This window comes from Blautia sp. HCN-20427 (assembly GCF_037890365.1).
Lineage (GTDB): Bacteria > Bacillota > Clostridia > Lachnospirales > Lachnospiraceae > Blautia.
The window spans coordinates 115,344-172,753 of the sequence record NZ_JBBKBX010000004.1; the positions used below are offsets into that span (position 1 = coordinate 115,344).

Genomic DNA, 57,410 nt, shown 5'->3' on the forward strand with positions numbered 1-57,410 from the left:
TCAAAAGAACCTGCCGGCGCTAATAATTCTGCTCTCATATAATTCCTTTCCTGTAAAATACAAAGGGGCGAAACAAAAATGCCCACCCCTTCCATCTTTCCTTCTTTTATTCCTTTAAAAGCTCGTCCAATTCCTGCTCCAGCTCTGCAATCTTCGCCTCTAAAGACCTTATCTGCAGAGTACTTTCCTGGGTTTCCTTCTGAGCGCGCTCCAACTCCACCTGACCGTTAATCAAATCATGTTTCAAATCGTACATTTCCCGGTCCTTGGCTTCCAGTTCTTCCTCGAACATTTCAGCCTGCCGTTTTGCCTTAAAATAGTCATCGGCAATATTCAGGCTTAAAAGCGTATGTCTGGTCTCCTGAGCCTGCCGGTTGTATCCCGGAATCTGTCCCAGTTCTGTCATCTTGCTGTTCATATAATTTGCAACCTTCTGCAGGTATTCTTCACTTTCATAACCACTCAATGTGATGATTTTACCGCCAATCAGCACCTGGGTTGTATTCTTCACTGCCATCTGGTTCCTCCTGCCTTTTCTACATTCCTATGTCTATTATAATCGAATTTTCGGGAAAAACAACCATTATTTTATTCCCAGATGATGATAGGTCAGCTCTGTTACAGCTCTTCCCCTTGGAGTACGCAGTAAAAACCCGTTTTTAATCAGGTATGGTTCATATACATCCTCAATGGTTCCCGCATCCTCTCCCACGGCTGCAGCCAGCGTATCCAGACCTACCGGGCCGCCGGAAAACCGCTCAATAATCGTAGTCAGAAGCAGTCGGTCGGTCTGGTCCAGACCATACTTGTCCACTTCCAGCAAATCCAGGGCAAAATCCGCCACTTCTTTTGTAATTTTCCCGTTGTATTTTACCTGTGCAAAATCCCGTACTCTCTTTAAAAGCCGGTTTGCCAGACGGGGCGTACCTCTGGAACGCTTGGCCATTTCCAAAGCCCCGTCCCGGTCAGTCTCTACCCCCAGCACCTTTGCTGAGTGAAGGATAATGGTCTGCAATTCCTCTTCCGTATAAAATTCCAGATGATGTACCACACCAAAACGGTCTCTTAAAGGCGCAGTCAGAAGCCCCGCTCTGGTGGTGGCTCCTACCAGGGTAAACTTCGGCAAATCCAGACGGATAGAGCGGGCCGTTGCCCCTTTTCCTATCATAATATCAATGGCATAATCCTCCATAGCAGGATACAGAACTTCTTCCACCTGCCGGTTCAGACGATGGATTTCATCTACAAACAACACGTCATTTTCCTGCAGATTGTTGAGAATAGCTGCCATCTCTCCCGGTTTTTCAATCGCCGGACCACTGGTAACTTTCATATGTACGCCCATCTCATTGGCAATAATTCCCGCAAGAGTGGTTTTTCCAAGACCCGGAGGACCGTAGAAAAGCACATGGTCCAGGGCATCACCTCTTTGCTTGGCCGCTTCAATATAGATTTTCAGATTGCTCTTTGCTTTCTCCTGACCGATATAGTCAGAAAGAAACTGCGGACGCAGATTGCCTTCTGTCCGCAAATCCTCTTCCATGACGTCGGTAGTAATAATTCTCTTTTCCATGACATTCTCCGCCTCTTAGAACATATTTTTCAAAGCTGCCTTTAAAAGCGCCTCTACGTTCATATCTGCTGTAAGTTCCACTTTTTTCACAGCCCGCAGGGCATCTGCGCCGGAATATCCCAGGGCAGTCAACGCCTCTACCGCTTCTTTCCGCATACCGGACAGGTCCGCCGTATCGCTGCCTGTTTCCTGCACATGCTGAGTCTTTAGCTGGAAAGCCTCCTGCAAATCCAGCTTATCCTTTAATTCCAAAATCAGCTTCTGGGCTGTCTTCTTTCCAATACCCGGCGCTTTCGAGATGGTTTTTACATCATCAGCCAGAACTGCAAACCGCAGTTCGTCTGCTGAAAGTCCGGATAAAACCCCAAGAGCCGCCTTAGGTCCAATACCATTAACACTCAAAAGCAGCTTAAAAGTATTCAAATCGTCTTTTGTGAGAAATCCGAAAAGCTGCATGGCATCTTCCCGGACATTGAGATAGGTGTATATCTTTGCCTCTTCCCCCGTGTGCAGCGCAGTATCCACACTGGCCATAGGCATAAAAATATTGTACCCCATGTTCTGGGACTCCAAAATAATTCTGTCCTCCCAAATTTCTGCCACAACACCTTTTATATATGCTATCATATTGATTTCCTTCCTGTCGTTCTCTTTAAAATTTCTCCTGTCACAATCCCGATAAGCGCCCCGGTTACCAGACCGGAAATCAAAAGCGCCGGAAAGTAGTAAAATACATTGCCGTTTTCTACCACAAGAGCCGCCACTATAAGCTGCCCCAGATTGTGGGTCACACCGCCTAAAATGCTGACTCCCACTATAGACAGCCCCGAAAACCGCCTGGCTGCGGTCATACACAAAAGACTCAAAGCCGCTCCTGCCAGACTGTACAGAATAGAAAACAGATTGGCAAAGAGAAAACCAATCACTACAATGCGGATAAGGGATATAACTGCCGCTTCTTTTGCCCGATACCTGTACAGCACAAACACGGTTACTAGGTTCGCCAGCCCCAGTTTCATACCGGGAACTACGAAAAATACAGGCAGAAGCATTTCCACATATCCCAAAATAATTGCCAGAGCCGCCATAAGCCCCAGCCATGCGATTTTTCCTGTTCTTGTATAAATAATGATTTCTCCTTTGCTTTTATTTCACCACTGCGTCCAGGCCGTCTTCTTCCCCGTCCTTGGACACAATCTCCAGCACCACTTTATTAGGCAGGCACACCACGGTCTCTCCCGGTGCGTCAATCGTTCCCTGCCGGATACACACATGGTCCGGACAACTTGCCTCTGTCATCTTTACTTTTCCATCTTTTATTTCACACACATTCGTATCCTGAATCTTTATGACCTGGTTTTTTTCCAAGGAATAAGTTCCATAAACCTCTCCGGCAACAGTAATTTTAAGTTCTGTTTCTTTGTTCCCGTCAACCAGACGCAGTCCCTTTGGCACCAACCAGCAAAGAAGGGCAAGGATTAAAATTCCTCCTACCAGAAATATATCTTTTTTCTTCATAAACATCTCCTGTTTCGTTTTCTGGGTTTTATCTTATCACAGGAAAGCCGAAAATGCAAATGTGTGTTCGTGAAATGCTCGCATCACAACACAACCCCCTTTCAAGGTTCCACAAGTTGAAACTTGAAAGGGGGTTGCACATTTCATATTTTTACAAAATAATCTTTCTCGGACACGTCTTCTTGCAGATACCACAGTTGACGCATTTCTCAGAATCAATATGCGCCACATTATCCACCACGGTAATGGCATTTTTCGGACATTCCTTCTCACATTTCTTACAGCCGATACAGCCCACCTGACAGGCGCTCATCACTGCTTTTCCCTTATCCTTGGAATTACAGGACACCGCCTGCTTCTGTTTGTAAGGAATCAGCTCAATGAGTTTCTTCGGACACTCGGCCACGCATTTGCCGCAGGCCTTACATTTCTCTTTATCTACTACAGCAATTCCATTGATAATATGAATAGCGTCAAATCCGCAGGCCTTCACACAAGAGCCATAGCCCAGACAGCCATAAGAACAGGTTTTGGAACCGCCGTTCTGCATGAGCGCAGCCATTTTACAATCCTGCACTCCTGTATAATCATAACTCTGTCCTGCTTTTTCGCAGTCCCCTGCGCACTTTACAAACGCAGTCATACGGACAGCTTCTCCCGCTTCCTGACCCATAATAGCCGCAATCTTTGCTGCTGCGGCAGAACCGCCTACCGGACAGGCATTTACAGGCGCCTCACCTTTTGCAATGGCTGCAGCCAGACCATCACAGCCCGGATATCCACAGCCGCCGCAGTTATTGCCCGGCAGCTCTTCTCTGACCTGAATTTCTTTTTCATTTACTTCCACTTCAAATTTCTTTCCGGCAACTCCCAGGAAAAGTCCAATAAAGAGACCTACGCCGCCTACCAGGACTGCCGCAATGATAATACCTGTTATCATAGTCTATGCCTCCTTAAATAATTCCTGAAAAACCGAAAAACGCAATGGCCATTAAGCCTGCCGTCAAAAGTACCATAGGAAATCCCTGAAAATATTTCGGTACATCGTTGTATTCCATTTTTTCACGAAGACCTGCCATCAGCACAATGGAAATGGTAAAACCAAGAGCTGTGGCAAATCCGTTAACCGTTCCCTGCAGTACATTGTAAGATTTCTGCACATTGATAACCGCAACACCCAGTACTGCACAGTTGGTAGTAATCAGAGGAAGGTACACACCCAGACTCTCATACAGAGCCGGCATGGACTTCTTCAAAAACATTTCCACAAACTGTACCAGAGCTGCAATAACCAAAATAAATACTATGGTCTGCATATACTCCATATTCAGCGGAGTCAGAAGAAACTGATAAATCAAACTGGTTACCAGTGAAGACAGGGTGATAACGAAAATAACTGCGCCGCCCATGCCTGCTGCTGTCTCAATCTTCTTAGAAACACCGAAGAAAGGACAAAGTCCGAGGAACTGGCTCAGAACAACATTGTTTACCACGGCTGCTCCTACTGCTATAATAAGTAATTCTTTCATGTTCTGTCCCCCTTACTTTTTCACCGTATTGTCATAAAATTTTCCGCTGCAGCCTTCATTTCCACAGGAAGCACAGCCGCCTTCCATGCAGTGTACCGGTTTCTGTTCTTCCTTCGGCTTTTTATCCTGCAGTTTTGCACGGATAGCCGCCAGAAAGGCCAGTACGAAAAAGGCACCCGGCGCCAGAATGAAAATGGTAGCCGGTTCGTACGCAGAAGGCATTACCTGAAATCCGAATACGGTTCCCGCACCGATAAGCTCACGAAATGCTGCCAGAATGGTAATGGAAAGGGTAAATCCCAGTCCCATACCGATACCGTCGAAGATAGAGGATACCGGACCGTTTTTAGAAGCATAGGATTCCGCTCTTCCCAGAATAATACAGTTTACTACAATCAGAGGAATATAAATTCCCAGAGCATCATAAAGCGCCGGAATAAAGCCCTGCAGCAGAAGCTGTACCATGGTTACGAAGGACGCAACAATGACGATATAAGCCGGCATACGCACCTTGTCGGGAATCACATTTCTAAGGAGTGAAATAAACAAGTTGGACAGAGCCAGAACCACCGTAGTCGTCAGCCCCATACCGATACCGTTGATAGCTGCTGTGGTAACGGCCAGTGTCGGACACATACCCAGCACCAGAACAAAAGTCGGGTTTTCTTTGATGATACCATTATAAAGACGTTCACCAGGTGAATTTGCTTTCATCTTATTTTCCCTCCTTCACATATTCAAAGGCACAAAGCCCTGCATTGACGCCGCCTGTTATGGCTTTCGACGTAATGGTAGCGCCGCTGATGGCATTGATTTCATTGTCAGACGCTGCGCCTGATTTTGTCACCTCAAAAGCATCCACCTGCTTGCCGGCAAACTGTCCCTTAAACTCATCTTTTGTGGCGTTCATACCAAGACCTGCAGTCTCGTTAATATCCAGAATGGAAATTCCGTTTAAGGTACCGTCCAGTGTTACACCCATGGAAAAACTGATGTCACCGCCATAGCCTTCCGAAGTTGTCATATTCAGCGCATAGCCAATGGTTTCTCCGGACGCATCCTTGGCCTCCATCACTTCATTGACCGTCTGTGCCTCAAAACCGTTTTCTGTCAGATAAGCAGCCAGGTCTGCATCGTCTGCCTCCACGCATACCTCAAAGGAATCCGCGTCTTCAAACACGGCCTTGTAAGCCTCCTGCTTTTCCTTTTCAGCCTGCTGGGCAATGGGCTCTTTTGTCACCTCATATACCATACCCAAAAGACCGCCCGCTACCAGAGTAATCAGGGTCAGTATCAGGGTATCTTTTATAATTGTATTCTTTTTCATGCTTTTTTACCTCCCATTCCGAAGGCTGCCGGCATTGTAAAACGTTCAATCAGCGGCACCAACAGGTTGCAGAAAATAATAGCATAGGAAACTCCTTCTGCAGAACCGCCGAAAATACGGAAAAGTCCGGTAAAAATACCAAGACACACGCCATATACCAGCTGTCCCTTCTTTGTAATCGGAGTTGTCACATAATCCGTTGCCATAAACCAGGCGCCCAACATCAGACCGCCGCCGAATAAGTGGCACAGCAGATAGTTCAAATCCAGACCATGGCCGCCGAACAGCAGCACAAATACAGCGAAGGTGCCAATATAAGTCAGCGGAATCCGCAAATCAATGATACCTCTTGCCAGAAGAATTGCTGCACCGATTAAAATGGCAAGCGCAGAAGTCTCCCCAATGGTTCCCTGTATATTACCAAAGAACAGGCTCACCCAGTCTACGCTTTCTCCTGCTTTTAAGGCAGCAAGAGGTGTAGCGCCGGATACGGTATCCACAATGTTTCCCCATGCATTATCCGGCACAGTAAAATCTGTCATTCTTCCTGTAAAGGAAATCAAAAGGAAACATCTGGCTGCCAGAGCAGGGTTCATAAAATTCTGTCCCAGACCGCCAAACAGCTGTTTTACAATAAGAATAGCAAACACACCGCCGATAACGGGAATCCACCAGGGAGCCTTCGGTGGCAGATTCAGTGCCAGCAAAAGTCCGGTAACGGCTGCGCTATAGTCCTTGATTGTCAGTTTCTTATGTACGATTTTTTCATAGATTGCTTCTGTTGCCACGCACACAGCAATGGAAATCAGAATCAGCAAAAGCGCGTGGGGTCCGAAATTATAAACGCCCACCAGCGCTGCAGGCATCAATGCCAGAAGTACCGTAAGCATAATGCTGCCGGTATCCACCTTCGACCTTACATGAGGGGAAGATGAGACGTGTAATAAGTCACTCATGATTTTCTCCTCCTATTTCGGTTTTCTGCGGTTAGCCAGAACCATTTTTCTCATAGAACGCATAGACTGGGTCAGCGGGCGTTTTGCCGGACAGACAAAACTGCAGCAGCCACATTCCACACATTCCATACCATGATATTTTACAAACATCTCTTCCCGGCCGTTCTCCGAATACGTTGCCAGTCTGGAGGGTACCAGTCTGGCCGGACAGGCCGTGACACATCTGCCGCAGTTGATACATGCGGCAGGTTCCTGGGCAGAAACCTCATCTTTTGTCATGCACAGCAGCGCAGAAGAAGTCTTTACTACCGGCACATGATAATCAAACATAGCAAATCCCATCATAGGACCGCCGGAAATCATTTTTTCCGCAGGCTGCTTCAAACCGCCTGCCGCTTCCAGAAGCTCCGCAAAAGACATACCTGTGCGTGCCTTTAAATTACAGGGCTCTGCTACGGCATCTCCTGTAATGGTAACAATACGGTCCATAACCGGTTCGCCTTTCATAACAGCCCGGTATACCGCACATACGGTATCCACATTGTCTACTACGCAGCCCGCGTCTGCTGGAAGCATGGAAGAATTGATTTCCCTGCCGCTGACTGCCGCAATGAGACAGCGCTCTGCGCCCTGAGGATATTTGGTCTTTAAGGTGCTGACCTCAATTCTCGGCTCATCTTTCACCAGCTCGCTGATTTTTGCAATACAATCCGGCTTGTTGTCTTCAATACAAATATAGCCTTTGGCATTGTCAAAAAGCTTGAGAATACATTTCAAACCATTGATAATCCACTCCGGCTGTTCCAGCATACGGCGGTAATCAGAAGTCAGATAAGGTTCACACTCTGCACCGTTTACCAGTACATATTCAATCTTATCCGGTTCTTTTGGAGAAAGCTTTACATGGGTAGGGAAACCTGCTCCTCCCATACCTACTACGCCGCCCTCTTTGATTCTGGCTATAATTTCCTCTTTTGTGAGACTTTCCAGAGACTGCGCCGGCTGAAACTCTGCGGTTTCATACTTTTCATCATTTTCAATGACAATGGCATCTACCATAGCGCCTACATTATTTCTGACTTTCTTTATTTCTTTCACAGTTCCTGACACAGATGCGTGAACAGGCGCAGAAACGAAGCCTCCCATTTCTGCAATTTTCTGGCCCGCCAGAACGTAATCCCCTTTTTTCACAACAGGCTGTGCCGGAGCACCAATATGCTGTGAAAGCGGATATACCAGTTCTTTCCCGGGCAAAAATTCCCGGACAGGCTTTTCTTTGGACAGTTCTTTTCCATCGTAAGGGTGAACGCCACCCCTAAAGGTTAAAAACGCCATAATTTGTCCCTCCTTTATCTATCGATAATCAGATGTTTCTGATTATACTCCTGCTATTAGTCTGTCTTTTTTTTCTGATGCTTTTCTCTGTAAGTTCTAAACTGACTTTTCAGTTCAGGATACGCGCAGACCATACGTTTCCTGATACGGCTCTGTTTTTTGCGGATATCGGTATATTTTTTTACATATTCGTCCAGACGCTGTTCCAATTCCCGTTTTTTCTCCATATAACTCTCTGCATCCAAGAGGCGTCTGTCCTGTACCAGACTTTCAAAGCGTTCCAGAATTTCCTGCTTTCTGCCGGACAGCCCTTCCAGAGAATCCTGTAACCGCCGGTAATTTCTGACAGATTCCAGCTTCTCCCGAATCTCCTCTTTCGTCTCATAGACCCTGGTACCCTGCAAATACACAGTAAGATCCTCCAGCATATCCTCCGCTTTGGCAAAGGCCTTGCTCAGACCAAAAGCTGCGGCTGCCGATGAAATAAAGTCCACAAGATACAAAAGAGTCACAATCAAAAGTACAATTTTTCCCACAGACTGCGGATACAATCCAGTCAGCCAGGACACAAACGGGTGAAGTACCTGGAACAGTAAAACGGTAAATACACCCCAGCCCAGGGAAGCCCCGACACAAATGTACCCATGAAAATTAAACTTCTGTTTACTGTAATCCCACCATCTGGTATGGAAAATTTTCTCCATCAGCCAGCCGGTTACCAGTTCCAGAAGTGTGGCCGTTACAACCCCGCCTGCATAGAGAATCAGCAGATTCCCGTCAAAAGGCTTTAAAATCAGATATACACTGACTGCACCTGCGCCATAAATAGTACACAGTGGGCCATTGATAAATCCTCTGTTTACGGGTTTTCCTTTTTTCACAGATACATATGCGGATTCCCATACCCAGCCTAAAAAACTGTAGATAAAAAACCAACTTATGATATAATATAGAGATATCCCTGCTATTGTAATATCCATGCTTTTCTCCTTCGTTATATAATATAACATTTTTTTACGAAAATCACTAGAATTTTTTAGTGATTTTTCGTACTATTTCAAGAACAATTTGAAAGGATTTTGTTAAAATGATAACAAATAAACAAATTATCTATACATTATCACCAGAACTGAAATCCGGATTTTTTTCACCCGATTCCAATCCTTCGGATTTCCTGTTTTTCGACATTGAAACTACAGGACTGAGTCCGAAAAACAGCCGTGTTTTTCTCATAGGGCTTCTCTTCCAAAGAGAAGACGCCCAGGACTTTGAACTCTGCCAGTTTCTGTCAGAGCACAGCGATGATACATCAGAAAGCCTGCTTTTAAAGGAATTCTGCCGCATAGCTTCCTCTAAAAAATATCTGGTACACTTTAACGGCGCTTCCTTTGATGTCCCCTATCTGGCCAACCGCTGCAAAGCTTTGCAAATTCCCCAGACTTTCTCTGATATGCCTCAGATAGATTTATACCGGGAGCTCCTCCGCATGCCCTGTTTTTTCCGTCAAATGCCCGGCCACAGACAAAAAGATTTTGAAAATCTGGTTTCTTATCCCAGAGAAGACCTGTTATCCGGCAAAGAAATGATAAAAATTTATCAAAACTATGTAAAATCTCCTGATACACAGAGCCAGAAACTTCTTCTGCTACACAACAGCGATGACCTCAAAGGTATGGCAGCCCTCCTTCCCCTGGGCGGGCTGCGCCAGCTTTTAAACCGGGAATATACCATAGAAAAAGCCGAAGAGCTCACAGAAAACAGCCCGGAAGGAACTCCCCTTCGGAAACTTCTGTTTACTCTTTCCATGAAACATTCGGTGTGCGCTGCTCTTTCTGCAGCTTTGCCTTTTTGTTACATTACTGTATTAAATACTACAGCCAAAATAAAAATGCCTCTCTACCAAGGCACCCTGAAATATTTCTACCCAGATTATCAAAACTATTATTATCTTCCCTATGAAGATGAGGCGGTACACAAAAGCATAGCTCTTTATCTGGACAAAAGCCGACGGCAAAAAGCAAAAGCTCACAACTGCTGCAAAAAAGTATCCGGCTGCTTTGTCTATGCTCCCGGCTCTCCAAACCTTCCTCTTCTCCAGGAGGACTATCATGCCAAAGAAAAATATGCACTCTGGCCCTTTGAAAACACTTCCCAGGAAACCCTTCTCTCTTATGTCCATGGAATTTTAAAAACAGCCATCACTAAAAAGTGAGGGCTGTTTTTAATAAAAAAGATTTTTTATTATTCTTCTACTGTCTCTTCTGCTTCGTCCTGAGCTGGCTCAAGAACTTTCATGCTGAGGCTGATTTTCTTTTCTTCTTCGTTGAAATCAACAACTTTTGCAGAAACAACCTGACCTACTTTTAATACATCAGATGGTTTTTCTACATGTGCTCTGGAAATCTGAGAAACATGAAGCAGAGCGTCTACACCTGGCTCTAATTCAATAAATGCACCAAAATCTGTCATGCGGGCAATTTTGCCTTCTACAACATTTCCTACAGCATATTTTTCAGCTGCATGCAACCATGGATTCTGGTCTTCAAATTTCAGGCTTAACGCAATCTTATCCCCGTTGATTTCTTTAATCAGGACAGTAATCTTATCCCCTGCTTTGAATACTTTTTTCGGGTTTTCTACTCTTCCCCATGACATTTCAGAAATGTGAAGAAGACCGTCAGCGCCGCCAAGGTCAATAAATGCACCAAAGTCTGTAACGTTTTTGATAGTTCCTTCTACAACATCTCCTGCATGGATTTTCTCGAAAAGTTCTTTCTTCAGTTCTTCTTTCTTAGCTACCAGAAGCTGTTTTCTGTCACCGATAACACGGCGTCTTTTTGGATTGAACTCTGTGATAACAAATTCAATTTCCTGATCCTGATATTTTGTCAGGTCTTTTTCGTAAGTGTCGGACACCAGACTTGCAGGAATGAATACTCTTGCTTCTTCTACAAGTACGCTTAAACCGCCGTCTAATACCTGGTTTACTTTTGCTGTCAGCACTTCTTTATTTTCAAATGCTTCTTCGAGTCTCTTGTTGCCTTTATCAGCAGCCAGTCTCTTGTATGTTAAGAGAACCTGTCCGTCTCCGTCGTTTAACTTCAGGACTTTTGCTTCCATAGTGTCACCTGGCTGAGCAACAGTTCTAAGGTCTAAGTTCTGGTCATTAGAATATTCACTTCTGGTAATGATACCGTCAGCTTTATAATCAATGTTCAGAATAATCTGGTCTTCTTTCACATCGATAACTGTACCTTCGACTACCTCTCCATTCCTAATTGTTTTAAATGTTTCATCCAGCATTTGTTCAAAACTTAATTCTGACATGTTTTGAAACCTCCTCAATTATTTTATTTGGGGTTGATGCCCCTGCTGTAATACCTACACATTGAACGGATCGGAAACTATCAGAATCCAAGTCAGCAAGTGTCTGTATATAATAAGTATTTTCACATTCGCTTTTACAAATTTCATATAGCTTCTGAGTATTGGAGCTATGTCTGCCTCCCACGACAATCATGGTATCTACTTGCTTAGCGATTTCTTCTGCTTCAGACTGTCTGTCTTGTGTTGCATTACAAATCGTATTTATAACAAGCCTATCATAACGCTTTTCGCCCAAAATTTCAACTATTTCTTGAAAATTATTGTAATTAAATGTCGTCTGGGATACAATACACACCTTTTCATGGCCTTCTTCCAGGAATTTTTTTGCCTCTTCCTTTGTCTTAATCACCGTGCAGGGACCTTCACACCAGCCCTTAATTCCCACCACTTCCGGATGGTCCGCATTGCCTACAATGACGATGTGGCGGCCTTTCAGGCTTTCTTCGGCCACAATCCGATGAATTTTCAGAACAAAGGGACAGGTAACGTCCACACAGGCTATCTGCTTTTCCTTCAAAAGGTCATAAATATATTTCGGCACACCATGAGACCGGATAATCACTGTGCCATCCTGCAGATTTCTCAGTTCTTCTTCGGACTCTAAAACCCGGACGCCTTTTTTCTCCAAATCCGACACCACTTCTTCGTTGTGAATAATGGGTCCATAAGTATAAACCCCGCCGGCGGTCTGTTCTGCCACTTCATAGGCTTTTTCCACTGCCCGCTTTACGCCAAAGCAAAAGCCCGCGGTTTTTGCAACTTTTACTTCCATATGCCTCTCCCCCGCTTTCTTTACTTCCGGCTTTCCCGGTAGAGACGGATAATGGCCTCTTTTACTTCCTCAATGGACATTTCAGAGGAGTCTACCAGCACAGCGTCTTCGGCCTTTCTAAGGGGAGAAATCTCTCTGGTCATATCTCTGTGATCTCTGTCGTTAATGTCTGCTTCAATTTCTTCCAGCACACAGGAGACTCCCTTTTCTTCCAGTTCCCGGCACCTTCTCAGGGCTCTTGTGCGGGCGCTGGCCGTAAGATAAATTTTCACATCTGCATCCGGCAAAACGCAGGTGCCGATATCGCGTCCATCCATAACCACATCGGTCTGGGAAGCCAGAACACGCTGCAGTTCCACCAGTTTTTCCCGGATACGGGGTCTTGCAGAACTGACGGAAGCCATATTCCCCACTTCCTCCCTGCGCAAATCTCCGGTCACATTCTCGCCGTTTAACAGCACCTGTTGGGCGCCGTTTTCATATACAATGGAAATTTCTGCATTTTCACAGGCTGCATCCATCTGCGCTTCTTCCCCGGGAACAATCCCCTGGCGCAGAAGGTGCAGCGCCATAGCGCGGTACATGGCGCCTGTATCCACATAAATAAATTCCAGTTCTTTTGCCACAGCCTTGGCTATGGTACTTTTTCCGGCACCTGCCGGACCGTCAATGGCGATATTTACTGACATATCTTTTTCTCCTTTGCTGTTTATTCAAAACTTTCCTCTGCTGCCGCTTTGGCTGTAGACCAGGCAATCTGCAGGTTAAACCCGCCGGTTACGGCATCTAAATCTAATACCTCACCAATAAAGAAAAGCCCTTTCACCTTTTTCGACTCCATGTTTTTTGGCTGAATGTCTTTTACGCTGACACCGCCCTGAGTGATAATGGCCTCCCGAAATTCCCTGAGGGACGTAAGCGTCAGAGGGAAGTGCTTTATCACTTGGATGAACTCCCGCCTTTCCTCTTTTGTAATTTCGTTGACTTTCTTTTCCGGAGGAATCCCTCCCAGAGAAAGCATGACTGGATACAGCTTTGCCGGAAACATGCCGGTTATGACGTTTTTAAACTGTTTGTTCTTTCCGTTTTCAAACTCCCGCAAAAGCCTTCCGTCCAACTGCTCCTCTGACAAGGCTGCCTTCAAATCCAGAAAAGCCTGAAGTTCCTTTTTTTCCAGCTTCTTCCCAATGCGGGAACTGGCTGTCAGCACTAAAGGACCGGAAATCCCAAAGTGGGTAAAAAGCAGTTCTCCAAAATCATCATACAGCACTTTCTTTCCGTCTTTTACAGTAAAGCGGACATTTTTTAAAGCCAGCCCCTGCATGTCTTTTACATATTCTTCCTTTGTCTCTATCGGAACCAGAGCAGGACGCAGTTCCGTCACTTTATGATTGGTTTCCCTTGCAAAGGTATAACCGTCTCCCGTAGAGCCCGTGGCCTGATAAGAACAGCCTCCTGTGGCTATAATGACTCTGTCCGCCAAAATTTCGGCTCCGTTTTCCAAAAGTACGCCCCGTATCTTCTCTTCCCCCTCCAGGGAGTTTTCCGTCAACACTTTTTCCACTCTGCTTTTTAAATGTATCTTCACATCCAACGCTTTCATCCGCTGCTCCAAAACCTTAATCACATCAGAGGAATGGTCAGATACCGGAAAAATTCTGCCGCCCCGCTCTTCTTTTACAGCCAGTCCCAGACTTTCAAAAAAAGCGATGACATCCCGGTTTGTATAGCCGTAAAAAGCGCTGTAAAGAAACTTAGGGTTACTGACAACAGATTGAAAAAAAGTCTCCTCATCACAGGAATTGGTGATATTGCAGCGTCCCTTTCCTGTAATAAACAGCTTTTTCCCAAGCTTTTCATTTTTTTCAAAGAGGTGTACCTGATGGTTCTGTTCCCCCAGAAAGACCGCCGCTGCCATTCCGGCGGCGCCTCCTCCTATAATTATTATTTTAGCCATAAAACACTCCTTTAATCCCTGGATTTCCGGGGTACTTCTGTCTTTTTTAACTCAATGTCATGGTTATCTGCCACATTAATCTCATCTTTGTTGTATACCTGGTATTCATCCCAGATTTTTTCCAGGGATCCCAGGGTTTCCACGACATCCTTCTGCTTCCGCATACTGAGCGCCACCACCAGGGCATTAATCACGCTCAGAGGCGCAACCAGGGAGTCTACAATGGACGCCATATCACTTCTGGCAATAAGATTGCAGGAGGAGTACAGATTCATAGGAGAATGAATACTGTCTGTCAGCGTAACAACCTTGGCATTTCTGTTATTGGCAAATTCCAGTGCCTTTAAGGTTCTCATGGAATACCGGGGGAAACTGATACCAATAATCACGTCCTCTTCGCCTATCCGAATCATCTGTTCAAACAACTCGCTGGAACTGTTGGTATTCAAAAGATGTACCCCGTCACAGATGAGATTCAGATAAAAAGCCAGAAAGCCCGCCAGAGGCGCACAGCTTCGGATTCCTACAATATAAATATTCCGTGCCTTTAAAATCGTCTCAATAGCCAGTTCAAAAGCCTCATGATCTACGGCTTCCAGTGTCATCTTAATCTTTTCAATATCTGAATGAAGGACCGTATCTAAGATTTCAGACTGCGGCACCTTTCCATAGGTAACCTCCATTCTCTGTATGGAATTTAATTTGTTGCGTACCAGTTCTTCCAATTCCCTCTGAAACTCCGGATACCCCTTATATCCCAGATAAATAGCAAAACGGACCACCGTGGACTCACTGACTCCTACGGTTTCTCCCAGCTTTGCAGCCGTAAGAAAGGCGGCTTTATCATAATTTTCCCGGATATAGGCCGCCAGCTTTTTCTGTCCTTTACTGAAATTTTGATATTGTTGGTTCATTTTACTGAGCAAATGCTCTGTATTGTTCATCTTCTGACCCCTCTTTGCTGATTCTTTCACATGTACCCTATCATAGCACAAAAAAGAAAAAGTTTCAGCAAAAATTTTCTTTCTGTTGACTTTTTTCCTTCTCTCCTCTATACTGTTTCCAACTCAACCCCTTTTTCAGAGAAAAATACATACCTAGGAGGCACTGACTTATGATGAATCCTTTGAAGCTTATGGAACTTCGCCGTATGAAAAATACCATTGAGAAAAACCATCCAAAGCTCTTCCCTTTTCTGAAAGCTGTTTCCAATCACGCGGCCCAGGAAGGCACTGTCATTGATGTGCAGGTCACCTGTCCGGACGGAAAATCCTATAAAACCAATCTAAAGGTCACAAAATCTGACCTTGAAGTATTGAAAAAAGCGAAGGCCCAGATGTCCCGTTAAGGACTTCTGAGCCTTCGCTTTTCTTGCTCTGCTTGGACAATGCTATTTTATACCGGATAAGCTCCGTTTTTCGTATCTGCTTCCTTAGGGTCTACCTTTGTCTGCTGTGCTTCTCTGTATTTGAAGAAGTCTGTAGCAACCTGTGGGAACAGTGCGTAAGAAAGTACGTCTTCTTCCTGTTCGGACCACTGAGCCATTTCGCCTCTTAAGGTATCCAGTTCAGGCTGAATCAAATCAGCCGGACGGCAGGTAATGACTTCTGTGTCACCGATACATTTCTTCTGTACCTCTTTGTCAAACGGTTTTACAGTTACACCGTATTTTCCGCTTAATACATCTTTGGTTTCTTTTGTCACCATCTTGTAACGCTCGCCCATGATGACATTAAATACAGCCTGTGTACCCACAATCTGAGAAGATGGAGTAACCAGCGGCGGTTCACCAAGGTCTTTACGCACTCTTGGCACTTCTTCCAGCACATCGTAGAATTTGTCTTCTGCGTGCTGTTCTTTTAACTGGGATGTCAGGTTGGAAAGCATACCGCCCGGTACCTGATATAACAGTGTTTTGATGTTTACACCCAGGTTCTTCGGATTCAGAAGACCGCTGTCTAAAGCCTCGTCACGGATTGGACGGAAGTAGTCTGCGATTTCTGCCAGTAATTTCTGGTCAAAACCTGTGTCGTATGGAGTTCCCTTGAAGGTCTCTACCATAACTTCTGTAGCTGGCTGGGAAGTTCCCAGAGCGAACGGTGACATAGCAGTATCAATAACGTCTACGCCTGCTTCTACGGCTTTTAAGTAAGTCATGGAAGCAACACCGGAAGTATAGTGTGTATGCAGCTGAATCGGAATATCTACAGCTTCTTTTAAAGCTGTTACCAGTTCGGTTGCTGTATACGGAAGCAGAAGACCTGCCATATCCTTGATACAGATAGAATCTGCACCCATATCTTCTACTTTCTTTGCCATTTCTACCCAGTAGTCCAGAGTATAAGCATCACCCAGAGTATAAGACAGCGCCACCTGTGCGTGTCCTTTCTCTTTATTGGCTGCTTTTACTGCTGTCTGCAGGTTGCGAAGATCGTTTAAACAGTCAAAGATACGAATGATATCAATACCGTTTGCAATGGATTTCTGTACGAAATATTCCACTACGTCGTCTGCATATGGACGGTATCCCAGGATATTCTGTCCGCGGAATAACATCTGCAATTTTGTATTTTTAAATCCATCACGGAATTTACGAAGTCTTTCCCATGGATCTTCCTTTAAGAAACGCAGGGAAGCATCAAAAGTCGCTCCACCCCAGCACTCTACGGAATGGTAGCCGACTTTATCCAGCTTTTCCACCATAGGCAACATCTGCTCTGTTGTCATTCTAGTAGCAATCAGAGACTGATGTGCGTCACGCAGAATTGTTTCAGTAATTTTTATTGGTTTTTTTACTACGTCTGCCATCTTTTTTTCCTCCATTTATATTTCTTGGTTTATACACCAAAGATAGCCATGAAAGTACCAGCTGCTACGGCTGTACCGATAACACCGGCCACATTTGGTCCCATTGCATGCATGAGCAGGAAGTTGGTCGGGTCTGCTTCTGCACCAACCTTCTGGGATACACGGGCAGCCATAGGTACTGCGGATACACCGGCAGAACCAATCAGCGGATTAATCTTGCCGTGGGTCAGCTTGCACATCAGTTTACCCAGAAGCACACCTCCGGCTGTACCGAATGCAAACGCTGCCAGACCTAATGCTACAATTTTCAGCGTATCCAGTTTCAGGAAAGCCTCAGCACTTGTTGCAGCTCCTACGGAAGTACCCAGCAGAATAACAACAATGTACATAAGAGCATTGGAAGCTGTCTCTGTAAGCTGTTTTACAACCCCTGATTCACGGAACAGGTTACCCAGCATCAGCATACCAACCAGTGGTGCTGTGGTAGGCAGAATCAGACAAACAACAACGGTAATGATAATCGGGAACAGGATTTTTTCCAGTTTGGATACGGGACGAAGCTGTTCCATTTTAATTTTTCTTTCCTCTTCTGTAGTCAGAAGCTTCATAATCGGCGGCTGAATAATCGGCACTAAGGACATATAGGAATAAGCCGCTACGGCAATAGCTCCCATAAGTCCCGTCTGTCCCAGCTTTCCTGCCAGGAAGATAGAAGTCGGGCCGTCAGCACCACCGATAATAGAAATAGCTGCTGCTGCTTTTCCGTTGAATCCCATAAAGATAGCCAGGAAATAGGCAACATAAATACCCAGCTGTGCTGCTGCACCCATTAAGAAACTCTTTGGATTGGCAATCAAAGGACCAAAGTCTGTCATGGCACCTACACCAAGGAAAATCAAAGATGGGAGCACACTCCATTCATCAAGAATATAGAAAATATGAAGAAGTCCGGCTACTCCATTGGACGTTTCTTCTGCGCTGGCCATAATATCCGGGTAGATATTTACCAGCAGCATACCAAAAGCGATTGGCACCAGCAAAAGCGGCTCAAATCCCATTTTAATAGCAAGGAATAAAAAGACAAATGCTACTAAAATCATAATCAGATTGCCCCATGTCAGATTCATAAAAGCTGTCTGCCCAATCAGGTTTGACACTGTATCTGCAATGTTAGACATTTTTTTACCTCCCATTTATTTCGTTATTCACAGGTATCTGTACCTGTTTCTTGGGAATTTACACTGTATGCAAATTCTAGTTCATGGATGCCAGTACAGCACCGTTTTCTACTGCATCGCCTACAGCTACGTTAATGCCTGCAAGTGTACCATCCTGAGGTGCAACAACCGGAATTTCCATTTTCATGGCTTCCAGAATGACAATCGGGTCACCGGCTTTTAAAGCCTGTCCTACGTTTGCTTCGATTTTGCAGACTTTACCAGGAACAGATGCTTTTACTTCAATCGCCCCTGCTGCCGCTGCTGCAGGTTTTGCAGCCGGTGCTGCTTTTGGAGCAGCTTTCGGTGCTGCCTTAGGTGCTGCTGCAGGTGCTGCGTTTCCGCTTCCTTCTTCTACGGTTACATCATATGCAACGCCATTTACTGTAATTGTATAAGATTTCATATTTCTTTCCTCCTACCACTAAAACTTATTTCCAGCTTCTTTTGTTTGATTTTCTGATAGAACGTACCACAAAGCTGTCTGTGGACGTATTTTCTGCTGCTGCAATAGCTGCGGCAATAACCGCCACCAAAGCGCCGTCATCTGCCAGTTCTTCCTGTACCGGTGCAGGCGCTGCTGCGCTGTTGACTGCTGCAATATTGTCTTCCTGTGCAGGTACCGCTTGGTTGGAATCTTTCTTCTTTGTCAGAGCTGCTTCCAGCTTTGGTACATATTTCATCAGAGAAATCACAAAGCTTAAGAAAATCAGCATGATAAATACGGTTGCAAGACCTACAATGGCGTTCATAACCGCATCAAGCATTTTTTCTTTCATGCTGTAGTCTGCACTGAATCCCACGCTTTCTGCGTTCAGCTTGCTGTCGTATACCATTTCTACCACAGCGTCCCTGTTTTCAAACTCTGCCTCTAAAGTGATGACATACTGGCTTCCGTCTTTCTTTACGGCCTCTTCCGGTGTTGTTTCTTTAAATTCCTTAAATGCACCCAGTTCTTCGGAAGAATCTCCCCAGGAAACAAATGCATTCTTGGTAAAGTCGTCCATGTTCGGATTTTCTTCTATGGACTGTTCCATTGTCGCCTTGTCATACTGCACCAGAGACTGTACCGTAGCAACAGTAGTCTGATAGAGATTATTCTGTACCGTACTGTTGATTTCATCTTTCGTCTGACCGCAGGCGGACAGAGAAAATACCAGAACACCGATTGATACTAAACTGCCTATTTTTTTCCATCTCTGTTTCATATCATCTCCCCCTCGCTTAAACTGTGCCATGTTTCTTGCTTGGGCGGTCTTCTCTCTTAGTGAACAGCATTTCAAATGCGCCAATTACATATTTTCTTGTATCTTCTGCTTCAATGATAGTGTCCACATAACCCCTCTTTGCTGCAGAAAGAGCGCTGGACTGCAGCATTGCATATTCTGCTGCTTTTTCATTAATAATAGCTGCGTCTGCGTCTGCATACATGATTTTGGCAGCCAGTTTCGCGTCCATCATACCAATCTGTGCGTTTGGCCATGCAAATACCATATCCGCGCCTGTAGATTTGCTGTTCATAGTCAGGTAAGCGCTTCCGAAAGCTTCGCCAATTACAATGTTTACCTTTGGAACCGTTGCACTGATGAAAGCATTTGTCAGTTCTGCTGCGTTTCTTGCCATATTGGACTCAGAGCATTTTGTCGCTTTGTATCCTTTTACATTGGTAAGAGTCAGAACCGGAATTTCAAATGCATCACAGAATTTCACAAATTCAGCCGCTTTCTTGCAGCCTCTTGCGGATAATACGTTTTCAAAAGTTTCTGTCTTTTCGCCTTCTTCGTTGTAAACTTCGCTTCTGTTTGCAACACAACCTACCGTTGCACCGTTTAAGCGGATGAAACCTGTTACCATATCTTTTGCATAAGCTGCTTTTACTTCAAAGAATTCCTGGTTGTCTGCAATCTGAGAAAGTGCAATAGAAGTATCTCCCACACAGTTTTCCAGTTCCGGGCAAACACGGTTTAAATCATCTGCACACTCTATATAGGAAGAATTATCTTCAAAATTGGACGGAAGCATGGAAATCAGAGTTCTCATCTGTCCTAAAATTTCTTCTTCACTTCCCACAACATCTACCAAGCCTGCATGTTCGCTCTGGTATGCAGCGCTTGAAGTATCACACTTGGAAATTTCGTTTCCTTCCAGTGCATTCGGGGAATTTACAAACAGTCTTCCCTTTGTGTCTTCCATGAAAGTAAAGTCTGTCAGTGCAGGAACCACTGCAAGTCCGCCGCCGCAGGTACCGAAAATTCCTGTAATCTGAGGAATTACGCCAGAGGCCATAACCTGTTTTGTGTAGATTTCACCAAAAGCATTTAATGCATCCGTTGCTTCCTGCAGTCTTAAGCCGGCACAATCAAGCAGACCGATAATCGGTGCGCCTGTCTTCATGGCCAAATCGTACAGATTTGCAATTTTTTTCGCATGCATTTCACCAATGGAACCGTTTAACACGGAGGCGTCCTGGCTGTACACATATACCAGGCTGCCGTCAATGACACCGTATCCGGTAACGACGCCGTCTGCCGGTGTTTCTTTTTCAGATAAGTTGAAGTCTGTGTTTCTGGCTGTTACATAGCCGCCGATTTCAACAAAGCTGTTCTCATCAAGTAAAGAATTAATTCTTTTACTTGCTAAGGTTTGTGCTGTACTACTCATTGTTCAGCCCTCCATCTTAAATTTATTTTTCACAGCAGAAAAAATCTGCCTGCTGCTTACCGGGATTTCCGCACTGTTACCGCACGCCTCATCCGGTTTTCGCGCAGAAATCATCTCCGGTTCACTGCATTACATTACAATAGTAAAACCAATCTCTGCCAATTATAATTGTACCTTGTTTCGGTTTTTTTTTCAATAGTTTTTGACAATTTTTTAACAGCTTTAACAGAAGATTTTTACTATTTTTTAGATTTTCTTTTGAAAAGGACTTTTGTTTCTGACACTCTGTCTATAGAATGTGCCTTTTTTCCTTTTTTATTTCGTTTTTTCACTTTCCAGACAACTCTCCCACATCTTTTGACAGGTTTTCATACAGCCGTACAAAAGGGGATACGTCCCATTTTTCTCTATCTGCACCCCCAATTCTTCTGCAAACAAAAATTCCATACATAAATAACTGATTCCCATACAGCGTTCTCGTTTTTTCTCCCCGGCCCGCTGACAGAGCACCTGAAAAGTAGTTCGGGGAATGTTTTTGAAAAAGCAATAGGTCTCCTGGAATCCTTTGTAAATCAGATACCAAAACCCAATCCAAGCCAGTTCTGCCCGTTCTTCCTCATCCCCCCGGATATCCTCCAAAAGTCCTAAAACTGCTTCTGCACATATTTTTTCCTCTCCTGACAGGCTGTCCCAGAATCCTTCTCCCTGATAGACACTGTTTCCTGTCCTCTCCCGGAGATACTCCAGCCACTGCGTTTCCATATCCTGCACCATCTCTCTGCACATCTGGTTCTTGCTTATAATGTAAAGGAGAAAATAGGTGACATCTGCATATTTTTTTTCCGCCTTTGGATACGGTTTTCTCTTCTCATAGTAAAAGCCTTCCTCCTCCACAAAATCCAGTCTTTGCCTTTCTTGTATACAGAGACCTTGAAACAAAATTCCCTCTTTCTTCATAAGACAGCCTCTTTCCGTCTGCACCTGCACAATGGGAATGTTTCTTCTTTTTACTACTTTATCCGGGAAATAAAAGAATCTGATGAAAACGAAGATAAAATGAAAATAAGAATGAAATAGAATCCAATAGAAAATGTATACACGCCGAATGGAATGCAGCGCAGACTTTTTTGATTTAACTTTATTCTACTACAAACACTGAGAGAAGACAATATCATTTTATAAAAACTATACGAGAAATCTTTTGTGGAGGGCGTGACTCAAAATAAATCGCGCCCTTCCTTTCATAACTTAACAGATGCTGGTCAGTGCACCGGTAACAGAATCCATGATAAAGCCTTGTATAGTTACATCTTTCGGCATCAGAGGATGGTTTTTCAGCGCCGCAGTTGTTTCACGGACAGATTCTTCAGAAGAAGAGAAACCTCCCAGCCATTGATTCAGGTCAATTCCGCTCCGCCGGACAATATCAATGTGTTCTTTCGGTATTCCCCGGTGTGTGAGCTTTTCCAGCATTTCTTCAGCATCCATTCCCTGAACACCGCAATCTGTATGACCAATGACCATAATTTCCTGCACACCAAGTTCCAGGAGTGCAACCAGAAGACTGCGGACAACACTTCCATAGGGATGGGTAATGACACCGCCAGCATTTTTGATGATTTTAGCATCTCCATTCCGGATACCAAGTGCTGCCGGCAGAAGTTCTGTCAGCCGGGTATCCATACAGGTAAGAATCGCCAGTTTTTTGTCAGGGTATTTGCTGGTAATATAGGGTTTGTAGCTCTCTTTTTTTACAAATTCTCGGTTATATTCGATAATCTGCTGAATCATAGGTGGGAAACCTCCTTTTATTCTGTTGCTGTTTCATAAGACTGATTATAATTTCAAGAATCCGGTTATGCAAGAAATTCTTTTTGCTACAAGGCTCCTTCTTTTTACGCCATAGTTACTTTTCTGAAGTTTTTCTTCCCTTTTTTCAATACAATACCTTCACCCTGCAGTTTTTCTCCTGCAAGCAGGTATTTGATATCTGTAATTTTCTCTCCGTCCACGGACACACCGCCCTGCTCAATGGCGCGTCTGGCTTCGGAGCGTGTATTGGCCAGTCCGCTGTTTACCAGAAGAGAAATTAAGTCTATGTTTCCGTCTGTCAGCGCGCTTTCCTCAATTTTTGCAGAAGGCATATTTGCCGCATTTCCGCTGGTGAATAATGCTCTGGCTGCTTCCTGCGCCTTTTCTGCTTCTTCTTTTCCGTGTACCAGTTCGGTCAGCTCGTAAGCCAGGATTTCTTTGGCTTTGTTTAACTGGCTGCCTTCCCAGCTGTCCATTTCATCAATCTGCTCTAACGGCAGGAAGGTGAGCATACGGATACATTTCAGTACGTCTGCGTCTGCCACATTTCTCCAGTACTGATAGAAATCGAAAGGAGAAGTCTTGTTGGGGTCTAACCATACAGCGCCGGACTGTGTCTTGCCCATTTTCTTGCCTTCGGAGTTCAAAAGCAGGGTAATGGTCATGGCACAGGCATTTTCACCCAGCTTTCTTCTGATTAACTCCGTTCCGCCCAGCATATTGCTCCACTGGTCATCTCCGCCGAACTGCATGTTACAGCCGTATTTCTGGTACAGCATGTAGAAGTCGTAGCTCTGCATAATCATGTAGTTAAATTCCAGGAAGCTGAGTCCCTTTTCCATACGCTGCTTGTAGCATTCAGCAGTAAGCATACGGTTTACAGAGAAATGCGGACCCACTTCTCTTAAAAGTTCCACATAATTCAAATCCAACAGCCAGTCTGCGTTATTCACCATCAAAGCTTTTCCTTCAGAGAAATCAATGAAACGTTCCATCTGCTTTTTAAAGCAGTCACAGTTGTGCTGAATCATTTCCGGGGTCATCATAGAACGCATATCGCTTCTTCCGGAAGGGTCGCCGATGTATCCGGTTCCGCCGCCGATAAGGGCAATGGGCTTATTGCCTGCCATCTGCAGACGTTTCATCAGACACAGAGCCATAAAGTGTCCCACATGAAGACTGTCTGCAGTCGGGTCAAAACCAATGTAAAACGTTGCTTTTCCGTTGTTCACCAGTTCTCTGATTTCTTCTTCGTCCGTTACCTGAGCAATCAATCCTCTGGCAACCAGTTCGTCATAAATTTTCATCTCTGTATTCTCCTTTTCTTCTGCTTTTTCCGGAAAGGAGAGGTTTCTTGAAAATCAAAAAGAGCCCTCGTCCTTTCTCAATTTATAAAAGGACGAGAACTCTGAAATTCCCGTGTTACCACCTTTATTCACAGCCAGTTCGCACTGGTCTGCCTCTGCAAGTACAGCGTAAGCGATACTCATGGTGTTGTAACGTACACCCATCCGTCACAGCCTACTCATTGCTTTTCGGTGTGAAGCTCAGGGAGGTATTCATCTGTCAGATTCCCACGCGCCTCTCATCTGCCGGCTGCTTTCTGTCCGTTCCTCTGCAAACTACTTGTTCCCGTCTTTGCCTTTGACTCATACAAGGACAGTATACAAATCCCGCCTGCTTTTGTCAAGCCATGTTTCACCCGCTTTTGCAACTCACATTAACGCAGTGTTCCACTGATACTCTCCGTTTTCTTTGATTCCGTAAAAATCTCCGAAGTTCAGAGCGAAAATATCTTTCTCAATGGTATCTACCGGAATACCGTTCTTAATCAGATACTGCCAGATACCGCCATGGGAAATATCTCCCTGCAGAAGCACGCCTGCAACCTTACCGTCTCTTAAGATTACGCGTTTGTAGCTGCTTGCCCCTTCTCTGGCTATTACAGTATCTCCCTCTTCAGGCACAATCAACCCCACGCACATGGAAACCAATCCGAAGAAATTTATGGTATTTTTCATGGCATACCGGTCTGTATAGGCCACTTTGCTTCCGCACATATTAAGGGCTGCGGTTTCCCCCTGTTTCTGGGCATTCGGCCAGATTCCGGAAAGTCCTGTCACATCGCCTGCTGCGTAGACATCTGCGGCTCCGGTTTCCAGATATTCATTTACCTGAAGGCCGCGGTCAATGACAATGCCTTCGCCGTCCATGCCTGCCACTGCAGAGCGCACACCCGCTGCCACAATCACCAAATCACAGGGAATCTCTGTACCGTTGTCCAGCACCAGACGGGTAATCTTTCCCTCTGCATTCATAATAGTATCCGCAGCTTTTCTTCCCAGATAAAAGGCAGCACCTGCCTTTTCAAAACGCTTCTGGTATTCATATGCGCCCGTCTTGTCCAGCTGAATGGGCAGAATTTGCTCTGCCATCTCGATAACCGACACTTTTTTGCCTGTTTCCATTAAGCCGTAAGCTGCGTCCAGACCTACCAGACCGGAACCGATAATAGCAATGTTTTCTGCCTTTTTTGCCATGGCATCAATAGCCTGTGCGTCCTTTAAATGGCGCAGTCCAAAAACGTTGTTTGCCTCTCTTAAATTTCCCACCGGAGGAATAAAGCTTTCCGCCCCTGTGGCAATGAGCAGCTTGTCGTAAGAGATTTCCTCTCCCTTGTCCGTCATTACTTTTTTTGCAGCAGTATCCAGCTTTGTCACCGTCACACCCGGTTTCCAGTGGATTCTGTTTTTCTCAAAAAAATCTGTCTCTGCAAAGTTCAGCCCTTCTGCGGTTCTTTCATGGCTTAAAAATTTGTGCAGCATACAGCGGGAATGTACCTGTGTATCTGTGGAAAGCATGGTAATGTTCCCCTGAGAATCTGCTTTTCTGATGATCCTTGCCGCAGTGATTCCTGCTGCTCCGGCTCCTAAAATCACATATTCCATCTGCTACACCTCCTCAACCCAGATAGCCTGCTTTGGACAGGCCTTTACACAGCTTGGCTCTTCGCCTTTTTCAATACAGAAATCACATTTGATGACTTTCATATGTGTACTGTCGTCGGGTTTTAACACCCCATATGGGCAGTTCATCACACACATAAAACAGGAACCGCATTTTTTCTCATCATACTGCACATGCCCTGTCTGCTCGTCCTTGGTAAGCGCGCCGCTCATGCAGGACATCACGCACTCCGGCATGTCACAGTGTCTGCAGAAAACCGGCGTATAGCTTCCGTCTGGATTTTTGTAAATATAGTTGCGGGATTCATTGGCAATGTCTGTCAAGTCCAGAGTATATACATTGCCTTCGTCCTTTCTGTGTGCCTGCATGCATGCGATGGAGCAGCTTTTGCACCCATCGCATTTGGCAGCATCTATCATTATTCTTTTCATGAGATACCCCCGTTGATTTTAGATATTCAGTCCTGCACGTTTTTCTTCAATAATCTTGTCCAGAATGTCTGCGCTTTCCTTTGCGTCTCCATTGATGATAACCTGTCCGCCTGTGAGGTTCTTCATATCCTCTGTAAGCAGTTTTACGGCTGTTTTGCTTCCTGTTACGAATGGAGGCAGTCCCAGGTGCAGGGGCAGTCCCAGAGCCAGACCGAAGCAGCCGTCTGCCAAAGCCTGTTCTTCCAGCCACTGTGCAGCGGAAAGCACTAATGGAAGCTGAGGAATATCCACACCGATAGCTTCTGCCAGTTCAGTAGCCACGATTTCCAGACGTCCGATAGCCAGACATGGACCAAAGTTTAATACCGGAGGAATGTTTAATTTTTCACAAACTGCGCGAAGCTTCGGTCCGGCCAGTTTTGCTGCTTCCGGTGTCATAAGACCGCAGTTTTCAATACCGCCTGAAGAACATCCTGCTGTCAGAACCAGAATATCTTTTGCAATCAGTTCTTTCGTAAGTTCTACGGAGAGTACGTCATGGCCGCCTGCAGTCAGGTTGGAACATCCCACCACGCCAGCAATACCTTTAATATCTCCGGATACAATGAGGTCAATGAGCGGTTTCCAGTTGCCACCCAGGAAATCTTTTAAAGAGCCTTCGGAAACACCGGTTAACGTGTGGTCATTTCCGTGTTCCGGCATCAGATTCATGGGAACACTTCCCCTTCTTGCCTTGTATGCCTCTACGATTTCATCAATGATTTCTTCGCTCTGTTTTTCTCTCTCTTCAAATACGAATGGTTTCAATTCTGCATTGGCTTTCTTTGCCACATCATCCAGGCAAATCTGTTTGATTTTCAATTCTTCACAGATGGGCTCAATCCCCGGAAGGGTACAGTTAAATTCAGAAAGTACGGCGTCAATACCGCCTGTAGCCAGAACCGCTTCACTGGTGTAGTTGTTTCCTGCATGTCCGTCAAAGACTTCCTCATAGTGTGCGCCGCGAAGCTGTAAATCCTGACCTACGCAGGTGCAGCCTACCAGCTTGAAACCTTTCGCGCCTGCTGCTTTTGCCTTTGCAACAGCGGCTTCGGAAGTCAGTCTTTCCTGTAAATCCACGAAAATGGTGTGCTGATGTCCGGTAATCATGATGTTGATGTAATCCGGGTCAATCACACGCAGGCCTACCGGCGCCATACGAAGTTCCGGTTCGCCTAAAAGTACATCATTTAACAGATTGGTAAGTGTAAGGCCGTATAAACCGGTGGAAATACCCAATTTCAGACAGTCTGTATACATATCAACCGGGTCGGAATTTAAGTTTGTGGAACATTTTACCACGCCGTGGAAGACTTCGCTCTTTGCGCCGCCCGGCAAAATGCCCAGCTCCTGCCATTTTTTGAAACGCGGTGCATAAGCCATTTTCTCTACCAGTTCCATTTTTTCATATTCCGGTTTATATAAGTCATCCAGAACCTTCTGGGCTACCTGTTTTGCAATATCCCATTTGTCTGTTCCCTGTACATCGAAGATTTCAGCCAGTCTTGCCAGGGATTTTTCACCTTTAATCTCCCCTTTGATTTCTGCTGTTTTCTTTACGTTTAATGCAGTATTTTCCACAATATGAATGTAACAGCCGGAACCGCTTGCCACTGCGCGCAGGAAGTTGCGGGCCACAATCACGTCTGCCGTTGCGCCGCAGATTCCTCTTGGTGCTTTCGGTGTGATACGGCACGGTCCGTTGGCACACAGACGGCAACAGACACCCTGCAGACCAAAGCCGCATTTGGTACTCTGACCTTCTACTCTGTGATGAGAAGTTTCCATTGGCAATTCACGGATAAATCCTTCCAGCGGTTTATCTGCGCTGGCGCAGGTGTTGCAACCAAAACACTGATTCATTCTTGTTTCCTCCTGATATGTACTTTCCTTTTTATTTGTTAAGATTATAACAATTCTTGACTAAATTAGTCAAGAATAACTTACAAATTTTTCCTTTTTTCTTTTAAATCTGCTTTTGAAAATCCTGAATTTCTTTCTTTAAGGCTTCTTCCGCTTCACTAGCCAGCAGGATTTCTCCCTCTTTGAGGTAAGTTTCACAGCCATGCTGCCGGATAAAGGCCATAATCTCTTCATTGCCGGATAAATGGGTCAGAAACAGAGCCAGTTCCTGGCCTTTGGCGCACACTTCTTTCATAAAAGTAATGCTGTATTCCAGCGCGTCTTTGACTTCCTCTTCTGCTCTTTTCAGTTTCAGCGTCTCCCTGTAAAACGTTTCTTTCAGCCAGGGAAAACTGGGGGCTTCTGTCTGTCCCTCCAGAAGTTTCCTTTCCTGCCGCTTTTCCTGAAGCCACCGGGTAACCCGCTGCCGAATTTCCCATTCTTCCCCGGAAAGCAGCCCCTGGTCTTTGAGGATAGCATCCCGCTCTTTTTTCCCGCAGATACAGGATTCCAAAATCTCATCAAATGCCCTGCCGCCCGCAGCCTCTTTCTTTATCCTGGCAAGTTCTTCGTAAATCCCGTTCATGTAGGCTTTCTCCAAAAGACAAGTCTTGACCCGTTCTGTAAGCCCCTGCTCCAGTCCATTCATCAGCAGAAGCTTTTCATCCAGCCCGGCCCCTTCTAAAAGTTTTGCCTTTTCTGTTGGATTTTCCCGGTTTTCCAGAGAAAATAATCTGTCCGGTTCCCATTCTTTTTCGTATTTCCTGCAAAGCTGATAAAACCCTGCAAAGTCTGCGGCAATTTCCCCGTCCCGGATATATTCTTCTGCCAGTTCCTTTGTCACGGGAATCTCCAGTTCCTCATACACCTGCAGAATCCGGGATAAATCTTCCCAGCCTCTGGCTGTGACAAAGCAGCTTCCTTCCTGTTTTTCCCGTATCTGATAAAAATTTTCCTGTTTTAAATCCAGATATGCCAAAACGGCGGTATGTATCTGCCTCTTTTGGGCATACGCTCTCCAGACTTTATAGTCTGCTTCAATTTCCATACTCCGCACCCGGTCTAAAGTCACCATATCAAACTCCCGGACAGATTTGTTGTATCTTTCCGGATTTCCTGCTGCCACAATCACCCATCCCGGGGGAAGACGGTGCGTTCCAAAGGTCTTGTTCTGTAAAAACTGCAGCATGGTGGGCGCCAAAGTTTCCGATACACAGTTGATTTCATCCAGAAACAAAATTCCCTCGGAAACCTGCTGCTGTTCCATACACTGGTACACAGAGGCAATGATTTCACTCATGGTATATTCGGTTACCGTGTACTCCTTCCCGCCAAAATTTTTCTTTTTCAGAATGGGCAGGCCCACGGCACTCTGACGGGTGTGATGGGTCAGCGTATATTCCACCAGTCCGATTTTCTCTTCCCGGGCAATCTGCTTCATAATAGCGGTCTTACCGATGCCCGGCGGTCCCATAAGCAGCATGGGGCGCTGGCAGACCAACGGAATCTTATAGTTTCCCTTTTCATCTTTTGCCGTATAAGCCTGTACGGTGTGGATAATCTCCTCTTTTGCCTGTGCAATGTTTCTCATGTCTTATCTCCCTGATTTCTTTCATCCATATACATTATCTGAATCCACGAAGGTATCCTTGTTTCCTTAGGCGGCTGGCGGGTCAGCAGAAATACTGCCTCATAATCTGTTTTCTCTGTGGGATAAATCCCGTCGCCGTCTGTATAGTAAAGAAGCGCTTTTAAATGCTTCAGTTCTCCCTTCTTCTGCAGCTCCTCCACATACCGGAACACAGGACGGAAATCCGTACCGCTCCTTCCCTGTATTCGGATTCGTTTCAGATATTCCTTCCATTCTTTTTCACTGGTTATCACGGCTGCTTCCTGAACGAGACAGTCGCACTGCAGGATGTAAAGTTTCATCTTTTTGAAAAAATCCTCTCTGCGGCTGAGTACCCCGTAAGTTTCCTCCAGAAACCGCTGTACCACAGGGCGGCTGCAGGAGCCGGACGTATCAATGGCAATCACCAGTTTCTCCAGTTTTCGGGCATCTGTGTATTCCAAAGGTTCCAAAAGCGGAAGATTTCCGTACCTGGCCAGTCCCATCAAGTATGGAAGATAATCAAAACTCTCCAGGTCCAGCTGCAATTCCTCTCTTTCTACCGCAAATTTTCTCAAAAATCGGTAATAATCCCGTTTTCTTTTGGCCTGTACCTCATACCACTCTTGCTGTTCTCCTGCCTCACTTCCCCGCCTTCCGGAACCATCCTGTCCCTGTGACTGGCTGCCCTTTTCAAGGTTCTGTGCAGCCTGTCGGATTTCTCTGACACGCCCGGGCTTCAGGGGTTTCCAAAAGCTATGGCTGTCCCTGCGAAAAAAAGCCCTTCTGCAGGCTTCTTTTCCTTCCTTTTCATAGCGGTTTTTCAGTTTGTCATAGACTTCTTTCACAGATAAACTGCTCTCTTTCTCCCACAATTTCCTGCATAATCCTTTTTCTGCTTCTGACATGGTGCCTGTCAGTCTCTCCATGCCCAGACAATCTATGGTGTATTCCACCACAATATCACAGGCCAGGTGATAAAATTCTTCTTCATAACACTCTTTTTTCACATTCATATGGAAATACAGCACATGAAAAAGGCTGTGAAGAAAGAAACGAAGAACCCCTTTATTCCCTTCCCGGCTGTAGAGAGAGAAAAATTTCTCCAAAGAATAGTAAAATCTGCTCCCATCCGTACCCGACAGATTTTTCTCTTCCATACCGAGAAAGATTCCGGTAAACGTTCCGTAAAGTCCCGGACTTTCGCAGCACAATCTGGTAAGGACCGTCCGCTTTAGTTTCTCCCAGAGCATTGTTTGTTCTTTCATACTTTTACAATTCCCAGCTTTCCTCTTGAAATCCCTGCACTTCTCTCTTTTTCTGCAAAAGAAGAAGCTGCGCCTCTGTGTTTTTATATTTTTCCGCTTTTAAAAGAAGATCCTCCAGTACAGCGCCATCCACCGGAAATGCTTTCAGGAAACGTTTCAGCGTACGGTTTTCGCCTTCCCGAATCAACTGCTCCCCCGCCGGGCGGATACGAAGAGAAAGATAAGATGCATATTTCATTCCCCCTTCAAAGTAGCGTTTCAGGGCAATGTCCAGCTTCAGGCTTTCCTGTTTGCTGGAGAGAAATTTTTCATCCAGTTTTCTGCTCTCTTCCTCACAAATCTTCTGCATTTCCAGTGCTTCCTGCAAACAGTTCCACAACGCTGCGTTGGTTCTGCGGTTGATTTTCAAGTCTTCCTCTTTCGGCGGCAGAGCTGTATCCTGAGGGTTTTCTCCGCAGACATCCACACCCAGAATCCTCCGGTGGGCAAAGGCCAGCTTTATCCAGTTTAACAGCTGCTTTAGAGAAACCTGTCCCTGGTCCCAGTTGGTTCTGGCCTCTTCTTCTGCCAAAATATCTTTGTCAATGGAGAGATACAGGGGAAGCTGACTGCTTTTCAGCCAGTCCAGCAGCTTTTCTTCTCCGTTTTGGGAAAGTTCTTCTTCGGCTACAGCAGTCACACCTCTTTCCTCTGCCTGACACTCTGCAAAGGCTGACAGGGAAGGGCCTGCAATACACACATCCCTCAGATTTTCGTTGGTATCCAACACCTCTCTCACCCAGCTTCCGCAGGAAAGCAGGCCGAAAAAGGCGGCCTCCTGCATATCGGTATGATGATCAAAGACCAGCAGAGCAAAAGCCTTCTGTATTTTTTCCAGCCAGAATTTACTCAGATAATGATAGTTTCCCGAATCCAGAAAATGAATTCCCTCCCCTCTGAACTTCCGGATACGCTGCCGTATGATTTCTCCTGCTTCCTCCGTACAGTAGCAGTTCACGCCTTTTAAATCTGTCATATCCAACCAGGTTCCCTGTTCTTTAAAGCAGTCCTCCTGGGGATAAATACCAGAAAAATTCATCAAAACTGTTTTATTCCACATAATGTACCGTCCCGATTTTCTTTACCTCCTGCTTTGGCTGTGCTTTCGCATACCCAAGAGCCGCTATGCCGAACACCTGATGGTCATCGGGAATCTCCCAGCCTCTCAGTATTTCCCGGATTTCCTTCTCTTCACATACGTCTCTCAACTGATTAATCCACACAGAACCCACACCGAAAGAATGGGCTGCCAGAAAGATATTTTCCAGTGCGCAGGCATTGTCCTCCATGGCATGAGGATTGTCCTTTTTATTGGAAGGTATCAAAAGTACCTGGGGCTGATACATGTCGTAATGTTCTCTTTTCAGCTTCTTTCCTATCATTTCTGCAAGCTTCTGTATTTCCTCTTTGCTGGTCACAACTGTAAATTTCCAGGTCTGATAGTTATGTCCGCTGGGAGCGTAAAGTCCTGCCTGCACAATCTGTTCCAGTTCTTCCTTCGGAATTTCTTTTTCCTGAAATCCCCGGATACTTCTTCTTGTCAGAATATTTTTCATAATTTCGTTCATAGCCAGATTTCCTTTCTTTTGTGCTTTTTTTGTTTGCTTCTTTTATTTTACCATGTCCCGGCTTTTTTTCAACCGGCTGCAAATCTTTTTACGGTTTGCTTCAGGCACCAGTCAAATGTGATTTTATCTACATCTTCCTTTGCCGTAATGTCTTCTGTTTTCCATATCCACCCCTCTGTGGCATAGGTAAGCCTGCCGATGGTCTCCCCTCTTTTTACCGGGGCCGAAAGACCAGTCGCCCCTTCATAAGTGACTTCAATGGTTTCTCCCTCTTTTAGAAGCACCTGCCGGTCTTCTCCCTGGCTGCATACCAGGGGAACCTCTCTCATTTCTCCCAGAATCCGGCTTTGTCCGTTCTCCACCGGCAATTCTTCCGGAACAGAAGGTTTTGCGGCTTCAGAGAGGGGGTGCAGGGTATAATTCTTCAGACCATACTCCATAAGTTTTCTGGTGTCTACCCATTTATACCCTTTGTTGTTGGGCCAGCCACAGCCTAAAAGCGCCACAATAAAGGTTCGGTTATCCCGTTTTAAGGCCCCTACATAGCAATAGCCTGCTTTGGCTGTAAAACCTGTTTTCCCGGTGAGGGCGCCCTCCATCATAGTAAGAAATGCATTGTGGTTCCTGCAGGAAAACGTCCGTTTCCCATCACAGTCTGAAAAATCATAGGAAGGCGTTCCCGTGATTGCAAGAAACTCTTCCCTCTTAGGAGATTCGCTGATACAATAGCGCAGAATCCGGGCCAGGTCTGCTGCCGTAGTGCTGTGTTCCCGTATGCCTTCTTTCGTCTCTTCCTCTGCGTCCAGACCGTTTGGCGTAATAAACCAGGTATCTTTACACCCGATTTCTTCCGCCTTTTCATTCATAAGAGCTGCAAATGCCTCCACACTGCCTGCCACATGTTCAGCCAGCACCACGGCCGTATCGTTGTGACTTTCCAGCATGAGCGAATAGAGCAAATCTCCTGTCAGATACCGCTCCTTAGGCTGTACCCCCAAGCGGACTTTGGGCATGGAAGCCGCATAAGCGGAAACCTCTGCCGCTTCATCCAGGCGGCTGTTTTCCAGAACCAGAATGCAGGTCATGATTTTCGTAGTGCTGGCCATGGGCCTTTTTTCCTCACCGTTTTTTGCGTAGAGAATCCGTCCGGAATCTCCGTCCATCAATACGGCAGACAGCGCGTAAAGATTTCCTACCTCTTTTGCTTCTGTATCTGCATAGCATACCGTTCCGGTCAGAAAGAACTCTATGCAGAAAGCAACTGTCAACAATAAAAGAAAAGGGTGTCTGCTTTTTTTCATAGTCCTGTCTCCTCTTCTTAAAACTTATGTCCAGGTACAAAAAAAGATACCACAAACCCCCGTTGGTTTTGCAATATCTTTTCTGTTTCCTTATACATTCAGCTGCAGCTGAATCTCTTCTTCTGCTTCTGCCTTGAAATCCTCCATCTGTACCGGGTCGATTTCCGGCAGTTCGTCCAGTCCCTGCACCCCGAAGTTTCTCAAAAACTCCTCTGTGGTTCCCAGAAGGATAGGCCTTCCCGGCGCGTCCAGACGGCCTACTTCCTGCACCAATCCGTATTCCATCAGCTTGGCAATGGCATGGTCACACTTTACGCCCCGGATTTTCTCGATTTCCAGCTTGGTCACAGGCTGCTTATAGGCAATGATAGACAAGGTTTCCAGCATGACATCGGAAAGCACAGCTTTTTTCGGCTGAAGCGCCATTTTCACCAAATAATCATAATACTCTTCCTTGGTACACATCTGAAATGCGTTCTCCAGTTCAATAATCTTAACGCCCCGGTCTTCCTCCCGGTACTTAAGCATCATATTCCGTACGATTTTCGCTGTGGTCTCTGTATCGTGTCCAATGGCCTTAGCCAGTGCACTTACTTCCACGGACTCTCCCATGGCAAACAGCAGCGCTTCTATGGCCCCTTCCAGTTTTTTCAGTTCCATGTTCTATCCTTCCTCCTGAAGGGCTTCTATTTCTATTTCGTCAAAAATATATCTCTGGCTAATGTGAATAATGCCCATTTTCATCAGTTCCAGAATAGCCAGAAAGGTAACAATAACCTGCACCTTGCTGGCCTGCCGGCTGAGTAAATCCCGGAAACCGAAATGTCTGTGTACTCTGGCATATTCTCTGACCTCTTCCATCTTATCCGGCAGACTGACCTCTTCCTTCTCGATTTTTCCAAATTTGCTTCGGATGGGGTCTACCTTGTCTTCCTGCCTGCGGATGACGCTCTGAAAAATCGTATTCAGTTTCTTCAGGGTCAGTCCGGACAGCAAATCTGTAGTATCCACCGATTCCCGATAAGCCAGCACTTCCTCCGGAATGGTTGGCAGTTTGTATACATTTCTTGCTGCCGCAGCCATACGGTCCCGCAGTTCATAAGACATATATTTGTACATTTTATATTCCAGAAGCTGGCGCACCAGTTCTTCTCTGGGGTCTTCCTCTTCCCCTTCTTCATTGACCTCTCTTGGCAAAAGCATTCTGCACTTAATGGAAATCAGCGTTGCCGCCATAACCATGAATTCGCTCATAATATTTAAGTCTTCCCGTTCCATGGCATGAATGTATTCCATGTACTGGTCTGTAATCTCTACAATGGGAATATCATAAATATTCACTTTGTTTTTCTCAATCAGGTGAAGCAAAAGGTCCAGAGGTCCTTCAAACACCTGCAGTTTTACCGGGATTCCCATATTGTTCTACCTCTTCCTGCTTTTTACCGCTGAAAGCCATTTTACACTATTTTCCTCCAAAAGTCCACCCTATCCCCGACTTTTGGGCAGACAGTCTATGAGCAATAGCTCCCTGGGATTAAAAATCCGCAGCGGAATGGTATGCTCGCCCAATCCGGCGCTTACCACCAGATGACTTTCCTCTTTCTGGAAATGTCCCCGGCAGTATTTTGGGAAAAGACGGAAATCCGGACTGATGACACCACCTAAAAAAGGCAGTCTCATCACGCCTCCATGGTAATGTCCTGCCAGAATCAAATCCCCGCCCCAGTCCAGATAAGCGTCCCCATACTTAGGCGTATGGGTCAGCAGAATATGAAACCACTCTCTGGAAAATTTCCCTACCAGACGGTTTATATCCCGCTTTTCAAGCTTCTTTTTCCCTCTCTTGTCATAATAGGAGTAAGGCAGCATCAGTCCGGAAAGGAGCAGCTTTTCCCCTTTGATTTCATATGCTTTCGTGGCATTTTCCAGCATAATCACGCCCAAGCGCTGAATCTGCTTCTCAAACAGCAGATAATCTCTTCCGAAAACCTCCGGTTTCTGCTTCATACGCTGCTCATGGTTGCCCAGCCCATAAAACACAGGGGCAATCTTCACGGCCTGACGAAGGAAATCATAAGCAGCCCTGACAGAGGCCTCTTTTTTTCCCAGAACCATATCGCCTGCAAGCAGCAGCATATCCGGCTGTTCTTCTTCCAGTTTTTGGAGCAGTCGCTGATTTTTCTCCCCAAATTCCACATTGTGCAAATCACTGATAACAGCAGCGCGAAAGCCCTGCTGTTTCAGTTTGTCAGATTCTATTTCATACTTGACCGTTTTAAATTTCTTAAGCAATATATTTCTCCTGATGTTTCATAATTTTGAAGTACATGACCAGCAGAAGTCCTCCTGCCAGCACCCAGGCAAAGGGACTGGCCAAACAGGCTCCCAGATAGCTGTGTCTCTGAGCAGCAATCATAGCAACGACACCTCTGCCCACCAGTTCTGCCACACCTGCCATCATAGGAAGCAAACCGTAGCCCATACCCTGAATTCCATTTCGGTATACATTGACAATGGTAAGAGGAATCAGGAAAATACCCACACATTTCAGATAAATGTCTGCCTGCCCCATAATGCCGGACACATCTCCGGACACAAAGAAGTACACCAGATATTTTCCCACCGTCACAACAGGGACTGCCAGAATTACACTGTAAATACTGCCGATGATGGTAGCTGCCCGGAATCCCTGGCGAATTCTCTTCACTTCTCCTGCTCCCATGTTCTGAGCACAGTAGGTCGCCATGGTCGTTCCCAGCGCCACATAAGCCTGGGTTCCCAGCTGCTCAATCTTGTTAGCCGCAGTAAAGGCTGCCACGGACATAGAGCCCAGCAGATTCAGAGCAGACTGCACCATCATGGTTCCAATGGCTGTAATAGAATACTGCAGCGCCATAGGAAGCCCGATAGCCAGCTGCATTTTCGCCATATACGGTTCTACCTTAAAGTCGCCTCTGTGCAGCTTCAAAAGCGGCACTTTTTTTATAATATACAGCAGACACCCGATACCGGATACTGCCTGAGAAATCACGGTAGCATAGGCTGCGCCAGCCGCCCCCATATGAAATACAATAATCAGCAGCAAATCCAGCCCTACATTTAAGGCCGCCGATAAAATCAGAAAATACAATGGTGTCTTGCTGTCTCCTAAAGCCCTTAAAATACCGGACAGCAGGTTGTAAAGTACCGTAGCCGCAATTCCTGCACAGATAATCATAATGTAGGCATAGGCATCCTGGAAAATATCATCCGGTGTGTGCATAAATACCAGAAGTGGTTTCATCGTCAGCATACTTCCCGCTGTCATCACCACTGTGATTCCCAGAGAAAGCACTGCAGCCGTTCCCACGGTTTTCCGCATGCCGTCCATGTCCCCTGCGCCGAATCTCTGGGCCGTCAGCACGGAAAAACCAGCCGTCAGTCCCTGCAGAAACCCCAAAATCAGAAACATAATCGTTCCTACGCTTCCCACCGCAGCCAGGGCTTTTGTCCCCACAAACTTCCCTACAATGACCGTATCCGCCATACTGTAAAGCTGCTGAAACATATTTCCGATAAAAATAGGAATGGTAAAATCCAAAATGATTTTCATCGGACTTCCTGCTGTCATATCTGTCTGTACATGTTCTCTTGCCAAAGTAAACCCCTCTCTCAAATTAAAATCATTTTTCGGTAACTTTGGCTTATTATAGTATAAAGCAATCCGACTTTCAACATGTTTTTTATTTCTTTTCAGAAATATTTTTTTCCCTTCCCTGCAGGAAAATTTTACAGATTTTCTCAAGATAATCCCGGTATTTTGCCTTTTTTACATTCCTGTCAAAGACAAGGTCCACGCTTCCGATTTTCTTTCCATCCAGATAATAATCAGCCCTTCCCGCCTTCTCTCCCTTCTTCACTGGCGCCTCTGCGGTTTTCTTCATATGGATTTTCTTTTGAATGGAATCTGTATTCGCTCCTTTGGTATCCAGATAACAAAATTTCTCTTTATAGCTGCAGGATATTTCCTCTAAAACTCCGCCCTTTATTTGTACAGTCCCCGGGGACTTCGTATTCTCGTCCGTATAGAGTTTACAGCTTCCAAAGCCCAGATTCAGCATGGCAGCCGCATCTTTGAAACGCACCTTGTAATCCGGCGCTGTCATCACTACGCTGATAAGAGTAATTCCGTTTCGCCTGGCCACCGCAGACACACAGTATTTTGCCACGCTGGTACTGCCGGTTTTCAGCCCCACACAACCATCATAGCTGCGCACCAGTTTATTGGTATTGGTAAGTCCGAACTCACTGCTTCCCTTATACGTGACATGGGTAATGTTTTCCATCCACACAGAAGAATATTCCAGAATCTTCGGGTATTTCGTCACCAGTTCTCTGGACATCTTCGCCACGTCATGGGCGCTGGTATAGTGATTATCCGACTCCGTAAGACCACAGCAGTCCTCAAAATGGGTATTTTCCATTCCAAGTCCTGCTGCTCTCTCGTTCATCCGCTTCACAAATTCACTTTCACTGCCTGCAATATGCTCGGCCATAGCCACACTGGCGTCATTGCCCGAAGCAATGACAATACACTTTATCATGGTTTCCACACTCTGCTTTTCGCCCTCTTCCAAAAATACCTGGGAGCCTCCCATAGACTTGGCATAAGCGCTGGTCACCACCTGGTCTTCCATATGTAAATTTCCCTTTTCCAACTCATCAAAAATCAGAAGCAAGGTCATAATCTTGGTGATACTGGCCGGTTTTACTCTGGTATCCATGTCCTTTTCATAAATAATTTTTCCGGTAGATGCCTCCATCAGCACACCATGAGGCGCTGTAATCAATTCTCCCTCCTCTGCCAGAATTCTTTCTGGAAATCCAGTCAGCCAAACGGAGAAAATCAGCACCCAACTTAACAATACCGCCGCTTTTCTGCCCATTTTTATCCTGCCTTCACATTTACTCTTATAGCATTGTAAGCAAAAACTCCGGCATTTATGACAACAGAGCCTTATCTCCAGCGGAAAGCCAGAATTCCCTCTTTAAACTCCTGGAAAGAATCGGGAATACAGTCTTTTTTCTTCTGGTACAGTGCATAGGCAAAATCCACAGCAAAAATCAGCAGCAGAATTCCACCCAGTCTTGTTCCTGTCTGAAAGGAATAACTCTCCACTACCCGTTCCACTCCTTTGTGAAGGAAAAGAAACAGTCCCAGCGTATAAAAACCCCAGGCAACGGTACTTTCCAGACACAAAATTCCTTTATAGTTAAAAGGCTTCTGGGAATAATCCCACCAGACCTCTCCAAAAATCTTCAGCATCAGAAGCGCTGTTCCATACTCCAACAGCGTAGGAATAATACATCCCATAAGGTACAGCAGATACAGATTATGGTCTACCGGACGCAGCAGAAAATATACCGTCAGTGCGCCCACACCGTAAATAGGGCAGATAGGACCTCTTACAAATCCCCGGTTGGTTAATTTTCGATTGCAGATAGACATATAGATAGCCTCTACAACCCAGCCTAAAATACTGTAAATCAAAAACCATTGGATAATATGGTAAACATCCGTCCCCAAAACCGCTTTTGTCCACAACATAATTTTCTCCTTAAAAATAAAATCTTCTCCTGTAAACGTCTGATAAGTATGTCTACTATATCATGATATCCCCTGTTCGTCTATTCCCATTTGACAGAAACTCTAAAATTTTCATAAATTTTACAGCATGGGAGCAAACAGACGGAGAATGCTCTGCATACCTCTCTGCAGCACATTCTGCCGTCTGCACACATCCAGAGTAATCTCCTTACAAACGGAAAACGTCTCCGTCATATCTTCTTTTACCTGGGCCACTGCGCTGCATTTATACAGCCAGGCCGCACATTCAAAGTGCAGATACAGACTTCTGTAATCCAGATTAATGGTTCCCACTACCGCCAGTTCGTCATCACAGACAAAATTTTTGGCGTGAATAAATCCTGGCGTATATTCATAAATCCGTACCCCGGCGCTTAAAAGCTGCTGATAATAAGACTGCGTCAACAGAAAAACCAGCTTTTTATCCGGAATTCCCGGTGTGATAATCCGCACATCCACCCCTTTTTTAGATGCCAGACAAAGAGCCGTCATCATCTCATTATCAATAATCAGATAAGGCGTGGCAATATACACATATTTTTGGGCCTGATTGATGATATTTAAGTAAACATTTTCTCCTACCACTTCTCCGTCCAGCGGTGAATCTCCATAGGGCTGAACAAACCCGTCGCTTTCAAACTCTTCGGGATGGTACACATACGGTCCATAGGCAGGCAGATGGGTCTTCATTCTGGTAATCACACTCCACATCTGCAGAAACATCACCGTCAGATTCCAGACTCCCTCTCCTACAAGACGTACTCCGGTATCCTTCCAATGTCCGAACCTCATTTTCTCGTTGATATATTCATCTGCCAGATTGACGCCTCCCGTATAGCCGGTATGTCCGTCAATCACCAGAATTTTTCTGTGATCCCGGTTGTTCAGCACAATATTTAAAATGGGACGCACCGGATTAAAGGCTGCACACTTAATGCCTTTGGCCTGCAGCTTCTTATAATATCGTGTGGGAAGTGTGGTTACACAGCCCATATCATCATAAATCAGGCGCACATCTACTCCCTGCTTTACCTTCTCTTCCAATACGTCTAAGATGGCATTCCACATTCTTCCCTCATGGATAATGAAATACTCCAGAAAAATAAAATGCTCTGCTTTTTTTAAATCTTCCAGCATGTCAATAAACATGTCGTCTCCCACTGCATAATACTTGGTTGTGGTATTGGTATGCACCGGGAATCCGGCGCAGTTCCTTATATAAGCAGACTGATTGGAAGCGCCCGTATCCTCCGCTGAAAGGGCTTCTCTGGTCTCCCTGCTTTCCCGAAAATAATTGGAAATCTCTTTCATTACTGCTTCGGATTCCTGGGTCATTTTTTTTGCCACACGGGATTGTCCGAATAAAAGGTAAATAATGACGCCAAACACCGGAACCGCAAGAATGAGAATGGTCCACGCCAGCTTATACGAGGGGTTGATTTTTTTATTTACAATCCAGAGTACCATAAGCACACTAAGCAGGCTGATAAGATTCATAATATGCCCGGAAAAGGCACCCACGCCCCAAAGCATGGCAAAAATCCAGATAAGCTGCAAAAGCACAGCCGCTATGGTAACAAACAGTCTGCTGGATATAATATCAATAATCTTTTTCATACATTTCCTTTAGAATTGTCCTATATGCAGATGTTGTAAAAAAGCCTCTGGTCTTTCCAGAGGCTTTTACTGCACATTAATTATATTTACGTTTTCTAGCTGCTTCAGATTTTTTCTTACGACGAACACTTGGTTTCTCGTAATGCTCTCTTTTACGGATTTCCTGCTGAATACCTGCTTTTGCACAGCTACGCTTGAAACGACGTAAAGCGCTATCTAAAGTCTCGTTTTCTTTTACGATTACATTTGACATAAGCTCACACCTAACCTCCCTCCAGCTGCAAATTGTGCATAATACAACTGTCTGGGTATTTTTATTGCACAAATGATATTATAGCAGATTTTTGTCATTCGTCAACTGTTTTAATCAAATTTTTCAAGTTTTTCTGAATTTTTTTCAGGATTACTGCCGACATGATCCCTGCCAGCACCAATCTCCCTCAATGCTGTCTCTTTTATGACAATTCCAGCTTACCTGTATAAAGCTGATAGTAAGTTCCCTTCATCTTAATAAGGTCTTCATGGTCTCCTCTTTCGATAATCTTTCCGTGGTCCAAAACAATGATGGCATCACTGTTGCGGATAGTGGACAGACGATGGGCAATGACAAAAACAGTACGTCCTTTCATCAGGTTATCCATACCCTTCTGCACAATGCTTTCTGTTCGTGTATCAATACTGGAGGTCGCCTCGTCCAGAATCAGTACCGGCGGATTCGCCACTGCAGCTCTTGCAATGGAGAGCAGCTGTCTCTGTCCTTGGGAGAGTTCTTCCCCGTCACCGCTTAACATGGTCTGGTATCCGTTTGGCAGCATTTGAATAAACTGGTCTGCATGAGCCAGGCGGGCTGCCGCATACACTTCCTCATCCGTTGCATCCAGCTTTCCGTAACGGATGTTATCGATAATGGTTCCGGTAAACAGGTGAGTATCCTGCAGCACGATTCCAAGGGAACGGCGCAAATCATCCTTTTTAATCTTTGTAATATTAATGCCGTCGTAACGAATCTTACCTTCCTGAATATCATAGAAACGGTTAATCAGGTTGGTAATGGTAGTTTTTCCAGCTCCTGTAGAGCCTACAAATGCAAGCTTCTGTCCCGGCTTTGCATAGAGACTGATGTTCTTTAAGATGACCTTATCTTCATTGTAGCCAAAGGTTACATTCTCAAATACCACATCGCCGGTAAGCTCTGTATAAGAAACGGAACCGTCTGCGGAATGAGGATGTTTCCATGCCCACATACCGGTGCGTTCTTTGCACTCCACAAGATTGCCCTTTTCATCTTTTCTGGCATTTACCAGTGTTACATAGCCTTCATCTTTTTCCGATTCCTCGTCAATCAACTGGAAAATACGCTCTGCTCCGGCAAGAGCCATAACAATGGAGTTAAACTGCTGTGCTACCTGCATGAAAGGCTGTGTAAAGCTCTTTGTAAACTGCAGATAGGAAGCCATGACGCCAAGGGTAATTCCCCCTACGCCCAGAACAGAGAGGAAACCGCCCAGAACTGCAGTGAGTACAAACTGCAGATTTCCGATGTTTCCGATTACCGGTCCCATCATATTGGCAAAGGTATTGGCTCTGGATGCGCTCTCAAACAGTGCCTCATTGAGCTCATCAAACTCTTCTTCTGATTTTCTCTCATGATTAAACACCTTTACCACTCGCTGCCCATTCATACGTTCTTCCACAAAACCAGTCACATCTGCCAAAGACATCTGCTGTCTGACAAAGTATTTCCCGCTGTTTCCACCGATTTTTCTTGTAACAAAAATCATTACAAAAATAACCACAACGGCCAGAACTGTCAAAAGCGGGCTGAGTACCAGCATGGAAATAAAAGTTACAATAATGGTGAAAAAGGACATCAGCGCCTGAGGAATGGACTGGCTAATCATCTGACGCAGTGTATCTGTATCATTGGTATAAAGACTCATAATCGAACCATTGGTTCTCTGGTCAAAGTAACGGATAGGCAGGGTCTGCATATGCTCAAACATATCATCCCTCACTCTTTTTAAAACACCCTGTCCGATGTAAACCATCATCCTTGTATAAATAAAGGTAGAAATAACTCCCAGAAGGAAAATACATCCCAGAACACTGAGTGCACTATAAAGTCCTGCAAAATCCGGATTCTGCTGTCCAATCAGTGGAATAATAAAGTCATCCAGCAGGAATTTCAAGGACAGGGATACGGAAATCGTCGCCACAGAACTGATTAAAATGCAGATAAAAACCAGAATGAAACGTACTTTATAGGTTTCTGTTACATATTTCAAAAGACGTTTTGCAGTCTTCAGTGTATTTTTTGAGATTCTTGACTTTTTGTTTTCCTGTTTACTCATGCTCTTCACCTCCTCTGACCTGAGATTCGTATACTTCTCTGTAAATTTCATTTGTTTTCAGAAGCTCCTCGGAAGTGCCTACTCCCACAACAGAACCTCCGTCCAGAACAATAATCTGGTCCGCGTCCTCAATAGATGCCACTCTCTGTGCAATGATAATCTTTGTGGTATCCGGTATTTCTTCGCGGAATGCCTTACGAATCAGGGCGTCTGTCTTGGTATCTACTGCACTGGTAGAGTCATCCAGAATTAGAATCTTCGGTTTCTTTAAGAGTGCTCTGGCGATACAAAGTCTCTGTTTCTGTCCTCCGGAAACATTATTTCCGCCCTGAACAATCTGGGTATCATAGCCTGCCGGGAATTCATTGACAAATCCGTCTGCCTGAGCCAGTCTGCACACTCTCTGTACTTCTTCGTCGCTGGCATGCTCATTTCCCCAGCGGATATTTTCATAAATCGTGCCGGAAAACAGCACGTTTTTCTGAAGCACCATGGATACCTGGTCGCGAAGAGCCTCTAAGTTATAGTCACGGACATCTCTGCCTCCGACCCTTACGCTTCCCTCTGTTACGTCATAAAGCCGGGGAATCATCTGAACCAGAGTGGATTTGGCGCTTCCGGTGCCTCCGATAATACCAATAGTCTGTCCTGATTTAATATGAAGGTTAATGTCTTTTAAAGAAAGATTGCCGCCTTTTCCGCCGTAGCTGAAATTCACATGGTCAAACACAATTTCTCCATTTGGAACCTCTTTTACAGAATTTTCTTTATCCTTCATCTCCGGAACTTCGGTAAGAACCTCTGTAATACGGTCTGTGGATGCCTCTGCAATCATAATCATAACAAACACAAACGTAACCATCATCAGGGACATGAGAATCTGAAGGGCATACACAATCACACTGGTAAGTTCTCCTGTTGCCATAGTTCCTGTCACAATGCTCTTTCCGCCGATTGCCACAAGCAGCAGTACAACAACATACATGGTAAACTGCATAACAGGGGAGTTCCATGCAACAATTTTTTCTGCCTTTGTGAAAAGATTGTACACATATCCTGAAATTCCGTGGAATTTGCTGATTTCAAAATCCTCTCTTACAAATGCCTTTACCACGCGGGAGGCATTTACATTTTCCTGAACGGAATTGTTTAATACATCATACTCATCAAATACCTTGATAAAATGGGGGTGCGCTTTTTTGGCAATAAAAATAAGCGTTCCGCCAAGCAACGGAATGACAATCAGAAACAGAAGGGCGATTTTTACGTTAATCAGCAGAGTCATAACCCAGGAAAGAAGCACCATAATGGGGGCTCTGGCCAGAAGTCTTATACTCATCATATACGCCATCTGTACATTCGTAATATCAGTTGTCATTCGGGTAACAAGTCCTGAAGTGGAAAATCTGTCAATATTTTTAAAAGAAAATTCCTGTACCTTGTAAAAAATGTCATGCCTCAGGTTCTTGGCATAACCGGCCGCACCTATGGCAGCCATCTTTCCTGCAATCACGCCAAACCAAAGAGCCAGCATGGCCATGACTACAAGAATCAGTCCCCGCTGTACAATATAGGTAAGATTGCCTTCGGCAATGCCGGTATCGATAATCTTCGCCATTTCCATGGGGATGAGAACTTCCATCAATACCTCAAGGATTACAAAAAACGGGGCCAGTACCGACTGTTTTTTGTATCCCCGGACTGATTTTAAAAGTGTCTTATTCATTTATCCTGTCTACCTCCTTATTTTCCCTGTTTTTTTCTGCAAGATTCTGACACATCTGATAAAGAGTTTTTTTGCACAGAAAAAGCTGCTCCTGGGAAATCCCCCGGGTCATACGAACCTCTGTTTCATGAATATGCTCCAGAATGCTGGGACGCATGGCCTCTGCTTTCTTTGTGGGAAGAATCCGCTTAAGTCTGGCATCCTCCTTCACACTCTCCCGGTATATGAAACCGTTTTTTTCCATGAGTTTGAGAATTCCTGACGCTGTGGATTTTCTGATGTTAAACTCTTCCTCTATATTCTTCTGATAAATATCTCTGTGGAGAGTTTCCAGCAAAATGTGTTTCAGCACATGTCTCTGCATGGGGGTAAGTTCATTCTCTTCCGGAGTTTCCACGGGTTTATGCTCTCTCTTTAACTGATGGTTGAGTATTCTCACCAGTCTTCCTGTATGCATGTTCCTTATTTTTTCATCCATATCCTGCATCATTTGCACCTCGCTTCTTTTAGTTAGCTTCCTAACTTTTTCATATTATACAGACCATTTTTTTTAATGTCAACACTTTTTTCTTTTTCTCCTTTTCTATCTTTCTGTGCTGGAGTATAATATGGATTGTCTATCAGGTTTTTCCTGAAACTTTATTTTAGAAACGGAGGAAACAGAACATGCGACGTCTCGCTGTCTACTTGAAAAACTACAAAAAAGAAAGCATACTGGCTCCCTTTTTCAAGTTTCTGGAGGTAGTATTTGACCTGCTGGTTCCCGTGGTCATCGCCCGTATGATTGATGTGGGAATTGCGGGAAATAACCGGGAGGTTATCATTCAGAATTTTTTTATCCTGCTTCTCATGGCTGCTGCCGGTCTGACTGTCAGTATTACAGCCCAGTTTTTTGCCGCAAAGGCAAGCACCGGCTTTGCCGCCGAGCTTAGACAGGCTGTCTTTGACCATGTACAGAGTTTTTCCTTCTCCCAGCTTGACAGGCTGGGAACAGATACTCTGATTACACGGCTTACCGATGACATTAACCAGGTACAAAACGGCCTCAACATGGGGCTCCGCCTGCTGCTGCGCAGCCCTTTTATTGTCCTTGGTTCCATGGTCATGGCCTTTACTGTCAATGTGCGCTGCGCCCTGATTTTTGTTGTAGCCATTCCTGTACTTTTTCTGGCCGTCTTTCTCATTATGTATCTCAGCATCCCCCTGTTTCGGAAAGTACAGGGGAAACTTGACAAAGTCACAGGACTTACCAGAGAAAATCTCACCGGTGTCCGGGTCATTCGGGCATTTTGCCGCGAACAGGAATCTGTGGCAGAATTTGACCTGCACAACCGGGAGCTGACAAAGCTCAACGAATTTGTGGGGAGATTATCCGCCCTTTTAAATCCGGTTACTTATGTTCTGATTAACCTTGCCACCGTTGTACTCATCAGCAGAGCCGGCATCCAGGTCCATTTAGGCAATATGCAGCAGGGCGAAGTGGTTGCGCTTTATAACTATATGGCTCAAATGATTATTGAACTGATTAAGCTGGCCTCTCTGATTATCACGCTGAACAAATCAGCAGCCTGCGCCGGCCGTGTGGCTGATATCCTGAAAATCACACCTGCTATGGACTATCCGGAAGAAACCGCAGCGCACACTCCCTCTGCTTGTGCCGTTGCTTTTGAACATGTGACCTTCTCTTATCCGGACACAGGCGCTCCCAGTCTTTCTGACATCAGCTTTTCTGTAGAAAAGGGACAGACTGTAGGAATTATCGGAGGAACCGGAAGCGGAAAAACAACCCTTGTAAACCTAATTGCCCGTTTTTATGATGCCACAGAAGGACAGGTGCTTCTGGACGGACAAAATATTCGCAATTATACCCAGGATGTACTCCGGGAAAAAATCGGGGTTGTTCCTCAAAAGGCAGCGCTCTTTAAGGGAACCATCCGCGAAAATATGAAATGGGGACGGGAAGATGCCACAGATGAAGAAATCTGGGCAGCACTTTCCATGGCCCAGGCCAGAGAGATTGTGGAGAAAAAAGAGGGACAGCTTGACTTTCATCTGACACAGAACGGAAAAAATCTTTCCGGAGGCCAGCGTCAGCGTCTTACGATTGCCCGTGCTCTTGTGAAAAATCCTGAAATTCTCATTCTGGATGACAGCGCCAGCGCCCTTGACTTTGCCACAGATGCAGCCCTGCGAAAGGCACTTCATGCACTAAGGGGAAATGTGACTACCTTTCTGGTTTCCCAGCGTTCTGCCAGTATCCGTCATGCAGAACAGATTCTCGTTCTGGACGATGGCCTCCTGGTGGGAAAAGGCACCCACGACCAGCTGGTAGACTCCTGTGAAACATACCGGGAAATCTTCTTCTCACAGTTTCCCGAAGAACGCACAAAATATACAGAAAACCACAAAGCCGAAAGCTTTCCGGCATCCAAAAGGGAGGGAAACCCATGAGTATTTCAAAGAAAACAAAGAGCAGCAGTATGGAAACCTTTAAAAAGGTACTCCGCTTTATCGGAAGATACCGGTTTCTGCTGATAGCCAGTATCGTGCTTGCCGCAGTTTCCGTAATCCTTCAGCTTTATGTTCCGATTCTTTTCGGAAACGCCATTGATGAAATCGTCGCCAGGAATCAGGTGCATTTTTCCAAAATGTGGCAGTATCTATGGCAAATTCTCATATTGGCCGCTCTCTCCGGCGCCGCGTCCTGGGTCATGAACCTCATCAATAACCGCATGACCTACCGTACCGTACAGGACATCCGCACAAAAGCTATCCGCCATATTCAAGTGCTTCCCCTCTCCTATCTGGACAGACACAGCACCGGAGATATCATCAGCCGGGTGATTGCCGATGCAGACACCCTTTCAGACGGTTTGCTTTTAGGCTTCACACAGCTTTTTTCCGGTGTTGTCACCATTATGGGAACCCTGGTATTTATGTTTTCCAAAAACGTATTTATCACTCTTCTGGTCATTGTGCTGACCCCTCTCAGCTTTTTTGTGGCAAAGTTTATTTCCTCCCATTCTTTTCAGATGTTCCGGAGACAAAGTGAAGCCAGGGGAGCACAGACTGCCCTGATTGAGGAAATGATTGGAAACCAAAAGGTCGTTCAGGCCTTTGGTTACGAAGAAAAATCTTCTGCCCGTTTCTCCCGGATAAATGAAGAGTTAAAAGAAGCCAGTCAACATGCTATTTTCTACAGCAGTCTGACGAATCCTGCTACAAGGTTTGTCAACAACCTCATTTATGCGGCAGTTGCCCTGACCGGTGCGCTTCTGATTCCCAAAGGGGCTCTGACCGTAGGCGGTCTCTCTGTTATGCTGGCTTATGCAAACCAGTATATGAAGCCCTTTAATGACATCAGTTCCGTTATCACAGAACTGCAGAATGCACTGGCCTGCGCTTCCAGGATTTTCTCTCTTTTAGAAGAAGAACCGGAAAGTTCTGACGCTTCCGGCACTCTCTCAGATGTAAAAGGGAACGTTGCCATTGAACACGTGTCTTTCCGTTACGTACCGGATAAGCCTCTGATTGAAGACTTTAACCTGAAGGCCGCGCCGGGCAGAAGAATTGCTCTGGTAGGGCCTACCGGCTGTGGAAAGACAACCTTTATCAACCTGCTGATGCGGTTCTATGACGTGGATTCCGGAACCATTTCTGTAGACGGAAAATCCATCCGCCAGGTTTCCCGCCATGCCCTCAGAAGCAGCTATGGCATGGTGCTGCAAGACACCTGGATAAAAAGCGGCACGGTTCGGGAAAATATTATTATCGGCAAACCGGAAGCCTCGGAGGAGGAAATCATACAGGCAGCCAAAATGTCCCATAGCTGGGAATTTATCCGCCGCCTTCCCGACGGCCTTGACACAATCCTGAAAGAAGACAGTCTCAGCCAGGGACAGAAGCAGCTTCTCTGTATCACTCGTGTTATGCTCTGTCTGCCGCCTATGCTGATTCTGGACGAAGCCACTTCCAGTATTGACACCAGAACGGAACTGATGATTCAGAAAGCATTTGACCGTCTGATGCAGGGACGCACAAGCTTTATTGTAGCCCACAGGCTTTCCACTATCCGGGGTGCAGATGAAATTCTGGTTATGAAGGATGGAAGTATTATCGAACAGGGTACTCACGAAAAATTAATGGAAAAGGGCGGTTTTTATAAGACACTGTACAACAGTCAGTTTGTCAATACAGCCGAATAGAGAGAAAAAAAGGAGGCCTATCAAACAGCCTCCTTTTTCTAAAAACAAATTTTTTATTTAATCTGGTCTGCCAGTATATCTGCTGCTGCTTTTAAGGCTTCCGGTACTTTATCCGGGTTTTTGCCTCCGGCCTGAGCCATGTTGGGGCGTCCGCCTCCGCCTCCGCCTACAAGGGCAGCCATGCCTTTCACCAGATTTCCTGCATGAGCACCTGCTTTCTGCGCTTCCTCTGTCACCATAGTCAGAAGGCTTACCTTTCCTCCTGCTACGCTGGCCAGCACTACCACACCTTCGCCCAGTTTTTCCTTTAACTGGTCGCCTAAGTCACGCAGTCCGTTCATATCCACATCATCCAAGGAAACTGCCAGAAGCTTCACACCTTTGATTTCCTGTACCTGGCTCATAACGTCGCCCACTGCGTCTTTTGCCATTTTGGCCTTCAGTGCTTCATTTTTGCTGTGCAGATTTTTCACCTCTGCCTGGAGATGTGCGATTTTTTCTTCGATTTCTGCCGGAGAAGTCTTCAGCATTGCTGCGATTTCTGCCTGGCGTTTCTCGATTTCTTTATAGTAAGCAAATACACCGTCTCCGGTAAGGGCTTCGATACGGCGCACACCTGCCGCAATACCTGCTTCTGCTACAATCTTAAAGGCTGCAATTTCTCCTGTGTTGGCTACATGGGTACCGCCGCAGAGTTCTTTTGAGAAATCCCCCATAGAAACCACACGGACTTTTTCTCCGTATTTTTCGCCGAACAGAGCCATAGCGCCTGTCTTCTTGGCTTCCTCAATAGTCATAACATCCGTTACAACCGGAAGTCCTGCACGGATTTCCCGGTTTACCATATTCTCCACCTTTTCCAGTTCTTCTGCCGTCATGGCCTGGAAATGTGCAAAGTCAAAACGCAGTCTGTCCGGAGTTACCAGAGAACCTTTCTGCTCTACATGGGAACCGAGAACCGTCTTTAAGGCTTTCTGCAGCAGGTGGGTAGCGCTGTGGTTCTTACAGCAGTTGGCTCTTCCTGTCTCACATACTTTTAAGGTTACGGTATCGCCCACTTTTATCATGCCTTTTGTGAGAACACCAACATGTCCTACTTTTCCGCCTCTTAAATGAATGGTGTCTTCCACCTTAAATTCTGCGTCACCGCAGACAATCACACCTTTATCACCCTGTTGTCCGCCCATGGTCGCATAAAACGGCGTCTGCTCTGTAAAGAGGGTTCCTCTCTGGTCTTCGGTCAAAGCCTCCACGATTTCCTCTTCTGTGGTCAGAACCGTTACTTTAGCATCACATACCAGTTTGTCATAACCTACAAATTCTGTGGTAACGGCTGTATCAATTTCATCGTAAACCGTTGCGTCCGCACCCATATAGTTGGTGGTTTCTCTGGCTGTTCTTGCCTTCTCCCTCTGTTCCTGCATAGCTTCCTGGAAGCCTTTCTCATCAATGGTATAACCCTTTTCTTCCAAAATTTCTTTTGTCAAATCCATCGGAAAACCATAGGTATCATACAGCTTAAATGCATTTGCGCCGGAAAGCTCCGTTGTGCCTTCCTTCTGCATAGCCTCTTCCATTTCTCCCAGAATGTGAAGCCCCTGGTCAATGGTTTTGTTAAACTGTTCTTCTTCTTTTGTCAGCACCTGGAAAATAAAACTCTTCTTTTCATCCAGTTCCGGATAACCGTCTTTGGAGCCTTCAATGACAACGGCGCCTAACTCTGCCAGGAACTTGCCTTCGATTCCCAGAAGACGTCCGTGGCGGGCTGCACGGCGGATAAGACGGCGCAGTACATAGCCTCTTCCTTCATTTGTGGGCATAATACCGTCAGAAATCATAAAGGTTGCAGAACGGATATGGTCGGTAATCAGACGAATGGAAACGTCTTTTGTCTCATCCTTCTTATATTCGGTGTGAGCCAGTTCACAAACCTTGTTTCTCAAAGCGCACAAAGTATCTACATCAAAAATAGAATCCACGTCCTGGACTACAGAAGCCAGACGCTCCAGACCCATACCGGTATCAATGTTTTTCTGTACCAGTTCCGTGTAATGGCCTTCCCCGTCATTTTCAAACTGGGTAAATACATTGTTCCAGATTTCCATGTAACGGTCGCACTCGCAGCCTACGGTACAATCCGGACTTCCACAGCCGTATTTTTCGCCGCGGTCATAGTAGATTTCAGAACAGGGACCGCAGGGACCTGCGCCGTGTTCCCAGAAGTTGTCGCCCTTGCCGAAACGGAAAATACGCTCTGCAGGAATTCCCATTTCCTTATTCCAGATTTCAAAAGCCTCTTCATCTTCTTCATAAATAGAAGGATACAGGCGGTTCGGGTCCAGTCCCACAACCTCGGTCAAAAATTCCCAGGACCAGGCAATGGCTTCACGCTTAAAATAATCTCCGAAAGAGAAGTTTCCCAGCATTTCAAAAAATGTACCGTGACGTGCTGTCTTCCCTACGTTTTCAATATCACCTGTACGGATACATTTCTGACAGGTTGTCACCCGGCGTCTGGGCGGGATTTCTGCGCCTGTAAAGTATGGCTTTAAAGGCGCCATACCGGAATTAATCAAAAGCAGACTCTTGTCATTGTGAGGAACAAGAGAAAAGCTCTTCATAGCCAGATGTCCTTTGCTCTCAAAGAACTCTAAAAACATTTTCCTAAGTTCGTTTACTCCGTATTTCTGCACGGTTTTTCCCTCCTGATGAGTATAATCACTGTTCTTAATGATAGCACAGGATTTTACTGATTTCAAGAAAAATCCTGTACGCTGTCCGTCTGACCTCTTTCGGATACGGCTCTCTTCATTTTCTGCACATATTCCGCCACAGAGGGAACCGCGTCTTTTCCATATTCTTCGATTATTTTCACAATAGCGCTTCCCACAATGGCGCCGTCTGCTATCCCTGCCATCTCCTTTGCCTGCTGCGGTGTGGAAATACCGAAGCCTACCGCGCAGGGAGTATCTGTCACCTGGCGCACCAGTTTCACCATACCTGCAATGTCCGAGGTAATCTCACTTCTCACTCCCGTAACACCAAGAGAGGAAACACAGTAAATGTACCCCTGTGCCCCTTCTGCAATTTTCTGTATGCGCTCCTTTGAGGTCGGCGCAATCAGAGAAATGATTTCCACTCCATAATCGGCGCACACAGGAGCCAGCTCCCCTTTTTCCTCAAAAGGCATGTCCGGCACAATCAGCCCGTCAATGCCGCACTCTACACATCTTTTCATAAACCTTTCTTTCCCATAAGTATAAATGGGATTGACATAAGTGAGAAATACCATGGGAACCCGGACTTTTTTTCTGGCCCTTTTTATGGTATCAAACAGTTTATCCGTGGTACAGCCTGCCTCTAACGCACGTTCATTGGCTTTCTGTATCACCACGCCCTCAGCGGTGGGGTCGGAAAAGGGAATTCCGATTTCAATCAAATCTGCCCCTGCCTCTTCCATGGCATAAAGCAGACGTTCTGTAATTTCCAAAGAGGGGTCTCCCCCTGTGATAAACGGAATAAATGCTTTTTTGTTCTGAAATGCTTCCTGGATTCTATTCATAAATGTCCACTCCTCTGTATCTGGCAATGGCTGCCACATCCTTATCTCCTCTGCCCGAAATGTTTACTACGATTATCTGGTTTTTCTCCATGGACGGGGCCAGCTTTCTGGCATAAGCCACAGCATGCGCGCTTTCTATGGCAGGAATAATGCCTTCCGTTCTGGAGAGGTATTCAAAGGCCTCTACTGCCTCTGTATCTGTAACCGGCACGTACTCTGCCCTTCCGGTTTCCGCCAGATGTGCATGCTCCGGTCCGATTCCCGGATAATCCAGTCCTGCGGAAATGGAATACACCGGTGCAATCTGTCCATATTCATCCTGACAGAAAACGGATTTCATGCCATGGAAAACCCCGGTTGTCCCCCGGCTGATGGTGGCTGCATGTTTGGCCGTATCTACCCCCAGCCCTGCCGCTTCGCAGCCAATAAGCCGCACCTCTTTATGGGGGAGAAACTCATAAAAAGCCCCCATGGCATTGCTTCCTCCTCCTACACAGGCAATGACTGCATTGGGAAGACATCCTTCCTTTTCCATAAGCTGCTCTTTGATTTCTTTTCCTATGATTTTCTGAAAATCACGGACAATCATGGGAAAAGGATGCGGCCCCATGACAGAGCCCAGGACATAGAGGGTATCGTCCATGCGGCGGCTCCACTCCCGCATGGTTTCGTTTACCGCATCTTTTAAAGTCTGGGTTCCGCTGGTTACGGCATGTACCTTTGCCCCCAGAAGTTCCATGCGAAAGACATTTAAAGCCTGACGGTCTGTGTCCTCTTTTCCCATAAAAATTTCACATTCCATGCCCATAAGAGCTGCCGCCGTAGCGGTGGCCACCCCATGCTGTCCCGCCCCGGTCTCTGCAATGACTCTTGTTTTTCCCATTTTCTTGGCCAAAAGCACCTGCCCCAGCACATTGTTAATCTTGTGGGAGCCGGTATGGTTTAAATCCTCCCTTTTCAGATAAATTCTGGCTCCTCCCAGGTCTTTTGTCATTTTTTCGGCATAGTAGAGGAGAGAAGGTCTCCCCGCGTAATGTTTCAGCAAATCCTCCAGTTCCCTTTGAAATTCTTCGTCTTTGCTGTATTTTTCATAGGCCGCTTCCACCTCCTGTACCGCCTGCATTAAGGTCTCCGGTATATACTGTCCTCCGTAAATCCCATATCTTCCTTTACTCATATTTCTGTACCTCTCTTACCTTTTTTAGAAATTTGCGTACCTTTTCCTCTGATTTTCTTCCCTGCTCTTCCACTGCACTGCTGACATCCACGGCAAAAGGGCAGCACCGTGAAACTGCCTTTTGTACATTTTCTCCATTCAGTCCTCCTGCCAGGAAAAAGGGCTTTTTCAGCATTGGAATCAGCTTCCAGTCAAAGACTTCCCCACAGCCGCCATATGCCCCTGCCCTGTAAGTATCCAACAGGAGATAATCACAGGGCAGTTCCTCTCCTCTTAAAATATCCTCCCGGTTTCGAACTCTTATGGCTTTTATGACCGGAAGCCCTGTCTCCGCCTTTATCTGCTGCACATATTCCCAATCCTCGTCTCCATGAAGCTGAAGCAAATCTACAATCCCCAGACTGGCCGCCTGCAGCACTTCCTCCTTCGGAGCATTGACAAACACACCCACGCTTTTGATTTTCGCAGAAAGGTTCTGCTTCATGGCAATGGCCTGTGAAAAAGAAATCTGCCTTTTGCTCTTTGCAAACACAAACCCCACATAATCCGGCAGCAGACCATTCACCATACGAATCTCCTCCACGGTTTTCAGTCCGCAGATTTTCACCCTGCTCATCGCTTCCCTTCTTTCAGTTCCTGGAGCATTTTCCCTTTATTTCTGCTCCTCATCAGAGTTTCTCCAATTAACACGGCCTGTACCCCTCCTTTTTTCAGCTTTTCTATGTCTTCCCCGGTGCGTATCCCGCTTTCCGCTACAAAAATTACGTCTTCCGGAACCTGCTGGCGAAGCCGCAGACTGTTTTCCACATCTACCGTAAAATCCTTCAAATTCCGGTTATTGACTCCTAAAATCCTGGTGCCTGCCCTGAGCGCCTTTTCTATTTCCCCCTCATCATGAGCCTCCACCAAAGCCGACAGCCCCAGACTGTGCGCAAGTTCCACATAAGCACGCAGAGTTTCCTCCTCCAAAAGACTGCAGATAAGCAGTACGGCTGAGGCGCCTAAAACCTTTGCCTCATATACCTGATAGCTGTCCACTGTAAAATCTTTGCGAAGCACCGGAATGTTCACCTTAGAAGCAATCTCCCGCAAATACCGGTCCTGTCCCAGAAAGTATTTTGGCTCCGTCAGACAGGAAATCGCAGAAGCACCTGCTTTTTCATACTCCTCTGCAATTTGCAGATAAAGAAACACAGGGGCAATCACCCCTTTGGAAGGAGAAGCCCTCTTCACCTCGCAGATAAAAGACATCTCTTTTCCCGCAAGAGCTTTCTCAAATGGAAATTCCCCAGTATTTTCACAAGCCAGGGCCTTTTCTCTGATTTCTTCCAGCGGGCATGCCTCTTTCTTTTTCGCCACCCGGATTTGGGTATCTTTTGCAATCTGGTCTAATATCATCTTCTACTCCTCATACTTTCCTGTCGCCACCACAAATTCTTCCAGTTTCGCCAGAGCTTTTTTACTGTCAATCAACTCTCCTGCCATATGAATCCCCTCCTCAAGAGAAATGCCGTCAATCCCCAGATACAGGCTCATACCTGCGTTTAACAGCACCACATCCCTTTTAGGCCCCCGCTCTTTCCCTTCCAGAATGTCTCTGGTAATCCGGGCGTTTTCCTGTGGGCTGCCTCCGGTTAATTCAGAAAGTGTACACCGCTTCAGTCCAAACTGTTCCGGGGTAATGGTGTAGCTGGTAATTTCTCCGAAACGAATTTCGCACACCAGTGTTTCCCCTGTCAAAGTAATTTCGTCCAAACCGTCTGCGCCGCACACAGCTCCCCCTCTGGTTACCCCCAGATTCCCCAGCACCCGGGCAAGAGGCTCTGCCAGCTTTTTGTCATAAACGCCCAGAAGCTGCATGGTGGCTGCCGCCGGATTGGAAAGAGGACCCAGAATGTTAAAAACGGTCCGTACTCCCATTTCTTTTCGCACCGGAGCCGCATACTTCATAGAAGAATGGTACACCGGAGCAAAGAGAAAACACATCCCCGTCTGGTTCAGCACCGTTTCATTCTGCTTTGCGTCCAGGGAAACATTGGCCCCCAGATGTTCCAGTACATCTGCTGCCCCACTTTTGCTGGACACACTGCGGTTTCCGTGCTTTGCCACCGGAATCCCTCCCGCCGCCACTACAAAAGCTGCCGTTGTGGAAATATTAAAGGTACCCGCCTCGTCCCCTCCGGTTCCCACAATGTCCATGACTTCTCTCTGGGGACGGATTTTCACGCCTTTTTCTCTCATGACTTCTGCAAAAGCGGTAATCTCGTCAATACTTTCCCCCTGCATCCGCAGCGCCGCCAAAAAAGCTCCCATCTGCGCCTGTGTGGCTCTGCCTTCCATCATCTCCTCCATAACCGCCTTTGCGGTGCCGTAATCCAAATCTTTCCCGTCCATCAGTGTGTGAATGGCTTCCTTTATCATGAGCGTTCTTTCCTTTCTTCCCTGTATTTTTAAAAAGTTTTCCAGAAATTTCATTCCCTGCTCCGTAAGTATGGATTCCGGGTGAAACTGCAGTCCGTACACCGGATAGTCCCGGTGCTCCACGGCCATAACCTCTCCGTCCTCCGCCAAAGCCGTCACCCGCAGACAATCCGGCAAGGTTTCTCTCTTTAACGCCAGCGAATGGTATCTGGCTCCCCGAAATGCTCCATCTATTCCTTCAAACAAAGGACTTACACCCTTTGGAAAAATCTGACTGGTTTTCCCGTGCATCAGATGGGAAGCAGGAGCAATCTCTCCGCCGTATACCTCACAAATGGCCTGATGCCCCAGACAAATTCCCAGAATGGGAATCTTCCCCTGAAAATGCCGGATAACCTCTTCACAGATACCTGCGTCTTTGGGATATCCCGGTCCCGGTGACAAAATGATATTGGTGGGATTTTTTTCTTCGATTTCCTTTAAGGTAATCCTGTCGTTCCGCACCACTTCCAGGTTTGGCTGCAGACTCCCCAGATACTGCACCAGATTGTAGGTAAAACTGTCATAATTATCAATAAATAAAATCATATATCTAACCCCTTTCCTGCCCTTATCACTGCCTGCATAACGGCCGCCGCCTTATTGGCGGATTCCTCATATTCCTTTTTTGGCACACTGTCTGCCACAATACCGCCGCCTGCCTGTACATAAACCGTATCCCCCTTTTTCACCGCCATGCGGATAGCAAT

57 protein-coding genes (2 of these 57 cut by a window edge) are annotated in these 57,410 nt (G+C 45.8%); 4 read left to right on the top strand and 53 right to left on the bottom strand.

From position 1 onward, the window contains the following. The 13 genes from WKT17_RS03670 to WKT17_RS03730 form a co-directional block, all read right to left on the bottom strand. Positions 1-38, bottom strand: partial view of a U32 family peptidase gene (locus WKT17_RS03670; RefSeq protein ID WP_294541732.1) — the 5' portion only. Its footprint begins 2,188 nt before the window's first position; 38 of the gene's 2,226 nt are visible here — the first part of the coding sequence; its start codon is at positions 36-38; the stop codon falls past the left edge of the window. Positions 39-106: 68 nt separating this feature from the next. After that, positions 107-517: a cell division protein ZapA gene (locus WKT17_RS03675; protein WP_173749154.1), complete on the bottom strand. Its 411-nt coding sequence runs from the start codon at positions 515-517 to the stop codon at positions 107-109. A gap of 66 nt (positions 518-583) precedes the next feature. Beyond that, complete coding sequence (gene ruvB, locus WKT17_RS03680) at positions 584-1,573, bottom strand: Holliday junction branch migration DNA helicase RuvB (RefSeq protein ID WP_173749155.1); 990 nt, start codon at positions 1,571-1,573, stop codon at positions 584-586. Positions 1,574-1,588: 15 nt separating this feature from the next. Then, complete coding sequence (gene ruvA / locus WKT17_RS03685) at positions 1,589-2,200, bottom strand: Holliday junction branch migration protein RuvA (RefSeq protein ID WP_173749156.1); 612 nt, start codon at positions 2,198-2,200, stop codon at positions 1,589-1,591. Beyond that, entirely contained in the window at positions 2,197-2,661 is a 465-nt protein-coding gene (locus WKT17_RS03690) for a Gx transporter family protein (RefSeq protein ID WP_294541728.1), read from the bottom strand. The genes ruvA and WKT17_RS03690 overlap by 4 nt, the downstream gene beginning before the upstream one ends. 58 nt (positions 2,662-2,719) lie before the next feature. Beyond that, positions 2,720-3,091, bottom strand: coding sequence for a NusG domain II-containing protein (locus WKT17_RS03695; RefSeq protein WP_173749158.1), 372 nt, complete (start codon positions 3,089-3,091; stop codon positions 2,720-2,722). A 151-nt stretch (positions 3,092-3,242) separates the two neighbouring features. Next, complete coding sequence (locus WKT17_RS03700; RefSeq protein ID WP_173749159.1) at positions 3,243-4,031, bottom strand: RnfABCDGE type electron transport complex subunit B; 789 nt, start codon at positions 4,029-4,031, stop codon at positions 3,243-3,245. Between the two features lie 13 nt (positions 4,032-4,044). Beyond that, complete coding sequence (rsxA, locus tag WKT17_RS03705; RefSeq protein ID WP_173749160.1) at positions 4,045-4,620, bottom strand: electron transport complex subunit RsxA; 576 nt, start codon at positions 4,618-4,620, stop codon at positions 4,045-4,047. A 12-nt stretch (positions 4,621-4,632) separates the two neighbouring features. Then, complete coding sequence (gene rsxE / locus WKT17_RS03710) at positions 4,633-5,334, bottom strand: electron transport complex subunit RsxE (protein ID WP_291683465.1); 702 nt, start codon at positions 5,332-5,334, stop codon at positions 4,633-4,635. A gap of 1 nt (position 5,335) precedes the next feature. Next, a complete protein-coding gene (locus WKT17_RS03715; RefSeq protein WP_173749162.1) occupies positions 5,336-5,947 on the bottom strand; it encodes an RnfABCDGE type electron transport complex subunit G in 612 nt (203 codons plus the stop codon). Next, on the bottom strand, positions 5,944-6,903 hold the full coding sequence (locus tag WKT17_RS03720; RefSeq protein WP_173749163.1) for an RnfABCDGE type electron transport complex subunit D: 960 nt from the start codon (positions 6,901-6,903) through the stop codon (positions 5,944-5,946). Before WKT17_RS03720 ends, WKT17_RS03715 begins: the two co-directional genes overlap by 4 nt. Before the next feature lie 12 nt (positions 6,904-6,915). Further along, positions 6,916-8,238, bottom strand: coding sequence for an electron transport complex subunit RsxC (gene rsxC, locus WKT17_RS03725; RefSeq protein ID WP_294578942.1), 1,323 nt, complete (start codon positions 8,236-8,238; stop codon positions 6,916-6,918). 56 nt (positions 8,239-8,294) lie between these two features. Further along, positions 8,295-9,218, bottom strand: a complete 924-nt coding sequence (locus tag WKT17_RS03730; protein WP_340271849.1) for a putative ABC transporter permease — start codon at positions 9,216-9,218, stop codon at positions 8,295-8,297. 107 nt (positions 9,219-9,325) lie between these two features. On the opposite strand from WKT17_RS03730, the gene WKT17_RS03735 reads away from it, so the two are divergent. Continuing rightward, entirely contained in the window at positions 9,326-10,450 is a 1,125-nt protein-coding gene (locus tag WKT17_RS03735; protein ID WP_298060126.1) for a ribonuclease H-like domain-containing protein, read from the top strand. A 29-nt stretch (positions 10,451-10,479) separates the two neighbouring features. On the opposite strand, the gene rpsA is transcribed toward WKT17_RS03735, so the two are convergent. Genes rpsA through WKT17_RS03760 form a run of 5 tightly spaced genes read right to left on the bottom strand, consistent with a single transcriptional unit; the run spans position 10,480 to position 15,298 of the window. Then, a complete protein-coding gene (gene rpsA, locus WKT17_RS03740) occupies positions 10,480-11,565 on the bottom strand; it encodes a 30S ribosomal protein S1 (RefSeq protein ID WP_173749167.1) in 1,086 nt (361 codons plus the stop codon). After that, entirely contained in the window at positions 11,546-12,397 is an 852-nt protein-coding gene (gene ispH / locus WKT17_RS03745) for a 4-hydroxy-3-methylbut-2-enyl diphosphate reductase (RefSeq protein WP_173749168.1), read from the bottom strand. Before ispH ends, rpsA begins: the two co-directional genes overlap by 20 nt. A gap of 20 nt (positions 12,398-12,417) precedes the next feature. Then, positions 12,418-13,086: a (d)CMP kinase gene (gene cmk / locus WKT17_RS03750; protein ID WP_291683462.1), complete on the bottom strand. Its 669-nt coding sequence runs from the start codon at positions 13,084-13,086 to the stop codon at positions 12,418-12,420. Positions 13,087-13,106: 20 nt separating this feature from the next. Next, entirely contained in the window at positions 13,107-14,354 is a 1,248-nt protein-coding gene (locus WKT17_RS03755) for an NAD(P)/FAD-dependent oxidoreductase (RefSeq protein ID WP_330027366.1), read from the bottom strand. 11 nt (positions 14,355-14,365) lie between these two features. Further along, a complete protein-coding gene (locus WKT17_RS03760) occupies positions 14,366-15,298 on the bottom strand; it encodes a MurR/RpiR family transcriptional regulator (RefSeq protein ID WP_173749171.1) in 933 nt (310 codons plus the stop codon). 170 nt (positions 15,299-15,468) lie between these two features. Between WKT17_RS03760 and WKT17_RS03765 the strand changes: the two genes are divergently transcribed. Then, positions 15,469-15,702 carry a hypothetical protein gene (locus WKT17_RS03765; RefSeq protein ID WP_226853568.1) on the top strand — a complete coding sequence of 78 codons (234 nt, stop codon included), beginning with the start codon at positions 15,469-15,471 and terminating at the stop codon, positions 15,700-15,702. A gap of 47 nt (positions 15,703-15,749) precedes the next feature. Here WKT17_RS03765 and WKT17_RS03770 read toward each other — a convergent pair whose 3' ends face one another. The 28 genes from WKT17_RS03770 to WKT17_RS03905 form a co-directional block, all read right to left on the bottom strand. After that, on the bottom strand, positions 15,750-17,162 hold the full coding sequence (locus tag WKT17_RS03770) for an oxaloacetate decarboxylase subunit alpha (RefSeq protein WP_173749172.1): 1,413 nt from the start codon (positions 17,160-17,162) through the stop codon (positions 15,750-15,752). A 29-nt stretch (positions 17,163-17,191) separates the two neighbouring features. Continuing rightward, positions 17,192-18,340: a sodium ion-translocating decarboxylase subunit beta gene (locus WKT17_RS03775; RefSeq protein ID WP_173749173.1), complete on the bottom strand. Its 1,149-nt coding sequence runs from the start codon at positions 18,338-18,340 to the stop codon at positions 17,192-17,194. A gap of 76 nt (positions 18,341-18,416) precedes the next feature. Beyond that, the gene (locus WKT17_RS03780; RefSeq protein WP_173749174.1) at positions 18,417-18,785 is read right to left on the bottom strand and encodes a biotin/lipoyl-containing protein; all 369 of its coding nucleotides are present in this window, start codon (positions 18,783-18,785) and stop codon (positions 18,417-18,419) included. A gap of 25 nt (positions 18,786-18,810) precedes the next feature. Continuing rightward, on the bottom strand, positions 18,811-19,587 hold the full coding sequence (locus tag WKT17_RS03785) for an OadG family transporter subunit (RefSeq protein WP_330027365.1): 777 nt from the start codon (positions 19,585-19,587) through the stop codon (positions 18,811-18,813). Between the two features lie 16 nt (positions 19,588-19,603). Further along, positions 19,604-21,040 (bottom strand): acyl-CoA carboxylase subunit beta, encoded by a 1,437-nt coding sequence (locus WKT17_RS03790; RefSeq protein WP_330027364.1) that lies wholly within the window; start codon positions 21,038-21,040, stop codon positions 19,604-19,606. Positions 21,041-21,355: 315 nt separating this feature from the next. Further along, the gene (locus WKT17_RS03795; RefSeq protein ID WP_330027363.1) at positions 21,356-21,997 is read right to left on the bottom strand and encodes a hypothetical protein; all 642 of its coding nucleotides are present in this window, start codon (positions 21,995-21,997) and stop codon (positions 21,356-21,358) included. A 291-nt stretch (positions 21,998-22,288) separates the two neighbouring features. Next, on the bottom strand, positions 22,289-22,831 hold the full coding sequence (locus WKT17_RS03800; RefSeq protein ID WP_291683691.1) for a beta-class carbonic anhydrase: 543 nt from the start codon (positions 22,829-22,831) through the stop codon (positions 22,289-22,291). Positions 22,832-22,935: 104 nt separating this feature from the next. Continuing rightward, on the bottom strand, positions 22,936-24,159 hold the full coding sequence (gene tyrS / locus WKT17_RS03805) for a tyrosine--tRNA ligase (RefSeq protein WP_173749179.1): 1,224 nt from the start codon (positions 24,157-24,159) through the stop codon (positions 22,936-22,938). 54 nt (positions 24,160-24,213) lie between these two features. Further along, positions 24,214-24,363 (bottom strand): hypothetical protein, encoded by a 150-nt coding sequence (locus WKT17_RS03810; protein WP_173749180.1) that lies wholly within the window; start codon positions 24,361-24,363, stop codon positions 24,214-24,216. A 204-nt stretch (positions 24,364-24,567) separates the two neighbouring features. Further along, complete coding sequence (locus WKT17_RS03815) at positions 24,568-25,800, bottom strand: NAD(P)/FAD-dependent oxidoreductase (RefSeq protein ID WP_294578939.1); 1,233 nt, start codon at positions 25,798-25,800, stop codon at positions 24,568-24,570. Between the two features lie 3 nt (positions 25,801-25,803). After that, on the bottom strand, positions 25,804-26,250 hold the full coding sequence (locus WKT17_RS03820; RefSeq protein WP_173749182.1) for a 4Fe-4S dicluster domain-containing protein: 447 nt from the start codon (positions 26,248-26,250) through the stop codon (positions 25,804-25,806). Between the two features lie 18 nt (positions 26,251-26,268). Then, positions 26,269-28,152: an anaerobic carbon-monoxide dehydrogenase catalytic subunit gene (cooS, locus tag WKT17_RS03825; protein ID WP_330027362.1), complete on the bottom strand. Its 1,884-nt coding sequence runs from the start codon at positions 28,150-28,152 to the stop codon at positions 26,269-26,271. A 103-nt stretch (positions 28,153-28,255) separates the two neighbouring features. Continuing rightward, a complete protein-coding gene (locus WKT17_RS03830) occupies positions 28,256-29,782 on the bottom strand; it encodes an ATP-binding protein (protein ID WP_294462693.1) in 1,527 nt (508 codons plus the stop codon). Beyond that, complete coding sequence (locus WKT17_RS03835; protein ID WP_330027361.1) at positions 29,779-31,068, bottom strand: vWA domain-containing protein; 1,290 nt, start codon at positions 31,066-31,068, stop codon at positions 29,779-29,781. Before WKT17_RS03835 ends, WKT17_RS03830 begins: the two co-directional genes overlap by 4 nt. 4 nt (positions 31,069-31,072) lie before the next feature. Continuing rightward, the gene (locus tag WKT17_RS03840) at positions 31,073-32,167 is read right to left on the bottom strand and encodes an arginase family protein (RefSeq protein ID WP_330027360.1); all 1,095 of its coding nucleotides are present in this window, start codon (positions 32,165-32,167) and stop codon (positions 31,073-31,075) included. Further along, positions 32,157-32,675, bottom strand: a complete 519-nt coding sequence (locus WKT17_RS03845) for a nitroreductase family protein (protein WP_173749186.1) — start codon at positions 32,673-32,675, stop codon at positions 32,157-32,159. Before WKT17_RS03845 ends, WKT17_RS03840 begins: the two co-directional genes overlap by 11 nt. Before the next feature lie 68 nt (positions 32,676-32,743). Then, positions 32,744-33,976, bottom strand: a complete 1,233-nt coding sequence (locus WKT17_RS03850) for a D-alanyl-D-alanine carboxypeptidase family protein (RefSeq protein ID WP_330027359.1) — start codon at positions 33,974-33,976, stop codon at positions 32,744-32,746. A gap of 90 nt (positions 33,977-34,066) precedes the next feature. Further along, entirely contained in the window at positions 34,067-34,636 is a 570-nt protein-coding gene (gene scpB / locus WKT17_RS03855; RefSeq protein ID WP_173749188.1) for an SMC-Scp complex subunit ScpB, read from the bottom strand. Positions 34,637-34,639: 3 nt separating this feature from the next. After that, complete coding sequence (locus tag WKT17_RS03860; RefSeq protein WP_330027358.1) at positions 34,640-35,392, bottom strand: segregation and condensation protein A; 753 nt, start codon at positions 35,390-35,392, stop codon at positions 34,640-34,642. Positions 35,393-35,461: 69 nt separating this feature from the next. Then, on the bottom strand, positions 35,462-36,268 hold the full coding sequence (locus tag WKT17_RS03865) for a metallophosphoesterase (protein WP_340271851.1): 807 nt from the start codon (positions 36,266-36,268) through the stop codon (positions 35,462-35,464). Further along, positions 36,261-37,586, bottom strand: coding sequence for an MATE family efflux transporter (locus WKT17_RS03870; protein ID WP_294462702.1), 1,326 nt, complete (start codon positions 37,584-37,586; stop codon positions 36,261-36,263). Before WKT17_RS03870 ends, WKT17_RS03865 begins: the two co-directional genes overlap by 8 nt. 112 nt (positions 37,587-37,698) lie before the next feature. Continuing rightward, positions 37,699-38,901, bottom strand: coding sequence for a D-alanyl-D-alanine carboxypeptidase family protein (locus tag WKT17_RS03875; RefSeq protein ID WP_173749191.1), 1,203 nt, complete (start codon positions 38,899-38,901; stop codon positions 37,699-37,701). 71 nt (positions 38,902-38,972) lie between these two features. Continuing rightward, positions 38,973-39,560 carry a putative ABC transporter permease gene (locus tag WKT17_RS03880; RefSeq protein WP_340271859.1) on the bottom strand — a complete coding sequence of 196 codons (588 nt, stop codon included), beginning with the start codon at positions 39,558-39,560 and terminating at the stop codon, positions 38,973-38,975. Positions 39,561-39,683: 123 nt separating this feature from the next. Beyond that, positions 39,684-41,219, bottom strand: a complete 1,536-nt coding sequence (gene cls, locus WKT17_RS03885) for a cardiolipin synthase (RefSeq protein ID WP_173749192.1) — start codon at positions 41,217-41,219, stop codon at positions 39,684-39,686. Positions 41,220-41,295: 76 nt separating this feature from the next. Then, positions 41,296-41,472, bottom strand: a complete 177-nt coding sequence (gene rpsU / locus WKT17_RS03890; RefSeq protein ID WP_004222305.1) for a 30S ribosomal protein S21 — start codon at positions 41,470-41,472, stop codon at positions 41,296-41,298. Positions 41,473-41,674: 202 nt separating this feature from the next. After that, complete coding sequence (locus tag WKT17_RS03895) at positions 41,675-43,570, bottom strand: ABC transporter ATP-binding protein (protein ID WP_291683437.1); 1,896 nt, start codon at positions 43,568-43,570, stop codon at positions 41,675-41,677. Further along, complete coding sequence (locus WKT17_RS03900) at positions 43,563-45,296, bottom strand: ABC transporter ATP-binding protein (RefSeq protein WP_291683436.1); 1,734 nt, start codon at positions 45,294-45,296, stop codon at positions 43,563-43,565. The genes WKT17_RS03895 and WKT17_RS03900 overlap by 8 nt, the downstream gene beginning before the upstream one ends. Continuing rightward, positions 45,289-45,774 carry a MarR family winged helix-turn-helix transcriptional regulator gene (locus WKT17_RS03905; RefSeq protein ID WP_308781650.1) on the bottom strand — a complete coding sequence of 162 codons (486 nt, stop codon included), beginning with the start codon at positions 45,772-45,774 and terminating at the stop codon, positions 45,289-45,291. Before WKT17_RS03905 ends, WKT17_RS03900 begins: the two co-directional genes overlap by 8 nt. Before the next feature lie 188 nt (positions 45,775-45,962). Here WKT17_RS03905 and WKT17_RS03910 point away from each other — a divergent pair, with 188 nt between their 5' ends. Together WKT17_RS03910 and WKT17_RS03915 are read left to right on the top strand one after the other, a co-directional pair. Then, on the top strand, positions 45,963-47,747 hold the full coding sequence (locus WKT17_RS03910; protein WP_291683435.1) for an ABC transporter ATP-binding protein: 1,785 nt from the start codon (positions 45,963-45,965) through the stop codon (positions 47,745-47,747). Further along, complete coding sequence (locus tag WKT17_RS03915) at positions 47,744-49,501, top strand: ABC transporter ATP-binding protein (protein ID WP_291683434.1); 1,758 nt, start codon at positions 47,744-47,746, stop codon at positions 49,499-49,501. The genes WKT17_RS03910 and WKT17_RS03915 overlap by 4 nt, the downstream gene beginning before the upstream one ends. 53 nt (positions 49,502-49,554) lie before the next feature. Here the strand turns inward: WKT17_RS03915 and alaS are convergent, their stop codons facing one another. The 7 genes from alaS to trpE form a co-directional block, all read right to left on the bottom strand. Then, positions 49,555-52,194, bottom strand: a complete 2,640-nt coding sequence (gene alaS, locus WKT17_RS03920) for an alanine--tRNA ligase (RefSeq protein ID WP_291683433.1) — start codon at positions 52,192-52,194, stop codon at positions 49,555-49,557. Positions 52,195-52,256: 62 nt separating this feature from the next. Continuing rightward, complete coding sequence (trpA, locus tag WKT17_RS03925; RefSeq protein WP_291683432.1) at positions 52,257-53,063, bottom strand: tryptophan synthase subunit alpha; 807 nt, start codon at positions 53,061-53,063, stop codon at positions 52,257-52,259. Beyond that, positions 53,056-54,240: a tryptophan synthase subunit beta gene (gene trpB, locus WKT17_RS03930; RefSeq protein WP_173750008.1), complete on the bottom strand. Its 1,185-nt coding sequence runs from the start codon at positions 54,238-54,240 to the stop codon at positions 53,056-53,058. The genes trpA and trpB overlap by 8 nt, the downstream gene beginning before the upstream one ends. Then, a complete protein-coding gene (locus WKT17_RS03935; protein WP_291683431.1) occupies positions 54,233-54,856 on the bottom strand; it encodes a phosphoribosylanthranilate isomerase in 624 nt (207 codons plus the stop codon). The genes trpB and WKT17_RS03935 overlap by 8 nt, the downstream gene beginning before the upstream one ends. Beyond that, on the bottom strand, positions 54,853-55,638 hold the full coding sequence (gene trpC / locus WKT17_RS03940; RefSeq protein ID WP_291683430.1) for an indole-3-glycerol phosphate synthase TrpC: 786 nt from the start codon (positions 55,636-55,638) through the stop codon (positions 54,853-54,855). Before trpC ends, WKT17_RS03935 begins: the two co-directional genes overlap by 4 nt. Before the next feature lie 3 nt (positions 55,639-55,641). Continuing rightward, the gene (locus WKT17_RS03945; protein ID WP_291683429.1) at positions 55,642-57,249 is read right to left on the bottom strand and encodes a bifunctional anthranilate synthase component II/anthranilate phosphoribosyltransferase; all 1,608 of its coding nucleotides are present in this window, start codon (positions 57,247-57,249) and stop codon (positions 55,642-55,644) included. Beyond that, positions 57,246-57,410 carry the final stretch of an anthranilate synthase component I gene (trpE, locus tag WKT17_RS03950; RefSeq protein WP_291683428.1) on the bottom strand. 1,299 nt of this gene lie beyond the right edge of the window, so the window shows 165 of its 1,464 coding nt (coding positions 1,300-1,464); its start codon lies off the right edge, out of view — the gene reads right to left on this strand; it ends in the stop codon at positions 57,246-57,248. The genes WKT17_RS03945 and trpE overlap by 4 nt, the downstream gene beginning before the upstream one ends.

What these genes read in the sequence shown, in the direction of transcription:
- rsxC (WP_294578942.1), bottom strand. Translation starts at nt 8,238, where the DNA reads ATGGCGTTTTTAACCTTTAGGGGTGGCGTTCACCCTTACGATGGAAAA.
- WKT17_RS03815 (WP_294578939.1), bottom strand. Translation starts at nt 25,800, where the DNA reads ATGGAATATGTGATTTTAGGAGCCGGAGCAGCAGGAATCACTGCGGCA.
- WKT17_RS03780 (WP_173749174.1), bottom strand. Translation starts at nt 18,785, where the DNA reads ATGAAATCTTATACAATTACAGTAAATGGCGTTGCATATGATGTAACC.
- WKT17_RS03800 (WP_291683691.1), bottom strand. Translation starts at nt 22,831, where the DNA reads ATGATTCAGCAGATTATCGAATATAACCGAGAATTTGTAAAAAAAGAG.
- trpC (WP_291683430.1), bottom strand. Translation starts at nt 55,638, where the DNA reads ATGATATTAGACCAGATTGCAAAAGATACCCAAATCCGGGTGGCGAAA.
- WKT17_RS03845 (WP_173749186.1), bottom strand. Translation starts at nt 32,675, where the DNA reads ATGAACGAAATTATGAAAAATATTCTGACAAGAAGAAGTATCCGGGGA.
- WKT17_RS03910 (WP_291683435.1), top strand. Translation starts at nt 45,963, where the DNA reads ATGCGACGTCTCGCTGTCTACTTGAAAAACTACAAAAAAGAAAGCATA.
- WKT17_RS03875 (WP_173749191.1), bottom strand. Translation starts at nt 38,901, where the DNA reads ATGGGCAGAAAAGCGGCGGTATTGTTAAGTTGGGTGCTGATTTTCTCC.
- WKT17_RS03765 (WP_226853568.1), top strand. Translation starts at nt 15,469, where the DNA reads ATGATGAATCCTTTGAAGCTTATGGAACTTCGCCGTATGAAAAATACC.
- WKT17_RS03915 (WP_291683434.1), top strand. Translation starts at nt 47,744, where the DNA reads ATGAGTATTTCAAAGAAAACAAAGAGCAGCAGTATGGAAACCTTTAAA.
- rsxE (WP_291683465.1), bottom strand. Translation starts at nt 5,334, where the DNA reads ATGAAAGCAAATTCACCTGGTGAACGTCTTTATAATGGTATCATCAAA.
- scpB (WP_173749188.1), bottom strand. Translation starts at nt 34,636, where the DNA reads ATGGAACTGAAAAAACTGGAAGGGGCCATAGAAGCGCTGCTGTTTGCC.
- WKT17_RS03730 (WP_340271849.1), bottom strand. Translation starts at nt 9,218, where the DNA reads ATGGATATTACAATAGCAGGGATATCTCTATATTATATCATAAGTTGG.
- trpB (WP_173750008.1), bottom strand. Translation starts at nt 54,240, where the DNA reads ATGAGTAAAGGAAGATATGGGATTTACGGAGGACAGTATATACCGGAG.
- WKT17_RS03775 (WP_173749173.1), bottom strand. Translation starts at nt 18,340, where the DNA reads ATGTCTAACATTGCAGATACAGTGTCAAACCTGATTGGGCAGACAGCT.
- WKT17_RS03735 (WP_298060126.1), top strand. Translation starts at nt 9,326, where the DNA reads ATGATAACAAATAAACAAATTATCTATACATTATCACCAGAACTGAAA.
- WKT17_RS03795 (WP_330027363.1), bottom strand. Translation starts at nt 21,997, where the DNA reads ATGAAGAAAGAGGGAATTTTGTTTCAAGGTCTCTGTATACAAGAAAGG.
- ruvA (WP_173749156.1), bottom strand. Translation starts at nt 2,200, where the DNA reads ATGATAGCATATATAAAAGGTGTTGTGGCAGAAATTTGGGAGGACAGA.
- rpsA (WP_173749167.1), bottom strand. Translation starts at nt 11,565, where the DNA reads ATGTCAGAATTAAGTTTTGAACAAATGCTGGATGAAACATTTAAAACA.
- tyrS (WP_173749179.1), bottom strand. Translation starts at nt 24,159, where the DNA reads ATGAAAATTTATGACGAACTGGTTGCCAGAGGATTGATTGCTCAGGTA.
- cooS (WP_330027362.1), bottom strand. Translation starts at nt 28,152, where the DNA reads ATGAATCAGTGTTTTGGTTGCAACACCTGCGCCAGCGCAGATAAACCG.
- rpsU (WP_004222305.1), bottom strand. Translation starts at nt 41,472, where the DNA reads ATGTCAAATGTAATCGTAAAAGAAAACGAGACTTTAGATAGCGCTTTA.
- WKT17_RS03695 (WP_173749158.1), bottom strand. Translation starts at nt 3,091, where the DNA reads ATGAAGAAAAAAGATATATTTCTGGTAGGAGGAATTTTAATCCTTGCC.
- WKT17_RS03715 (WP_173749162.1), bottom strand. Translation starts at nt 5,947, where the DNA reads ATGAAAAAGAATACAATTATAAAAGATACCCTGATACTGACCCTGATT.
- WKT17_RS03760 (WP_173749171.1), bottom strand. Translation starts at nt 15,298, where the DNA reads ATGAACAATACAGAGCATTTGCTCAGTAAAATGAACCAACAATATCAA.
- WKT17_RS03755 (WP_330027366.1), bottom strand. Translation starts at nt 14,354, where the DNA reads ATGGCTAAAATAATAATTATAGGAGGAGGCGCCGCCGGAATGGCAGCG.
- WKT17_RS03835 (WP_330027361.1), bottom strand. Translation starts at nt 31,068, where the DNA reads ATGAAAGAACAAACAATGCTCTGGGAGAAACTAAAGCGGACGGTCCTT.
- WKT17_RS03785 (WP_330027365.1), bottom strand. Translation starts at nt 19,587, where the DNA reads ATGAAACAGAGATGGAAAAAAATAGGCAGTTTAGTATCAATCGGTGTT.
- rsxA (WP_173749160.1), bottom strand. Translation starts at nt 4,620, where the DNA reads ATGAAAGAATTACTTATTATAGCAGTAGGAGCAGCCGTGGTAAACAAT.
- cmk (WP_291683462.1), bottom strand. Translation starts at nt 13,086, where the DNA reads ATGTCAGTAAATATCGCCATTGACGGTCCGGCAGGTGCCGGAAAAAGT.
- WKT17_RS03700 (WP_173749159.1), bottom strand. Translation starts at nt 4,031, where the DNA reads ATGATAACAGGTATTATCATTGCGGCAGTCCTGGTAGGCGGCGTAGGT.
- cls (WP_173749192.1), bottom strand. Translation starts at nt 41,219, where the DNA reads ATGAAAAAGATTATTGATATTATATCCAGCAGACTGTTTGTTACCATA.
- WKT17_RS03690 (WP_294541728.1), bottom strand. Translation starts at nt 2,661, where the DNA reads ATGGCGGCTCTGGCAATTATTTTGGGATATGTGGAAATGCTTCTGCCT.
- WKT17_RS03860 (WP_330027358.1), bottom strand. Translation starts at nt 35,392, where the DNA reads ATGGGAATCCCGGTAAAACTGCAGGTGTTTGAAGGACCTCTGGACCTT.
- WKT17_RS03850 (WP_330027359.1), bottom strand. Translation starts at nt 33,976, where the DNA reads ATGAAAAAAAGCAGACACCCTTTTCTTTTATTGTTGACAGTTGCTTTC.
- WKT17_RS03790 (WP_330027364.1), bottom strand. Translation starts at nt 21,040, where the DNA reads ATGAGTAGTACAGCACAAACCTTAGCAAGTAAAAGAATTAATTCTTTA.
- WKT17_RS03935 (WP_291683431.1), bottom strand. Translation starts at nt 54,856, where the DNA reads ATGAGCAGGGTGAAAATCTGCGGACTGAAAACCGTGGAGGAGATTCGT.
- WKT17_RS03905 (WP_308781650.1), bottom strand. Translation starts at nt 45,774, where the DNA reads ATGGATGAAAAAATAAGGAACATGCATACAGGAAGACTGGTGAGAATA.
- WKT17_RS03720 (WP_173749163.1), bottom strand. Translation starts at nt 6,903, where the DNA reads ATGAGTGACTTATTACACGTCTCATCTTCCCCTCATGTAAGGTCGAAG.
- ruvB (WP_173749155.1), bottom strand. Translation starts at nt 1,573, where the DNA reads ATGGAAAAGAGAATTATTACTACCGACGTCATGGAAGAGGATTTGCGG.
- WKT17_RS03675 (WP_173749154.1), bottom strand. Translation starts at nt 517, where the DNA reads ATGGCAGTGAAGAATACAACCCAGGTGCTGATTGGCGGTAAAATCATC.
- WKT17_RS03870 (WP_294462702.1), bottom strand. Translation starts at nt 37,586, where the DNA reads ATGACAGCAGGAAGTCCGATGAAAATCATTTTGGATTTTACCATTCCT.
- WKT17_RS03840 (WP_330027360.1), bottom strand. Translation starts at nt 32,167, where the DNA reads ATGTGGAATAAAACAGTTTTGATGAATTTTTCTGGTATTTATCCCCAG.
- WKT17_RS03770 (WP_173749172.1), bottom strand. Translation starts at nt 17,162, where the DNA reads ATGGCAGACGTAGTAAAAAAACCAATAAAAATTACTGAAACAATTCTG.
- WKT17_RS03945 (WP_291683429.1), bottom strand. Translation starts at nt 57,249, where the DNA reads ATGATTTTATTTATTGATAATTATGACAGTTTTACCTACAATCTGGTG.
- WKT17_RS03900 (WP_291683436.1), bottom strand. Translation starts at nt 45,296, where the DNA reads ATGAATAAGACACTTTTAAAATCAGTCCGGGGATACAAAAAACAGTCG.
- WKT17_RS03820 (WP_173749182.1), bottom strand. Translation starts at nt 26,250, where the DNA reads ATGAAAAGAATAATGATAGATGCTGCCAAATGCGATGGGTGCAAAAGC.
- WKT17_RS03810 (WP_173749180.1), bottom strand. Translation starts at nt 24,363, where the DNA reads ATGGGTGTACGTTACAACACCATGAGTATCGCTTACGCTGTACTTGCA.
- WKT17_RS03895 (WP_291683437.1), bottom strand. Translation starts at nt 43,570, where the DNA reads ATGAGTAAACAGGAAAACAAAAAGTCAAGAATCTCAAAAAATACACTG.
- WKT17_RS03830 (WP_294462693.1), bottom strand. Translation starts at nt 29,782, where the DNA reads ATGAGAAACATTGCACAGGCAAAAGAGGAGATTATCCACACCGTACAG.
- trpA (WP_291683432.1), bottom strand. Translation starts at nt 53,063, where the DNA reads ATGAATAGAATCCAGGAAGCATTTCAGAACAAAAAAGCATTTATTCCG.
- ispH (WP_173749168.1), bottom strand. Translation starts at nt 12,397, where the DNA reads ATGGAAGTAAAAGTTGCAAAAACCGCGGGCTTTTGCTTTGGCGTAAAG.